Annotated in this window: 47 protein-coding genes and 2 pseudogenes; 21 read left to right on the top strand and 28 right to left on the bottom strand. The window is 66.3% G+C overall.

Annotated features, from left to right (window positions below; translation table 11 throughout):
• Nucleotides 1–384 (bottom strand): ATP-binding protein (locus U1E69_RS00480; protein WP_322242049.1); only part of this gene is annotated, 384 nt, incomplete at its 3' end.
• A gap of 123 nt (nucleotides 385–507) precedes the next feature.
• Between U1E69_RS00480 and U1E69_RS00475 the strand changes: the two genes are divergently transcribed.
• Nucleotides 508–1,389: an NAD(P)-dependent oxidoreductase gene (locus tag U1E69_RS00475; RefSeq protein WP_322242047.1), complete on the top strand. Its 882-nt coding sequence runs from the start codon at nucleotides 508–510 to the stop codon at nucleotides 1,387–1,389.
• Nucleotides 1,390–1,475: 86 nt separating this feature from the next.
• On the opposite strand, the gene U1E69_RS00470 is transcribed toward U1E69_RS00475, so the two are convergent.
• Entirely contained in the window at nucleotides 1,476–3,911 is a 2,436-nt protein-coding gene (locus tag U1E69_RS00470; RefSeq protein ID WP_322242045.1) for an AMP-binding protein, read from the bottom strand.
• Between the two features lie 133 nt (nucleotides 3,912–4,044).
• Nucleotides 4,045–4,713 (bottom strand): glutathione S-transferase family protein, encoded by a 669-nt coding sequence (locus U1E69_RS00465; RefSeq protein ID WP_322242044.1) that lies wholly within the window; start codon nucleotides 4,711–4,713, stop codon nucleotides 4,045–4,047.
• A 151-nt stretch (nucleotides 4,714–4,864) separates the two neighbouring features.
• Here U1E69_RS00465 and ppk2 point away from each other — a divergent pair, with 151 nt between their 5' ends.
• The 4 genes from ppk2 (at nucleotide 4,865) to U1E69_RS00445 (ending at nucleotide 8,877) form a co-directional block, all read left to right on the top strand.
• On the top strand, nucleotides 4,865–5,785 hold the full coding sequence (gene ppk2, locus U1E69_RS00460; protein WP_322242043.1) for a polyphosphate kinase 2: 921 nt from the start codon (nucleotides 4,865–4,867) through the stop codon (nucleotides 5,783–5,785).
• A 71-nt stretch (nucleotides 5,786–5,856) separates the two neighbouring features.
• Entirely contained in the window at nucleotides 5,857–6,495 is a 639-nt protein-coding gene (locus tag U1E69_RS00455) for a DUF1007 family protein (protein ID WP_322242042.1), read from the top strand.
• Entirely contained in the window at nucleotides 6,480–7,469 is a 990-nt protein-coding gene (locus U1E69_RS00450) for a hypothetical protein (RefSeq protein WP_322242041.1), read from the top strand. The genes U1E69_RS00455 and U1E69_RS00450 overlap by 16 nt, the downstream gene beginning before the upstream one ends.
• Nucleotides 7,470–7,542: 73 nt before the next feature.
• Nucleotides 7,543–8,877 carry an MATE family efflux transporter gene (locus U1E69_RS00445; RefSeq protein WP_322242040.1) on the top strand — a complete coding sequence of 445 codons (1,335 nt, stop codon included), beginning with the start codon at nucleotides 7,543–7,545 and terminating at the stop codon, nucleotides 8,875–8,877.
• 78 nt (nucleotides 8,878–8,955) lie between these two features.
• Here U1E69_RS00445 and U1E69_RS00440 read toward each other — a convergent pair whose 3' ends face one another.
• From U1E69_RS00440 to U1E69_RS00430, 3 genes and pseudogenes are all read right to left on the bottom strand, one after another.
• Nucleotides 8,956–10,890, bottom strand: a complete 1,935-nt coding sequence (locus U1E69_RS00440) for a capsular polysaccharide biosynthesis protein (RefSeq protein WP_322242050.1) — start codon at nucleotides 10,888–10,890, stop codon at nucleotides 8,956–8,958.
• 97 nt (nucleotides 10,891–10,987) lie between these two features.
• Nucleotides 10,988–12,118: pseudogene (locus U1E69_RS00435) on the bottom strand (polysaccharide biosynthesis/export family protein).
• A gap of 98 nt (nucleotides 12,119–12,216) precedes the next feature.
• Nucleotides 12,217–13,506, bottom strand: a complete 1,290-nt coding sequence (locus U1E69_RS00430; protein ID WP_322242037.1) for a capsular biosynthesis protein — start codon at nucleotides 13,504–13,506, stop codon at nucleotides 12,217–12,219.
• Nucleotides 13,507–13,614: 108 nt separating this feature from the next.
• On the opposite strand from U1E69_RS00430, the gene U1E69_RS00425 reads away from it, so the two are divergent.
• The 3 genes from U1E69_RS00425 (at nucleotide 13,615) to U1E69_RS00415 (ending at nucleotide 15,254) form a co-directional block, all read left to right on the top strand.
• Nucleotides 13,615–14,211, top strand: coding sequence for a riboflavin synthase (locus U1E69_RS00425; protein WP_322242036.1), 597 nt, complete (start codon nucleotides 13,615–13,617; stop codon nucleotides 14,209–14,211).
• Nucleotides 14,212–14,302: 91 nt separating this feature from the next.
• Entirely contained in the window at nucleotides 14,303–14,851 is a 549-nt protein-coding gene (locus U1E69_RS00420; RefSeq protein ID WP_322242035.1) for a hypothetical protein, read from the top strand.
• 22 nt (nucleotides 14,852–14,873) lie between these two features.
• Complete coding sequence (locus U1E69_RS00415; protein ID WP_322242033.1) at nucleotides 14,874–15,254, top strand: ankyrin repeat domain-containing protein; 381 nt, start codon at nucleotides 14,874–14,876, stop codon at nucleotides 15,252–15,254.
• 49 nt (nucleotides 15,255–15,303) lie between these two features.
• Here the strand turns inward: U1E69_RS00415 and U1E69_RS00410 are convergent, their stop codons facing one another.
• The 5 genes from U1E69_RS00410 to U1E69_RS00390 form a co-directional block, all read right to left on the bottom strand.
• Nucleotides 15,304–15,816, bottom strand: a complete 513-nt coding sequence (locus U1E69_RS00410; protein WP_305541562.1) for a CarD family transcriptional regulator — start codon at nucleotides 15,814–15,816, stop codon at nucleotides 15,304–15,306.
• Nucleotides 15,817–16,102: 286 nt separating this feature from the next.
• Nucleotides 16,103–16,441, bottom strand: coding sequence for a ferredoxin FdxA (gene fdxA, locus U1E69_RS00405; protein WP_305541560.1), 339 nt, complete (start codon nucleotides 16,439–16,441; stop codon nucleotides 16,103–16,105).
• A 52-nt stretch (nucleotides 16,442–16,493) separates the two neighbouring features.
• Nucleotides 16,494–16,817, bottom strand: coding sequence for an RNA-binding S4 domain-containing protein (locus tag U1E69_RS00400; RefSeq protein WP_322242031.1), 324 nt, complete (start codon nucleotides 16,815–16,817; stop codon nucleotides 16,494–16,496).
• Nucleotides 16,818–19,742, bottom strand: a complete 2,925-nt coding sequence (locus tag U1E69_RS00395; RefSeq protein WP_322242030.1) for a helicase-related protein — start codon at nucleotides 19,740–19,742, stop codon at nucleotides 16,818–16,820.
• Between the two features lie 3 nt (nucleotides 19,743–19,745).
• Complete coding sequence (locus U1E69_RS00390; RefSeq protein ID WP_322242028.1) at nucleotides 19,746–20,309, bottom strand: tetratricopeptide repeat protein; 564 nt, start codon at nucleotides 20,307–20,309, stop codon at nucleotides 19,746–19,748.
• A 66-nt stretch (nucleotides 20,310–20,375) separates the two neighbouring features.
• On the opposite strand from U1E69_RS00390, the gene U1E69_RS00385 reads away from it, so the two are divergent.
• Together U1E69_RS00385 and U1E69_RS00380 are read left to right on the top strand one after the other, a co-directional pair.
• A complete protein-coding gene (locus U1E69_RS00385; protein ID WP_322242026.1) occupies nucleotides 20,376–20,663 on the top strand; it encodes an SCP2 sterol-binding domain-containing protein in 288 nt (95 codons plus the stop codon).
• On the top strand, nucleotides 20,660–21,604 hold the full coding sequence (locus U1E69_RS00380; protein WP_322242025.1) for an alpha/beta hydrolase: 945 nt from the start codon (nucleotides 20,660–20,662) through the stop codon (nucleotides 21,602–21,604). The genes U1E69_RS00385 and U1E69_RS00380 overlap by 4 nt, the downstream gene beginning before the upstream one ends.
• Before the next feature lie 552 nt (nucleotides 21,605–22,156).
• On the opposite strand, the gene U1E69_RS00375 is transcribed toward U1E69_RS00380, so the two are convergent.
• The 6 genes from U1E69_RS00375 to U1E69_RS00350 all read right to left on the bottom strand — a co-directional run bounded on the left by U1E69_RS00375 (nucleotide 22,157) and on the right by U1E69_RS00350 (nucleotide 26,462).
• Nucleotides 22,157–22,930, bottom strand: a complete 774-nt coding sequence (locus U1E69_RS00375; RefSeq protein ID WP_322242023.1) for an ion transporter — start codon at nucleotides 22,928–22,930, stop codon at nucleotides 22,157–22,159.
• Nucleotides 22,931–23,007: 77 nt separating this feature from the next.
• Entirely contained in the window at nucleotides 23,008–23,430 is a 423-nt protein-coding gene (locus U1E69_RS00370) for an META domain-containing protein (RefSeq protein WP_322242022.1), read from the bottom strand.
• A 41-nt stretch (nucleotides 23,431–23,471) separates the two neighbouring features.
• Nucleotides 23,472–23,942, bottom strand: coding sequence for a transcription antitermination factor NusB (gene nusB, locus U1E69_RS00365; RefSeq protein WP_322242020.1), 471 nt, complete (start codon nucleotides 23,940–23,942; stop codon nucleotides 23,472–23,474).
• Nucleotides 23,939–24,439 (bottom strand): 6,7-dimethyl-8-ribityllumazine synthase, encoded by a 501-nt coding sequence (locus U1E69_RS00360; RefSeq protein ID WP_322242019.1) that lies wholly within the window; start codon nucleotides 24,437–24,439, stop codon nucleotides 23,939–23,941. Before U1E69_RS00360 ends, nusB begins: the two co-directional genes overlap by 4 nt.
• A 3-nt stretch (nucleotides 24,440–24,442) precedes the next feature.
• Nucleotides 24,443–25,525 carry a 3,4-dihydroxy-2-butanone-4-phosphate synthase gene (gene ribB / locus U1E69_RS00355; protein ID WP_322242017.1) on the bottom strand — a complete coding sequence of 361 codons (1,083 nt, stop codon included), beginning with the start codon at nucleotides 25,523–25,525 and terminating at the stop codon, nucleotides 24,443–24,445.
• Nucleotides 25,526–25,700: 175 nt separating this feature from the next.
• Complete coding sequence (locus U1E69_RS00350) at nucleotides 25,701–26,462, bottom strand: adenosylcobinamide-GDP ribazoletransferase (RefSeq protein ID WP_416200242.1); 762 nt, start codon at nucleotides 26,460–26,462, stop codon at nucleotides 25,701–25,703.
• Between the two features lie 86 nt (nucleotides 26,463–26,548).
• On the opposite strand from U1E69_RS00350, the gene cobT reads away from it, so the two are divergent.
• The gene (gene cobT / locus U1E69_RS00345; protein ID WP_322242013.1) at nucleotides 26,549–27,553 is read left to right on the top strand and encodes a nicotinate-nucleotide--dimethylbenzimidazole phosphoribosyltransferase; all 1,005 of its coding nucleotides are present in this window, start codon (nucleotides 26,549–26,551) and stop codon (nucleotides 27,551–27,553) included.
• A 96-nt stretch (nucleotides 27,554–27,649) separates the two neighbouring features.
• Here cobT and U1E69_RS00340 read toward each other — a convergent pair whose 3' ends face one another.
• A complete protein-coding gene (locus tag U1E69_RS00340) occupies nucleotides 27,650–30,631 on the bottom strand; it encodes a hypothetical protein (protein ID WP_322242012.1) in 2,982 nt (993 codons plus the stop codon).
• Between the two features lie 161 nt (nucleotides 30,632–30,792).
• Between U1E69_RS00340 and U1E69_RS00335 the strand changes: the two genes are divergently transcribed.
• The 3 genes from U1E69_RS00335 (at nucleotide 30,793) to U1E69_RS00325 (ending at nucleotide 33,538) form a co-directional block, all read left to right on the top strand.
• The gene (locus tag U1E69_RS00335; RefSeq protein WP_322242010.1) at nucleotides 30,793–31,485 is read left to right on the top strand and encodes an SIMPL domain-containing protein; all 693 of its coding nucleotides are present in this window, start codon (nucleotides 30,793–30,795) and stop codon (nucleotides 31,483–31,485) included.
• Nucleotides 31,486–31,595: 110 nt separating this feature from the next.
• Nucleotides 31,596–32,741 carry a hypothetical protein gene (locus U1E69_RS00330; protein WP_322242009.1) on the top strand — a complete coding sequence of 382 codons (1,146 nt, stop codon included), beginning with the start codon at nucleotides 31,596–31,598 and terminating at the stop codon, nucleotides 32,739–32,741.
• On the top strand, nucleotides 32,741–33,538 hold the full coding sequence (locus U1E69_RS00325; protein WP_322242008.1) for a hypothetical protein: 798 nt from the start codon (nucleotides 32,741–32,743) through the stop codon (nucleotides 33,536–33,538). Before U1E69_RS00330 ends, U1E69_RS00325 begins: the two co-directional genes overlap by 1 nt.
• Nucleotides 33,539–33,580: 42 nt before the next feature.
• On the opposite strand, the gene U1E69_RS00320 is transcribed toward U1E69_RS00325, so the two are convergent.
• The gene (locus U1E69_RS00320) at nucleotides 33,581–34,870 is read right to left on the bottom strand and encodes an O-acetylhomoserine aminocarboxypropyltransferase/cysteine synthase family protein (protein ID WP_322242007.1); all 1,290 of its coding nucleotides are present in this window, start codon (nucleotides 34,868–34,870) and stop codon (nucleotides 33,581–33,583) included.
• 224 nt (nucleotides 34,871–35,094) lie between these two features.
• On the opposite strand from U1E69_RS00320, the gene U1E69_RS00315 reads away from it, so the two are divergent.
• Nucleotides 35,095–35,508, top strand: coding sequence for a VOC family protein (locus U1E69_RS00315; protein ID WP_322242006.1), 414 nt, complete (start codon nucleotides 35,095–35,097; stop codon nucleotides 35,506–35,508).
• Between the two features lie 6 nt (nucleotides 35,509–35,514).
• On the opposite strand, the gene U1E69_RS00310 is transcribed toward U1E69_RS00315, so the two are convergent.
• Nucleotides 35,515–35,979, bottom strand: coding sequence for a hypothetical protein (locus U1E69_RS00310; protein ID WP_322242004.1), 465 nt, complete (start codon nucleotides 35,977–35,979; stop codon nucleotides 35,515–35,517).
• Nucleotides 35,980–36,139: 160 nt separating this feature from the next.
• Here U1E69_RS00310 and U1E69_RS00305 point away from each other — a divergent pair, with 160 nt between their 5' ends.
• The gene (locus U1E69_RS00305) at nucleotides 36,140–37,894 is read left to right on the top strand and encodes a monovalent cation:proton antiporter-2 (CPA2) family protein (protein ID WP_322242002.1); all 1,755 of its coding nucleotides are present in this window, start codon (nucleotides 36,140–36,142) and stop codon (nucleotides 37,892–37,894) included.
• Here U1E69_RS00305 and U1E69_RS00300 read toward each other — a convergent pair.
• Both U1E69_RS00300 and U1E69_RS00295 read right to left on the bottom strand, forming a co-directional pair.
• Entirely contained in the window at nucleotides 37,891–38,343 is a 453-nt protein-coding gene (locus U1E69_RS00300; protein WP_322242000.1) for a thioesterase family protein, read from the bottom strand. The two genes, U1E69_RS00305 and U1E69_RS00300, sit on opposite strands and share 4 nt — an antisense overlap.
• A gap of 45 nt (nucleotides 38,344–38,388) precedes the next feature.
• A complete protein-coding gene (locus U1E69_RS00295; protein ID WP_322241998.1) occupies nucleotides 38,389–38,862 on the bottom strand; it encodes an Lrp/AsnC family transcriptional regulator in 474 nt (157 codons plus the stop codon).
• A 116-nt stretch (nucleotides 38,863–38,978) separates the two neighbouring features.
• Here U1E69_RS00295 and phhA point away from each other — a divergent pair, with 116 nt between their 5' ends.
• On the top strand, nucleotides 38,979–39,767 hold the full coding sequence (phhA, locus tag U1E69_RS00290) for a phenylalanine 4-monooxygenase (RefSeq protein ID WP_322241997.1): 789 nt from the start codon (nucleotides 38,979–38,981) through the stop codon (nucleotides 39,765–39,767).
• Entirely contained in the window at nucleotides 39,764–40,048 is a 285-nt protein-coding gene (locus U1E69_RS00285) for a 4a-hydroxytetrahydrobiopterin dehydratase (RefSeq protein WP_322241996.1), read from the top strand. The genes phhA and U1E69_RS00285 overlap by 4 nt, the downstream gene beginning before the upstream one ends.
• On the opposite strand, the gene U1E69_RS00280 is transcribed toward U1E69_RS00285, so the two are convergent.
• Nucleotides 40,045–40,497, bottom strand: a complete 453-nt coding sequence (locus U1E69_RS00280; protein WP_322241995.1) for an Lrp/AsnC family transcriptional regulator — start codon at nucleotides 40,495–40,497, stop codon at nucleotides 40,045–40,047. The genes U1E69_RS00285 and U1E69_RS00280 overlap by 4 nt on opposite strands.
• A gap of 72 nt (nucleotides 40,498–40,569) precedes the next feature.
• Between U1E69_RS00280 and U1E69_RS00275 the strand changes: the two genes are divergently transcribed.
• Nucleotides 40,570–41,169 carry a LysE family translocator gene (locus U1E69_RS00275; protein WP_322241994.1) on the top strand — a complete coding sequence of 200 codons (600 nt, stop codon included), beginning with the start codon at nucleotides 40,570–40,572 and terminating at the stop codon, nucleotides 41,167–41,169.
• 36 nt (nucleotides 41,170–41,205) lie between these two features.
• On the opposite strand, the gene U1E69_RS00270 is transcribed toward U1E69_RS00275, so the two are convergent.
• Both U1E69_RS00270 and U1E69_RS00265 read right to left on the bottom strand, forming a co-directional pair.
• Nucleotides 41,206–42,174, bottom strand: coding sequence for a hypothetical protein (locus tag U1E69_RS00270; RefSeq protein WP_322241993.1), 969 nt, complete (start codon nucleotides 42,172–42,174; stop codon nucleotides 41,206–41,208).
• On the bottom strand, nucleotides 42,171–42,962 hold the full coding sequence (locus U1E69_RS00265) for a dimethylarginine dimethylaminohydrolase (RefSeq protein ID WP_322241992.1): 792 nt from the start codon (nucleotides 42,960–42,962) through the stop codon (nucleotides 42,171–42,173). The genes U1E69_RS00270 and U1E69_RS00265 overlap by 4 nt, the downstream gene beginning before the upstream one ends.
• A gap of 117 nt (nucleotides 42,963–43,079) precedes the next feature.
• Here U1E69_RS00265 and map point away from each other — a divergent pair, with 117 nt between their 5' ends.
• A complete protein-coding gene (map, locus tag U1E69_RS00260; protein ID WP_322241991.1) occupies nucleotides 43,080–43,835 on the top strand; it encodes a type I methionyl aminopeptidase in 756 nt (251 codons plus the stop codon).
• Between the two features lie 51 nt (nucleotides 43,836–43,886).
• Here map and U1E69_RS00255 read toward each other — a convergent pair whose 3' ends face one another.
• Nucleotides 43,887–44,885, bottom strand: a complete 999-nt coding sequence (locus tag U1E69_RS00255; RefSeq protein ID WP_322241989.1) for a hypothetical protein — start codon at nucleotides 44,883–44,885, stop codon at nucleotides 43,887–43,889.
• Nucleotides 44,886–45,042: 157 nt separating this feature from the next.
• A complete protein-coding gene (locus U1E69_RS00250; protein ID WP_322241988.1) occupies nucleotides 45,043–46,188 on the bottom strand; it encodes a hypothetical protein in 1,146 nt (381 codons plus the stop codon).
• A gap of 641 nt (nucleotides 46,189–46,829) precedes the next feature.
• Between U1E69_RS00250 and U1E69_RS00245 the strand changes: the two genes are divergently transcribed.
• Nucleotides 46,830–47,477 carry a hypothetical protein gene (locus U1E69_RS00245; protein WP_322241987.1) on the top strand — a complete coding sequence of 216 codons (648 nt, stop codon included), beginning with the start codon at nucleotides 46,830–46,832 and terminating at the stop codon, nucleotides 47,475–47,477.
• On the opposite strand, the pseudogene U1E69_RS00240 reads toward U1E69_RS00245, so the two are convergent.
• Nucleotides 47,461–47,577 (bottom strand): annotated as a pseudogene (locus U1E69_RS00240) (IS5/IS1182 family transposase); the annotation flags it as partial. The gene U1E69_RS00245 and the pseudogene U1E69_RS00240 sit on opposite strands and share 17 nt — an antisense overlap.

The raw sequence follows: 47,577 nt of genomic DNA, 5'->3' as shown, positions 1-47,577 counted from the left end.
CGAGGAGCCGACGCCGTTGAGGCCGCCGGAGGTGGAGTAGGAGTTCGCGTTGAACTTGCCCCCGGCGTGGAGGGTGCAGAGGATCACCTCCAGCGCGGATTTGCCGGGGAACTTGGGGTGGGGGTCGACGGGGATGCCGCGCCCGTTGTCGCGGACGGTGACGGAGTTGTCGGCGTGAAGCTCAAGCTCGATCCGGTTGGCGTGGCCCGCGACGGCCTCGTCCATCGCGTTGTCGAGGATTTCTGCGACCATGTGGTGCAGCGCGCGCTCGTCGGTGCCGCCGATGTACATGCCGGGGCGCTTGCGGACCGGCTCCAGGCCTTCGAGGACCTCGATCGAGGAGGCGTCATAGGTCGAAGCGCCGGAGAGGAGGTCGTTGGACATGGGGTCACCTTCTGAGGAACGCAGGCATTAGACCACCGATGGGGCTTGGGGCGCAAGATGTGGGGGGTGGAAGGACGGGCGGGGGCGGCCTAGGTTAGGCGTCAAGCAATGGAGGAGATGGCGATGCGGGTGTTGTTCACAGGCGGGTCGGGCAAGGCGGGCAAGCATGTGGTGCCCTATCTGGTGGCGCAGGGGCACAAGGTGCTGAACTTTGACCGGGTGCCGCTGGGGCTGCCGGGGGTGGCGGACCTGCTGGGCGACATCTGCGATGCGGGGCAGGTGTACAGCGCGATGCGCACCCATGCGGCGGACGAGATGGATGAGGGTCCGGCCAAGCTCTTCGACGCGGTGGTGCATTTCGCGGCGGTGCCGAGATACGGGATGGTGCCGGATACCGAGACGTACCGTGTGAACACGGTCGGGACCTACAATGTCATCGAGGCGGCGCTGAAGATGGGGGTGCGGAAGGTGATCGTGGCGTCCTCGGAGACGACCTACGGGGTGTGTTTCAGCGATGGCGTGGTGGACCCGAAGGTGCTGCCGCTGGAGGAAGACTACGACATCGACCCGATGGACAGCTACGGCATGTCGAAGAAGGTGAACGAGGTCACGGCGCGCAGTTTCCAGCGGCGGTTCGGAGCGGATGTCTATGCGCTGCGGATCGGGAACGTGATCGAGCCGCATGAATATGCGACGGTGTTCCCGGCGGCAGCGGCGGACCCGGGGCTGCGGCGGCGGATCACCTTCAGCTACATCGACGCGCGGGACCTGGGGCAGATCGTGGATCTGTGCCTGAAGACCGACGGGTTGGGGTTCCAGGTGTTCAACGCGGTCAATGACGAGAACTCGGTGCCGCAGCCGAACTCGGAACTGCTGGCAAAGTATTTCCCCAATGTGCCCCTGTCGCGGCCGGTGGGCGAGCGGGAAAGCCTTTTGTCCAACCGAAAGATCAAGGACATGCTGGGCTTCAAGGAGCAGCATCCCTGGCGCAAAGAGGTGTCGTGATCCGGGCGTCTTGCCACTGCCGCCCATAGGCAAGGGATCGCCTTCGACGCCGGACCGCTGCACCGTCGGGTGCAGCGGTCTGCACCTTAATTGTGGACCACAGCGCCAGACTGGTCCTGAGCCCGACGGCGCAGGAACTGCAGAAGCTTGCGCTCCAGCCAGATGTAGACACGGGCGGAAATGATACCGGCTGCGATTGACGCGAAGAACGTCAGCCAGGGCACCGTGTGGCCGAACACCTTGTTCACCACCGAAATCATTGGGTAGTGCGTCAGATAGATGAACATCGACGCCCCCGCGATCTCGGCCACCACGGTTTTCAGCTTGGCGGGAACGATGAGGGATCGCACGAAGATGATCAGAGTGCAGCCCCCGACGACATAGTATGCGGCTGACGACGGCTGGAAGTAGTACGTGATCCAGACCGCACACAAAACGGAAGCAAAGATCCGCGCCGGCATGTCCTTGGCGGCTGCGATGACCATGCCAAGCGCAAAGCACCAGCCGTAATGCCAGGGCGTGCGATGATAGTTGTAGTCGCCGTCCCAGTTCGCTTCGACGATGATGTCGATGCCGACAGCGAAGACAAAAAGCGCGAATGCACATGCCAGCGGATGGTTGTGGAAGGCCGCGCGGATCTTCGGCACCGAGAACAGTAGCATGCAGATCAGCATCAACTGGATGTAGATTTCGGCGAAGTAGAAGGTGTAGCCGACGATGCTTCCCGCAGGCTGGTAGTTCGACACCAGAATCAGGGACGGCCATTCAAATTCCCCGATCCCCAGTTCCAGCACGGCATCGAGGAGGACTGTAGGGATCGCAACGGCGAAGATCGTTCCGAAAAGGGTTTTCACGCTGCCGGACCGGATGATTTCTGGCAGCTGGAAGCGGGCCACGGAATACCCCGCGAGGATCAGCAGGAAATAGGCCGCCCCCCAGTTCTGGCTGTAGACGAAGGCATCGGCATGCAGCCCGATGATGCAGATCATGAAGAAGGCCCGTGTCAGAGTCACAGTCTCCAGCTTGCGCCAGGTGGACTTGTCGCTTTGCTGCACATGACGCTGCAAATCGGTTGTGCTCAGTTTCTCCCATTCGTCGGGCAGCGCACCCAAGTGCCGCTCGAAGGACAGGGAAAACTGGATGTAGTGAAGGGAATCGCCACCCAGAGATTCGAACGAATCCTCGGGCCGGACCTGTTGGCCCGGAAACTCGAACTGGAAGAGCGAGATGACGTCGGTGATTTCGTCCGGGCCGACGGTGGCGGGGGCGGGTGCCGTCGCTTTCCGGTCACCGAAGATCTCGGCCAGCTTGCGGCGCTGGACCTTGCCGGTGCCAGTGACCGGCAGGGCGTCGACGGTCATGACATGCAGCGCGCTGCCGGCGGCAATGCCCATGTCCTGCAGGGCTGCCGTCGCGGCGGCCTTCAGCTTGTCGGTCGGGATCGCCTGACCGACAATCGCGACCAGAATGCCTTCGCCGCGCTGGGCATCGGGAACCTTGGCAACGGCAATCTGCGCCGTATCCTTCAGGCGGGCGCGGATCTTTTCCTCCAGCTGGTCGGGCACGACCTTCTGGCCGCCGCAGTTGATCAGGTCATCGGCGCGGCCATCGAAGAAGAGGTAGCCGTCCCGCAGATGACCAAGGTCATTCGTCTGCAGCCAGCCGTCGGCATCGGTCAGGGGGTGCAACCCGTCTGCGTCGATGCGCGACCTGGCGACATGGGGGCCGCGGATGCGGATGCGGCCGTCGGGCGCCAGCGCAACCTCGCCTTCGCCGACGGGTTGGCCGACCGATTCCAGCAGATGGTCGGGCACGTCAGAGATTTGCAGGAAGGTGCTGCGCGAGGCTTCGGTCAGGCCATAGTGCTGCACGATCAGGGCGTTGGGGAACATCTTGCGGATGCCGCGCTTTTCGTCCGCGGTCATGTGCTGCGAGCCGATCTCCATCCAGCGCAGGGTCTTGCCCGCCGCGCCGATCAGGCCGGGGTCGGCCAAAAGCAGGCGCAGAAGGGTCGGGACGGCGGACAGCGCGTTGACCTCGCCTGCCGCAAGCATGCGGGCCAGCTCCAGCGGGTCAAAGCCACGCGGCGGCAGATAGGCCTTGCCGCCCACGGCGCTGACCGCGCGGTAGCGGGCCATGCCGAAGCTGAAGGTCGCTGGCACGCCGACATATTCACGGATGTCCGAGGTCATCCGCATCACCTCGATGATGCGCTCGGTGGTGTAGCCAAGATTGCGGTAGGTCAGAAGGATGCCCTTCGGCACGCCTTCGGTGCCCGAGGTGTAGCTGACCTGCGCGGGCGTGTCGTCCAGGATGACCGGATGCTGTGCGGTGAACCAGCCCGACGTCTCGGCCGGGTCGAGGCAACGGTCGATCTGCAACCCGGGAAGCTGGCCCGCCTGCTGTGCGTCGGTCACGAGGACAAGCGGTCGATGCTGTGCGTAAAGTGCGAACATCTGTTCGACAAACGCCAGGGAATTCTTGCGGATGATCGCGGTGGCCTGAAGCCCGTCAATGCCCATCGGAATGGCCTTCCTGAACTGGACGCAAATAGCGCCCGATGCCAACCGGTAAGCCCGGTTCGTGACCAAAGATTGTCATAATGTGGAATTCATTCCGGACATGGACGATCTGTTGGGACCTTCGCGTCGCGTGTCAGGTCGGGTTTGCCGGCTCGGCCATCCGGGCGGACCACATCCGCTGGAACGCGTCGCGCGACTGGCAGCGTTCCAGCCAGGCTTTCACCGCCGGGAATTCCCCCAGAAGCGTCGGGTGGCCCTGGGCGTAGCGCAGGCATTCGGCCAGGTTCAGGTCGGCCACGGTGAAGCGGTCGCCCAGAAGGTGGCTGAGCGCGCCAAGGTGCGCCTCCAGCCGGGCCAGCGGGCGGCGCAGTTTGGCGGCGCAGAGCAGGATGGCGGCCTGCCCCTCGGCGGTCTTGTCGCCGCCCTGGCCGGTGATGGTCTGGATCTCCAGCGCCGGGCCTTCGATGGAAGTGACGGCGAGAAGGGTCCACTGGTCCAGATGCGCCGCCTCGGCCGGGGTCCGGGGCGCAAGGGGGCCGCCACGGGTGCGGGCGATGTGGTTGGTGATGGCGAGGGATTCGGTCAGCACCAGGTCCCCCTCGACATAAGCCGGGATCTGGCCGATGGGGTTCACCTTCAGAAACGCGGGCGAGGCGGTGTTGAAGGGGGCGTCGGCGGATTTTGCATCCTTCAGGCGGTAGGCCTGGATGACGGGGACATGCTCGAACGTCTCGTCCAGTTCGTACAGCAGCCAGATCGGGCGCGAGGCGCGGCTGCGGAAGACGCCGTAAAGGGTAGCCATCGGGAAAGCTCCAGTTGCACCGGGGCAGACTATGCCGGGCCGGGCGGAAGCAAAAGGGGCAAGCCACGCCCTGCGATCTTGATCCGGATCAAGGCCAAAAGCCCAAGTTTGTGCTTGAGAAGATGGGACATTTGCAAGGGAGGTGCCCCGCATGGAAGATACCCAGGCCATCGCAGTGACCGAGGCGGTTGCGGTCGAGGGGGGTGGGCCGAAGTCGTTTCCGGCGGCAAGCCCTTTGCATCAGGCGTTCGAGTCGGGCCGTTACCCCTATGCCCGCCTGATGGGCCGGGTGGCCTATGAGGCCGAGAAGGCCAAGCTGCAGGCCGAGCTTCTGAAGGTCCAGATCTGGGCGCAGGAGACCGGGCAGAAGTTCGTGATCCTGATGGAGGGGCGCGATGCGGCCGGCAAGGGCGGCACGATCAAGCGGTTCATGGAGCATCTGAACCCCCGATATGCCCGGGTCTGCGCGCTGACCAAGCCGTCGGACGTGGAAAAGGGCCAGTGGTTCTTCCAGCGCTACCTGGCACACCTGCCGACGGCGGGGGAAATGGTGTTCTACGACCGCAGTTGGTACAACCGGGCAGGGGTGGAGCGGGTGATGGGCTTCTGCAGCCCCACCGAATACCTGGAGTTCATGCGTCAGGCGCCGGAACTGGAGCGGATGCTCGTTCGGTCGGGGATCCGGCTTTACAAGTACTGGTTCAGCGTCACGCGCGAAGAGCAGCGCGCGCGGTTTCTGGCGCGGGAGACGGACCCCCTGAAGATGTGGAAGCTGTCGCCCATCGACAAGGCGTCGCTGGACCGCTGGGACGATTATACCGAGGCGAAGGAGGCGATGTTCTTTTACACCGACACCGCCGACGCGCCCTGGGTGATCGTCAAGTCGAACGACAAGAAGCGCGCACGGCTTAACTGCATGCGGCATTTCCTGTCGACCATCGACTACCCGAACAAGGACCATGCAGCGGTAGGTACGCCCGACCCGCTGATCGTCGGCCGTGCGCAGCAGGTCCTTGGGATGGGCCCCGAAATTTATGACGCGGCCACCCATCCGGCGATGCAGCGCGGCTGATCGGCGCCGGGGGCGACTTGCGGCCCTTGGCGTTGGGCCTTCGGGCCACTACGTTGCGCGCCATGTGGCGGATGGCGTTCCTTCTTTCCTGTCTTGCGGCTGGCCCGGCGCTGGCCCATCCGCATGTCTTCATCGACACGAAGATCGAGGTCCTCCTGAACGACCGGAACGAGGCGACGGGGCTGCGGATCACCTGGACCTATGATGACCTTTACTCGCTGTATATCGTCGGCGACATGGGGCTGGACCCCGATTGGGACGGCAAGCTGACGCCCGAGGAAGTGACCCGGCTTTCCGGCTTTGACATGGACTGGATCGAGGGCTTCGAAGGCGATACCTATGCGCTGATGGCGGACAAGCCGCTGGCGCTGTCGGGGCCGCGCGACTGGACGGCGGGTTACGCCGAGGGCAAGATCACCTCGACCCATGTGCGGGACTTTGCCGCCCCGGTCCCCGTGGGTGAGGTGCCGCTGGTCGTGCAGGCCTATGACCCGGGCTATTACGTCGCCTATGCGATCCCCTTCGATCCGGTGGTGACGGGTGGTGCGGGGTGCACGGCGCAGGTCTTCGTCCCCGATCTGGACGCGGCTGCACAGGCGCTGCAGGACGCGCTGGCCGAGTATACCCCGGACGTCGATCTTGAGGCCGAGTTTCCGGCCGTGGGCGCCAATTTCGCCGAGGAGGTCCGCCTGACATGCGCCGCACCCTGACCTATGCCGGGCTGGTGCTGGTGGTGCTGGGCCTGCTCCTCTGGCTGACAGGCGCGCTGGGGCCAGTGGCCGAGGCGTTGCAGGCGGCGCAGCGCGCAGCGCAGGACCGGCTGGCGGGCGCGATCCGTGCCTTGCGGGGCGGCGAGCCGGGGGCCTTGGCGACGTTCTGGGCGATCTGCTTTGGCTACGGTGTGCTGCACGCGGCGGGGCCGGGGCATGGCAAGCTGGTGATCGGCGGCTATGGCGTGGCCCGTCGGGTGCCGGTGGGGCGGTTGGCGGGGCTGGCGCTGGCATCCAGTCTCGCTCAGGCGGCGGTGGCCGTGGGGCTGGTCTATGCGGCGGTGGCGGTCCTGGGTCTGACCCGCACGGCTGTCGAGGGTGCCGCCGAAAACTGGGTGACGCCCATCGGCCATGCGATGATTGCAGGCCTGGGGCTGTGGCTGGTCTGGCGCGGGGTCGCGGGACTGCGACGGCAGGCCCGTGTCATCGGGGCTGACCACGGGCACGGGCATGACCACGGCCACGCGCACGGGCATGACCACGGGCATGACCACGGGCACGCGCACGGGCATGACGATCACCACGATCACCAACATCACGACCATGCGCACGGCCCGCACTGCACCCACGCGCATGGTCCGACCGTCGAGGAGGTCGAGCGGATCAGCGGTTGGCGCGACGGGCTGGCGCTGGTCGCGGGAATCGCGCTGCGGCCCTGTTCGGGGGCGCTGTTCGTGCTGGTCCTGACCTGGCAACTGGGCATCGCGGCGGCGGGGGTGGCCGGGGCTTTCGTCATGGGCCTTGGGACTGCCCTGATCACCGTGACTGCGGCGCTGATGGCGGTCTGGGCGCGCGAGGGCGCGTTCCTTGGACTTGGCTCGGACGGAGTCGCGCGGGCGATGCCGGTGGTGCAGCTTGCGGTGGGCGCGGTGATCGCCCTTGCGGCGGGTGGCTTGCTGATCCAGAGCCTTTGACGCTGCGGCGCGGCGGAGAGGGTGGCTTGTGCGCTGCCACTCTGGGCGATAAGCCAAGGGCATGACTATACAAATGTCCAATTCGACCCACGCGAGGGAGACCCTCGTGCTGGGCCTGCCACTCATCGGCTCGCATCTGGCGCAGATGGCGCTGCATGTGACCGACACGGTCATGGTCGGCTGGTATGGCGTCGTGCCCCTGGCGGCGGTGGTGCTGGGGGCGTCCTCGTTCTTCATCATCTTCGTCGTCGGCTCGGGCTTTGCCAAGGCTGTGATGCCGCTGGTCGCCGCAGCACTTGGCCGCGATGACGAGACCCGGGTCCGCCGCGACACGCGGATGGGGATATGGCTGTCGATCCTTTATGGCCTTGCAGTCTATCCGGTCTTCTGGTGGTCAAAGCCGATCCTCTTGGCCCTGGCGCAAGAGCCGGAGGTTGCGTCTCTGGCGCAGGATTACATGCGGGTCGCGGGGCTTGGGATGGTGCCCGCGCTGATCGTCACGGTCCTGCAAAGCTACCTTTCGGCGCTGCACCGGACGCAGGTGGTCCTGTGGGTGACCTTGGCCGCGGTCGTGGTGAACATCGGCGTCAACTGGGCGCTGATCTTCGGCAACGCGGGCTTTCCCGAGATGGGGGTGCGGGGAGCCGCCGTGGCAACCGTGGTGGTGCAGGTCCTGTCGCTGGTGATCCTGGCGACTTATGCGCACCTTTTGCCGGAACTGCGCCGGTTCCACCTTTTCCAGCGCTTCTGGCGGCCGGACTGGCATGCGATGGGCCAAGTGTTCCGGCTGGGCCTGCCCATCGGGCTGACCGGGCTGGCCGAAGGCGGGATGTTCCAGGCCTCGGCGCTGATGATGGGCTCGATCGGGACGGTGCAGTTGGCGGCCCACGGCATCGCGCTGGAGGTGGCGGCGCTGACCTTCATGCTGCACGTCGGCCTGTCCAGTGCCGCCACGATCCGGCTCGCGCGGTTCGACGGGCAGGGCGACCGGGCGGCGCTGCGGCAGGCGGCGAAGGTTGCGGTGGTGATCTCGTTCGGGGTGGCGATTGCTTCGGTCGTGCTGCTTCTGTTGACCCCCCGGCCCATCGTGGCGCTGTTTCTGGACTTGTCCAAGCCGGAAAGTGCGGCGATCCTTGCCTATGGCACGGTGCTTCTGGGGGTGGCGGCGCTGTTCCAGCTGGCAGACGGGATGCAGGTCATGGCGCTGGGTCTGTTGCGGGGCGTGCAGGATACAAAGGTTCCCCTGATCCTTGCGGCGGTCAGCTATTGGATGATCGGCATCCCGTGCAGCTATGTCCTGGCCTTCCAGCTGGGCTATGGCGGCGTCGGGCTGTGGTTTGGACTGGTGATCGGCCTTTTCTGCGCGGCGGGCAGCCTGATGTGGCGCTTCTGGCGGCTGGTGCGCTAGGGAAGGCTCGTCGATGACTTCGTCACTCCTCGCGGGCGGGTCGCCGTCGCGACGAGAAGACGAAGTCGCACGAGGAGCCTAGCGCCAGAGATGGGCGTGGCTGGCAAATCGGCCCTGCAGCTTGGCCAGAAGCCGGTTCAGGGTGCCGGGATGCGGGATGCCACCTGCTGCCAGCCGGTCCAGCGCGATCTCGACCGGGCAGGGGCGGCGACTGACCGGGTCCCAGTAGCGCGGATAGGCGATCAGGGCGGCATGAACCAGCTGCGCGAGGTCGGGCCGGGCGGTCCGGCGGTCGGGGACGGGACCCAGGTCGCGGGTCAGACCCCAGCCGGCATAGAACGGCGCGCCAAGGGTGGTGACCGGCACGCCCCGGACCAGCGCCTCGAACCCCAGAAGCGAGGTCATGGTCCAGACCTCCTGCACCTGATCCAGAAGGGCGGCGGTGTCTGAGGCGGGCAGCACCGTATCGGCCAGGCCCGCGGCCTCCACTGCGCCGGGACGCAGGCCCGCTTCGACGTCGGGATGCGGCTTGTACAGGATCACGGCGTCGGGATGTGCCGCCCGCACGGCCTGCAGAAGGCCAAGGTTCGTCCGCACCTCACCCGCGCCCTTGCGGATCGAGGCGTCGTCCTCGACCTGGCCCGGCACCAGGATGCGGCGACCGGGGGGCAGGGCGGGGACCGCGCCGGGCAGGTTGTACTTGGTCAGCCCCTCGGCCCGCAGCCGGTGGATCAGCGCCTTGGCCCTGTGGCGCTGGGCGTCGGTCAGGGGCGCTGCAATCAGCGTCTCCAACCGCGAGGGGCGGGTGGGGTCGTAGTAGATGCCAAGGTCGTCGGTCACCAGCGACAGCGGCGGCACCAGTTCGGCCCCTAGCCCGCGTGAGCGCAGGAAGCCGTCCTCGACCCGCAGGCAGGGGGCTGTGGGGGCGAACCCCTCGGGTTCCTTCCCGGCCCAGATCAAGAGGCTGCGGCCGGTCCGGCGGGCCAGACGGTCGGCAGCTTTGGGGGCGTCGCGGAACAGCAGGGGTTTCGGGCCGCCGAACACCTCTTGCAGGCGTCCGCGCTTCCACAGCCGCATCCCGGCGGCCACATGGCCCCGGCCATCGTCACGCCAGGCGCGGACCTCGGCCTGCAACTGGTGGATCACCTGGTCCAGCCCGCAGAGCTGGTCACGGCAGGGGTCGTACCAGATCGGGGCGTGCAGCATGGCCCCGGCAAAGAGTTCTTCTTTGGTCAGCGTCCGCCTGCGCCGGGGCAGGGGGTGTTCGTCCTGACTAAGGCCCCAGCCGGCATAGAAGGGGCGGCCGAAGACATGGGGGCGGTGGCCGTGCAGGATTGCCTCGAACCCCATCTGCGACGAGACGGTGTAGACCTCGGCCGCGCCCGCCAGCAGCAGATGCGGCGACACCGGAGCCGTCAGCAGGCTGACCCGCCCCCCCGCATCGCCCGAGCCATAGTGGCCGGGCCGCAGCCCCGCCCGGCTTTCCGGATGGGTGCGGATGACGATCCGCCGTTCGGGATGGTTGCGCTTTGCGGCGGCCAGCATCTGGCGAAACGTCGCCATCGTCGCCCCCGAGAAGTGGATCGAGGCATCGCCGACGGTCTGGTCGATCACCAGAACATAGCCGGGGGCAGGAGCGGGCAGGTTGGGGTCGTAATTGTTGTACTTGGACAAGCCTGCTTCCAGTAAACAATTGGTTAGCCAGTGAGCCTCGTCCAGAATATTCGAATTGTACAAGCTAGCATCCAGCAGGATCTCTTCGATCCGCGATGGCCGGTCACCGATGAAGTGCAGACCGACAGGGTCGAAGATCAGGCCGATCGGCTTTTCCCCCTGCGCCCGCCCCGGGTGGACCGAGCGCAGGAAGGCGTCCTCGACCCGGACCAGCGGCACCTTGCGCCGGGCTGCAATCCGCTCACCGCGCCACGCGGTCGGGCTGGCCCCCCAGACCAGGACGCCGTCCTCGCGCCCCGGAGCGCCTGCGTGCAGCTCATGCCCGGCAAGCTGCAGCATCCGGTGCAGGCGGTGGTTGCGCAGGAAGGACAGGTTCTGGTGGTAAAGCCGCCGCGGCACCCCGGTCAGCGCGCCGAACCCCTGGGGCACGGCGGGCTCAGTTCCCGGAATTGGCGGTGTTGGCCAGGTTCGAGGCCACGGCAGTCGAGCCGGTGATCGCGCCCAGGGTCTTTTGCCACTACACGTAAGGCGCTTCGGTCACGTACAGCGTGTCGCCGTCGCGGATCTGGAAATCCCGCGCCTCGAACAGGCCCGTGGGTTCAGTCAGGTCGAGGACGTAAACGATGCGCTGGTCGCCGATCAGGTCGGACCGTCCCAGCACCGCACGGGCGATGCCTTCGCTTTCGTCGCGCAGGATGAAGACGCCCTTGGGGTCCGCCGCCATCGTCGACAGGCCGCCCACGGTGGCAATCGCCTCCAGCGCGGAAAGGGTGGCGGATTCGAACGGCACCGTGCTTTGCGTGCCCGTGGCCCCCAGCGCGATGAATTTGCGGCTGTCTTCCTCGATCATGATCTTGTCGCCGGGCCGCAGCGCGATATCCAGCGAGGGGTTCTCATAGAGGTCTTTCAGCCAGATCCTGCCGGTATGGGCCCCCCGGGTCACCCGCACGATGGCGACGGCCGGATCGACGGTCACACCGCCCGACTTGGCCAGCATCGTGGCCAAGGTGCGGGTCGAGGATTCAATCGGATAGACCCCGTTCGACGCAGCTTGCCCCGAGATCGACACGGTGGACCCGCCGCCCGCATTGCGCGAGACGCTGATCTGCGGATCGGGGGTCTGGTCTTCCAGCTGCCGCGTGATGGCCTGGCGCAGGCCTTCGGGCGTCTGGCCCGCAGCGCGGATGCGGCCGGCATAGGGGATGTAGATGTAGCCCTGGCCGTCGACCTGCAATTCAGACAGACCGGACACACGCTGTCCGGTATTGCCCAGAAGCGGCTCGTCCTTGACGTTTTCGTAGACCGTCACGCTGATCGTGTCGCCGATCGAGATGGTGTCCGCGCCGACCAGACCCGCATTGCGGAAGCTTTCGCTGAAGCCAAAGCTGGGCTGGACAGCCGTTGCAGCCGAGACCGCCGGAGTGACCGGAACGATATAGGCGTCGCCCTTCGCCTCGACCGAACCAGAAAGGACCTGGCGCTTGGTCGGACCAGACCGCGGCAAGCCACAGGAGGCAACAAGCGACAGGGCCGTCAACAGTACGACCGCTTTGACTGTGTACGACATACGGAAGGTCACCGCCCTTAGCCCCGGCGTTCTGCGTCAGGATATTGTTGGGAACTCTAGCGAAACGCCTTAGGGTTGACCAGTGCGCCATGCGCAAATCAACGGACGAGGCGCAACTGTTGCCGCGGTGCCGCTTTGCCCGCCGTGAGGGCCTGATATGGGTCCTGGGGCGCCAGCATCAGGTCCACCACCTGACGCAGAAGCCGCCTGCGCCCCCGCCCCGAATAAAAGCCGCCGACCAATTGCGATGTCTCCAGCAGAAACTGCCGGTAATCGCGGTAGGCGCGGGTATCGGGGCGCTGGGGGGCGGCAAAGAATTCGTCGAGCGGCTGCGACGAGACGAACTCGGGCTTGGCATAGACGGCGTCGCCGAACGTGCGCAGCGGGAGACCGCGCCACAGCGCCTGCTGCCCGGCGGTGGAATTCACCGTCACCGCCGAGCGCGCGTCGTTCAGAAGCTGCGCCAGCTTGCCGCCGCGGACGAAATGCACGCGGTCGGCCAGGCCCCGTTCCGCGGCCAGACGGCGGATCGTGGGCAGGATCGGGACACGTCCATCCTCAAGCGGGTGGGCCTTGAAGACCAGGTGATGATGCTGTGGCGCGCCTTTGGCGAAGCCGTCGATCACCAGTGCCAGAAAGTCGGTCATGCTGGCAAAGGGCGAATGGTCGCGGAAACTGGCGTCATGTTCCAACTGCAGGATCGCCAGATGATAGGGAAAGCCGCCGCGCCGGATGCGGAAGGTGGCGAGCCGACGCTCCCACCGGTGGACCGGCATCAGCAGGAAGCGCCAGAGGTAAAGCTGGAACTCTTGCCAGACGGTCAGAGCCCGGTGCGGCCGGAAATTGCGGTAGGCGCGGCCACCCAGGGCGACGAAGCCGTGATAAAGCGCGCCCCAGAACATGTGTTCGCGCATGTCGCCCCAGGTTGCGGGCACGTCGGGCAGGTCGGGATCGACCCGCTCCATCGCGGCGCGCATCTGGGGGATGGCAAGGTGCATCAGCCGGGAGTGGCCGTTCGACCCGTCCCGTTCATAGGTGACCCAGTAGGGGCGAAGGTAGCCTTCCTCGAACACATGGACGGTGATGCCCCGGGCCTGGGCCAGCCGGATCGCCCGGGCGTGGATCGGCCGGGTGTCGCCATAGACCACCAGGTCGGTGATCTGGTGCTGATCGAAAAGCGTCGCGCAGTGGTCCGGCCAACGGTCGTGGCTGTCCTTGAACGCGATGTAGCCCGGCCCCGGCCAGAACAGCCGGTCGCCAAGATTGAAGCCCACGCGCCAGACCTGTGCCCCCGTGATGCGCAACAGCCCGGCCAGCCGATGGAACCAGGGTCCATGCGGGCCTTGCAGGAACAGGAAGCGGCGGACGGGGCGGGTCACCTGGGACACTGTGCCTTGGAACGGTTGGGAAGGAATGAATCGATATGGCCCGAAGGCTCGCAGGCTTGCAAGCGCGGCGGGGGGGCTTTACCTCGAAGAGAACAGCAGGAGGCACGCATGTTCACCGGAATTGTCACCGATATCGGTCGGATCGTCGAGACGAAGGTCACCGGAGACCTGCGGGCGCGGATTGCCACGCGCTATGACGTGGGCGGCATCGACATCGGGGCCTCGATCGCCTGCGACGGGGTCTGCCTGACCGTCGTGGCGCTGGGCTCCGAACCGGAGGGCTGGTTCGACGTCGAGATCTCGGCCGAAACGGTGTCGAAGACCAATCTTGCGGGTTGGGGCCCGGGCAAGCGGGTGAACCTGGAGCGCGCCTTGAAGGTCGGGGACGAACTGGGCGGTCACATTGTCTCGGGCCACGTGGACGGCCTGGCCGAGGTGGTGGGCGTGCGGCCCGAAGGTGGGTCGGTCCGCGTGACCTTCCGCGCGCCTGACGCTTTGGCCAAGTTCATCGCGCCGAAAGGGTCGGTGGCGTTGAACGGGACCTCGCTTACGGTGAACGAGGTTGCGGGGGCAGAGTTCGGGGTGAATTTCATCCCGCACACCCAGACGGTGACGACCTGGGGCGAAGTGGCCGTGGGGGACCGCGTGAACCTGGAGGTCGACACGATGGCCCGCTACGTGGCGCGGCTGCGGGAGTATGACTGAGGGCCGAGCGGGGGTTTCACACCCCCGCACCCCCGTGGGATATTTGCGCCAATGTGAACGAAAACTTTAATCAAATGCTGCGGAGTTTCGGGTGAGCGAGATCGGGCATAACGGCGGGCCGTCGCTGGCGGGTGGGGTCAGCTGGCGCAGGCACTGCTGGTCGGCGGCACGGGAGCGGTTGCTGCCGGTGTTGCCCATCGAAGTGGTGCGGTTGCGGGTCAAGCGGGCAGAGGCGCTGGGGCTGGACTACAGGACCTATGCCGGGGTGCGGGCGGCCACGGGGCATGATGTGGTGGCGTTTCTGTTTTCGTCGAATGCGTTGCGAGTGTCGGTGCTGCGGCCTGCGATGCCGGAGGATCGGGCGGGCAAGCTGGCAGTTGTCCAGTGCGGGCGGCTGGCATTTGCCGTTGCTCCGCTGACCCCGGGGATGGTGGAGGTGGCCAATCCGGTGCTCGATGCGGCCTATCCTGCGCCTTACGCGCTGGCGGGGTTCGGCGAGATGCGGGAGAGGGTGCGAGCGGCGCTGGGTAAGCTGCCTTCGGATCAGGTGATCCTGGTGGGCGATCTGGGGCTGGAGCGTGACTGGTGCGCGGCGGGGCGACTGGCTGGATATCTGCCGGCGGAGCGGTACTTCGGGTGAGGCGGGCAATGTCCGACGGAAGATGAAGTCTGCTGGTCGCAAGCCATTGGAAGAGATCCTTGCGTCCTGCTCGGACAGCCTTTTCCCGGACGAGATGGGCCGGGCACCTGTGCATCTTCACTCGGTCGATTGCGACGGTGATACGGCGCTTCATGTTGTGCTGCGGCGCAATGATAGTGACGCGGCGCTTGCGCTGATCGAAGCGGGGGCGAAGGTGAATGCAGCTGGCGACATGTCGGAAACTCCGTTGCACATCGCGGTGCGGCTGCAGAACCGGCAAGTGGTGGATGCGCTTTTGAAGGCGGGGGCCGACCCTGATGCGATCTCGGAGTTCGGCCAGTCGCCCCGGAGGATGGCAGCCGAACGTGCGCCCGAACTGCGCAACCTGTTCCGGTCCAAATGAATACGGCGGCCCTTGGGGGGCCGCCGTTTCAAATCTTCGCGCAGTATGATCAGGCCGCCACGCGACCGACGAGCACGCTGTCGACCTGCTTGGCCGCGCCAGCCTCATCGACACCGGACACGGCCGCGACTTCGCGGGTCAGGCGTTCCAGGGCGGCCTCGTAAAGCTGACGCTCGGAGTAGGACTGTTCGCGCTGGTCGTCGGTGCGGTGCAGGTCGCGGACGACCTCGGCGATGGACAGCAGGTCGCCTGAGTTGATCTTCTGCTCATACTCCTGGGCGCGGCGCGACCACATGGCGCGCTTGACCTTGGCCTTGCCCTTCAGGGTGTCCAGCGCCTTGGTGATCACGTCGGGGGCCGACAGGGCACGCATGCCGATTTCCACCGCCTTGTGGGTGGGGACGCGCAGGGTCATCTTGTCCTTTTCGAACGAGATGACGAAAAGCTCCAGCTGAATCCCGGCAATCTGCTGCTCCTCGATCGAGATGATCTTGCCGACGCCATGCGCCGGGTAGACCACGAAATCGTTCGGACGGAATTCAGGCTTCTTCGACTTGGTCATTCAGCTTTCCCCAAAAGGAGGCCCCTTCCGCGACAAAGACCCCGCGCGCCCTGAACCTTCGTTCAGGCGAGTGGAGCTGGATTGTCACAAAAGATTTGGGCCCAGGCGATATGCGCTAAGCCGGTTCAGGCTTCCATGCTTGCTTTGTAAACGAACAATAACACAAAAACGCGCCGATTCCAACTGCCGCGAAACCGGGCAGTTCAAACGTAACGTATTGAAATTTTGTCACTTTACGCGTTGTCACTGATTCGGTGCCGCAGATATGCCCGAATCGCATAGGTCTTCAGCCGCCGGCGCCGGGGGCCTCCGAGAAGTACTTCTGCAACTTGCCGGTTTCGCCGTCCCGCTCTTCGTAGTCGGGCAGCGGGTCCTTCTTGGTCACGATCACCGGCCACTGGACGGCATATTTCCGGTTGAAGGAAACCCATTCCTCCATGTCCGGTTCCGTATCGGGACGAATTGCGTCGGCGGGGCATTCGGGTTCGCAGACGCCGCAGTCGATGCACTCATCCGGGTGGATGACGAGCATGTTCTCGCCTTCGTAGAAGCAGTCGACCGGGCAGACCTCGACGCAGTCGGTGTATTTGCAGGCGATGCAGTTGTCGATGACGACATAGGTCATGGGGGTGGCCTTGGGCGGATGCGTTTGCGTCTAGCTAGAGCAGGCGGGCGGATCATTCAAGCGGGTCGGGGGCAGATGTTTCCGGATCGAGGTCAAGGTAAAGTGCCTGGGCTTCGGTCGCCGGGCCGCGTCTGATCCCCAGTGCAAGGACGCGGATCACGCGGATGCGGTTGCCCTGCGGGAAAGTCAGGGTGTCGCCTTGGGCAATGTCGCGGCCCGGGCGGCTGATGCGGGTGCCGTTGACGCGGACATGACCCTCGGCGATCAGCTCGGCGGCGATGCTGCGCGACTTGAAGAAGCGGGCCTGCCAGAGCCATTTGTCCAGCCGCAACCGTTGGGCGGCGGCTGGATCAGGTTTGCCCGAAGGCCCCGCCAATCAGACCTTGCCCTTGAGGGCAAGAAGGGCCGCAAACGGGTTGTCCGGGTCGATGGGCTTTTCCGCGCGCGGGGGGCGGGCCTCATACGACTTCTGGCGGTCGTCGCGCTGCGGTTTGCCGCCCTTGTAGTCGCCCTTCGGACGGTCGCCTTTGGGGCGGTCGCCGCGCGGGCGGTCGCCTTGCGGACGCTCACCCTGGCCTTCGCGCTTGGGCCGATCCCCCTGGGGACGCTCGCCTTTCGGACGCTCGCCTTGCGGACGCTCGCCTTGTGGACGCTCGCCACGGGGTGCGCGGGGGGCATCGCCTTCCTTGCGCTCGGGGCGCGGGGTGCGTTCGCCACCACGCTCGGGGCGCTGGCGGGGCTTTGGCGCCCAGGTGAAGGTGTAGAAACCCTCCATCTCGGGAGCCGCAGGTTCGGCTTCGGGTTCCGGCGGCGGGGCCAGGATCGAGACTTCCTCGGGGATCGGGACGCCTGCCGCAATGGCAGCGGCGGCCTCGGCCGAGATTTCAGGGACCTTTGCCGCCTCGGTGGCTTTCACCTTGGCGCGTTCGGCCTTCTCAGGCTTGTAGCCCAGGCCCGCCATCAGGTCGGCGAACTGGTCCAGGGTCATCCCGGTGATCGACAGCATGTCGGGGGTCGCCTCGAACCCGGCGCGAGAATCCTTCTGGCGCAGGATGTCGGCCAGGCGTTCCAGCATGTCGATGCGGATCGCGCGGGTTCCGGCGGGGTGATAACCGGCCAGCGTGTAGTGCTGCTTCGGCACTTCCTGGACGTTGGGGATCGTCACCAGGCCCGGGGGCGGCGATTCGGGGAATTCCTGCAGCCCGTTCCACAGGGACCACAGCACCAGCCGCAGACGGGTGGGCGCGGGTTTCAGCAGGGCGGGCAGGAAGATGGTGAACTGACCGAAACGGACGCCGTGCTTGCGCAAGGCACCACGGGCTTCCTGATCAAGCTCTTTCACTTCGTTCGCCACGGCGTCGCGCGGCAGGACGCCCATCGCCTCGGACAGCCGGAACGCGAAGCCGCGGGCAAGGCCGGTCAAAGCCTCGTCGCGTCCCATCGCGAGGAGGGGTTCAAACTGCGCGGCGACCTTGCGGTCGATGAAGTGCTGCAGGCGGCGGCGGACCTTTTCCACCACGTCCGGCCCGGCTTCTTCGTCGACGAAGGCCTCGACAGCCGGTTTCGCGGGCTCAGCGCCCTTCACCAGCTTGCCCACCGCGTTGGTGCCCCACATCAGGCCGCCCTGTTCGGTGAAGTCCAGTTCCGTGTCCGGCGCGTTGTAGAAGCGGTCGGCGCGCAGGTGGAATTCGGGCTTCAAGGCCTGGATCGCGGCCTGGGCCAGCGTGCGGGCCGCATCGGGCGTGGCACTGGCATCCTGCTTGAAGCGGAAGCCCTCCAGTTTCCCGGCGAATTCGCCTTCGACCGTCACTTCGCCCTTGTCATTCACTTCGGCCACCAGAGCCTCCTTCTGCTTCAACCGGCGGAGGAGAACGGATGTCCGCCGGTCGACAAATCGTTGCGTCAGCGCCGCATGCAGCGCATCCGACAGGCGGTCTTCTACAGCGCGCGTTTCCTCGCGCCAATGGGTTTCGTCTTCGACCCAGTTTTTCCGCTGTGTGACGTAGGTCCAGGTGCGGATATAAGCGAGCCTGCGCGATAAAGTGTCGATGTCGCCTTCGGTCTTGTCGATCCGCTTGATCGCGGTGGACAGCCAGTCGCTTGGGATACGGCCCCCGCCAAGTCCCCGGCCCACAAGAAACTCGAAAATCCGGGTCAGAAGCGTGGTGTGTTCCGGGCCGGAGGAGGAGCGGAAGTCGGGAATCCGGCAGACATCCCACAGAAGCTGCACGCGTTTGGGTTCGGTCAGCTTGTCCTGCACTTCCGGCAGCGCCGAGAGCGCCTTCAGCGCCAGCACGTCGTCGGCGTCCCGCGCGCGGGTCAGCCAGTCGTTGTGCGTGGGGGCCTCAAGACTGCGGATCAGGCGGTCGGCAGATCCGAAATCCATCGATTCGTTGCGCCAGTGCAGTTTCTTCACCGGAGCGAAGCGGTGGGTTTCGATCGCCTCGACCACGTCCTCGTCGAAGGGGCGCGCCTCGCCAGTGACGCCAAAGGTGCCGTCCTCGGTGTGGCGCCCGGCGCGACCGGCGATCTGGGCCAGTTCCTGCGGATACAAGGCGCGCATCCGGCGGCCGTCGAACTTCACCGTCGAGGAAAACGCGACATGGCTGATATCGAGGTTCAAGCCCATGCCGATGGCGTCGGTGGCCACCAGGTAATCCACATCGCCATTCTGATAGAGCGCGACCTGAGCATTGCGGGTGCGGGGGCTAAGCGCCCCCATGACCACGGCGCAGCCGCCTTTCTGGCGGCGGATCAGTTCCGCGATGGCATAGACGTTTTCCACCGAGAAGCCGACGATGGCCGACCGTTCCGGCATCCGGCTGATCTTCTTCGACCCGGCATAGGTCAGCGTCGACATCCGGTCGCGCTTGAGGAACGTCACATGCGGCACCAACCCCGCAATGGCCCCGCGCATGGTGTCGGAGCCGAGAAACAGTGTCTCGTTCAGCCCCCTTGCCCGCAGCAGGCGGTCGGTGAAGACGTGCCCCCGGTCGGCGCCGGCGCAAAGCTGGATCTCGTCCACCGCCACGAAATCCGCGCCGATTTCCAGCGGCATCGCTTCGGTGGTGCAGACCCAGTACTGCGTGCGTTCGGGAACGATGCGTTCCTCGCCCGTGACCAGCGCCACGACGGACGGGCCGACCTTGGCGACGATGCGGTCATAAACCTCACGCGCCAGCAGGCGCAGCGGCAGGCCGATGACACCGGTGCGGTGCGACAGCATCCGCTCGATCGCGTGATGGGTCTTGCCAGTGTTCGTCGGCCCAAGGACCGCCGTCACCCGCCGCGGGGCGTCCATGACTTAAAGCTCCTGGCCCTCGGCCTCGACCTCAAGGCGCTCGACCGCTTCGGTCGCGCCCTGCAGATGGGGATGGATGGCGAGGGCGGCCTTGTAAACCTCTAACGCACGTTCGGGCTTGCCGGTTTCTTCCAGAATCATCGCCAGCCCCGACAATGCCCCGAAATGCCGCGGGTTCAGGGTCAGGACCTTGGCGATGTCCGCGACCGAAGGCCCGAACTCGCCCGCCATGTAATAGGCGGTGGCCCGCGCGTTCCAGGCTTCGGCGAAATCGGGGGAGTGGTCGATGACGGCGGTGAAATGCTCGATGGCCTGGCCTGCATCGCCCAGATTCATCGCGTCCTTGCCGCGTTGAAGCAGCAGGTCCATCGCGGGAGAGCCGGATTTGGACCATTCGATCCAGATTTCCGTCTCGATCCGGCCCGCCTCGGCCGCCTCGGCGGTCTTCAGCCGGTCGAAAAGTCCATCCAGCTTGGCGGTGTCTTCCGCGAAGGCGACCGCACAAGTCAGGAAAAACGGCAAAAGTGCCGCAACGAGACGATTGAGAATGGCGGCCTGGACACCCATAACTTGAAAGTAACCGATCCGCGCCAGATTGCCAGTGGTGCCAGGGTCACGAACCGGAGACTTGTGATGAGCGAAATGATCGATGCCGCCGTGAAGGCGCTGAGTGCGAAACTGTCGGGCGGGTTTGACGGCATTGCCAAGTTCGTCATCCCGGGCGAAGGGGCGATCATGCTGGACCCCGCCGGGGTGCGCGCCGGGGACGAAGACTCCGACGTCACCCTGACCGCCGAGGCTGACGTCTTCCGCGCGATCCTGGACGGCGAGATGAACCCGACGATGGCCTTCATGACCGGCAAGCTGTCGGTGGACGGCAACATGGGTCTGGCGATGAAGCTGGGCTCGGTGCTGGGGTGAAGGACAGCCCGGTCCACGAGGCTCCGTTCCGCGCCGACCTGGCCGACGGGCCGCCGGGCGCGGTTTGCGTCTGGCTGCAGGCCGGTGCGGCGCGGATTCGCGTGGCCTGGTGGAAGGCCGGGGACAAGGGGACAGTGCTTCTCTTTCCCGGGCGCACGGAATGTGTCGAGAAATACGGGCGGGCCGCGGGCGACCTGGTGGCGCGCGGCTTTTCTGTCATAACCATCGACTGGCGGGGGCAGGGTGCGGCGGACCGGGCGTTGCCGGACCGGATGACCGGCCATGTTGGGGATTTCTCTGAATACCAGCAGGATGTCGATGCGATGCTGGCCGAAGCCGGACGCGCTGGGTTGCCGCAGCCCTACTACCTGGTTGCGCATTCGATGGGCGGCTGCATCGGGCTTCGCAGCCTGATGCGCGGTCTTTCGATCCGGGCAGCGGTCTTCTCGGCCCCGATGTGGGGCATTGCGATGGCCGCCTGGTTGCGCCCGGTCGCCTCGGTCGTGGGGGCGCTGGCCGGACCCTTGGGCTTTGCCCACCGCTATGCGCCGACGACAGGGGGGCAGGCCTACCTGACCAGCCAGCCCTTCGAGGGCAACGTGCTCACCACCGACCGCGAGATGTGGGACTACATGCGCCGCCAGGTGGTCGAGGCACCCGAGCTGGCGCTGGGCGGCCCCTCGATCGGGTGGTTGCAGGCGGCGCTGCGGGAATGTGCCGCGCTGTCGGCCATGGCGGCCCCCAGGGTACCGGTAATCTGCGGCCTTGGCACGGCGGAAAAGGTGGTGGACGTGCCGCCGATCCACCTGCGGATGGCTGGATGGGGGACCGGCCAGCTGGACCTTTACCCCGGGGCCGAGCACGAGATCATGATGGAAGGCCCTGCGACCCGCGCCCGCTTCTTCGACCGCGCCGCCGCGCTGTTCGAGGCGAACCGCTAAGGGAAGGTGGGCGGATCGCCCACCCTACGCAGGCTCCCGGGGACCGCAGGTCAGGATGGGACCGAGGAGGGGGCCGCGCTGGCAGAACGGGCCTCTCTCCATCCCGTTGCTGGGCACACCGCGATCCGACGCCGCAGCTCCACCCCGCCATCGCCAGCTCCCGCGCCCTCTCCGTCACGATGGTCAGCCCGACCTGCCCCACATCAACCAGAGCGGCGAAGACCTCGCCGAAGCAGAGCCCCTCCTCTACGGCCCCCATTCCGCCGTCTCGATCCGCCTGCGCTTCACCAGGAACCAGGGCGCTCAGGGTGCGGACACGGTTGTGACCCTTTGATGTCGGCCGGGTCGCGTTTGATCTGATGCACCAAGACGCGATGCGGACCACCCTGTGTGGCCCACTCGCGTCCGATGATCCCCTTCGCAGCCCAACGCTGCGGCCCGCCATCTTTGCGTCAACGCCTGCCAAACCGTTGCCCAACCCATCGCGCGCCAGAGCCATGCCTGGAAGCCGGGCACGAGCGTAGGGTGGGCGATGCGCCCACCCTCCCGGCGTCAGCTGCGTGCGTCCAGTTTCTTCTCGATCGCGGTCAAACGCTCCATCACCTGCGCTTCGAAGGCCTGGTCGCGCTCTTGTTCGGCCTCGCTTGCGGCCTCTTGCATCGAATTCACGATCAGACCGACGATCAGGTTCAGAACAGCGAAAGTCGTGATCAGGATGAACGGCACGAAGAAGGCCCAGGCATAGGGATAGACCTCCATCACCGGGCGCACGATCTCGCCCGACCAGCCTTCCAGGGTCATGATCTGAAACAGCGTGAAGGAGGTGGCTGTCAGGCTGCCGAACCACTGCGGGAAGCTTGCCCCGAAGAGCTTCGTCGCCATCACGGCGGCGATGTAATAGATGATCAGGATCAGCAGGAAGACCGATCCCATCCCCGGCAGGGCGCGGCCAAGGCCGTCCACCACCCGGCGCAGGGACGGCACTGCCGAGACCACCCGCAGCACCCGCAGGATGCGCATCGCGCGCAGGACCGAGAAGCTGCCGGTGGCGGGCAAAAGCGAGATCCCGATGATGACGAAGTCGAAGACGTTCCAGCCCGAGCGGAAGAAGCGCGGCCCAAGCGCGAAAAGCCGCAGCGCAAGTTCGACCACAAAGATCGACAGGCAGAGCCGGTCAATGGCCAGGATGAGGCCCCCGGCGCGCGCCATCACCGCGGGGAAGGTCTCCAGCCCCAGGGTGACGGCGTTGATCAGGATCAGCGCGATGATGAAGCGCGCGACTGTCGGGCGGTCAAGAAAGGCGGCAACGGCGGCGCGAGACGACATGGGACCTCGGGAACTGGGGACGGTGCCGCCGATATGTGGCACCGGGAGTCTTCCGTCCAGCCCCTTACCGCAAAAGACTATTCTTTCGGCGGGCAGGTCGCGCAACGGGTCAGGCTGCTCATCCGGTCATCCGCGAATTCCATGCTGCGGCCATCCGGTCCGGTCAGGACCAGGGTCCGGTCCGTTACGCGGTCCAGTCGCGTCATCGCCGAAAGCGCGTCGAAGTAGGTCTGTTCTTCGGCCAGCCGGTCGCAGGCCATCCGGGTAGCTGCGATGCCGCCAAGCTTCAGCTCCGGCAGAGCCGCCAGGTTCCGCCCGCCGTAGCGGTTGCAGGGCGCCTTGCCCGAGACGTTGCCCAAAGCGTCGATGGTCAAGGTCGCGGGGATGTCGACGGCCTGGCCGTCGATGGCCAGAAGCTCCCAATCGACCCCGCTGGGGTCCTGGGCCTGGGCGGTGCAGGCGGTCATGGCAAGGGCGGCAAAGAGGGGCAGAAGACGCATTGTGGGGGCTCCGTCATGAGGTCAGACATCCCTTTGACGCGTCAGAAAGCCTCGGGCTTGGCTTCGCGCGCCATGTGGTCGAGAACGGCGTTGACGAACTTGGACTCTTTGCCTTCGGGGAAGAAGGCCTTGGCTACGTCGACATATTCGGTGATCGCCACTTTGGGTGGCGTGACCATGTCCACCAGTTCCGCCCCCGCCGCACGGAAAAGCGCGCGCAGCACCGGGTCGATCCGGTCGATCGGCCAGGTCGCGACCAAAGCGCGGTCGGTCAGCTGGTCGATCTTCGCCTGCCAGTTCACCGCCGCCGCCACCACGGCGCGGAAATGGTCGACGTCGCCTTCGGCAAATTCGCCCTCGTCATAGGTCGCCCCGAAACGGTGCGTCTCGAACTCGCGCGTGACGGCCTCGACCGTCTGGCCCGAGCTTTCCATCTGGAAAAGCGCCTGCACGGCGTAAAGCCGGCTGGCGGATTTCATCTGGCGCTTTTCGTCACGCTTGGCGGTCGTCATGCCCTAAAACCGATCCCCTTGGTCTTGCCGGCCCATTTGCGCGACAAGGCGACCAGATGCAAGGCCGCCGCTGCGGCACCGCCACCCTTGTTCTGTCCCGCCGGGTCGGCCCGCACCTCGGCCTGGGCGCGGTTTTCCACCGTCAGGATGCCGTTGCCGATGCAGACGCCCTGCAGGCCCAGCAGGCTGATCGCGCGAGAGCTGTCGTTGCAGACCGTGTCGTAATGCGTCGTCTCGCCTCGGATCACGCAGCCAAGGGCCACGAAGCAGTCGTATTCCGCCAGCCGCTGCGCCATCGCGATGGCCGAGGGGATCTCCAGCGCGCCTGGCACTTCGACCAGGTCCACCTCGGCCCCGCAGGCTTCGCCCACGGCGCGCGCGCCAGCGACCAGGTTGTCGGCGATGTCCTTGTAGTAGGGCGCGACAACGATCAGCAGCTTCACCGGCTTGTCAAAGCGGGGCAGGGGCAGCGTGTAATGCGTCTCGGCGGTGGCCATGACTTACTCCTTGATCGCGCGGGTGCCCGCGATGGTCAGGCCATAGGCGTCAAGGCCCACGAACCGCGGTGCGGCAGAGTTCGTCACCAGGGTGATTGCCGACAGGCCCAGCGTCGACAGGATCTGCGCGCCAAGACCGTACTGTCGCAGCGTCTGCGGCGAATGTTCGCCGGGGGCGACCATCTTCATCGTCGTGTCGCGCAACAGGACGACAACGCCGCGCCCTTCCGCCGCGATGAGCCGCATCGCAGGGGGCAACTCGCCGCCGCCACCGACGCCCAGCACATCCTCCAACGGGTTCAGCGCATGAACGCGGACCAGGACCGGGCCTGGGGCCGCAAGGTCGCCCTTGGACAGGACGATATGCTCATCACCATGCGTCTCGTCAGCGAAAACCCGCATCAGCCAGTCGCCACCATGCGCGGACTGCACCGCCTTGACCGCCTTTTCGGTGATCAGGTTGTCGTGGCGGCGGCGGTAGGCGATCAGGTCGCTGATCGTGCCGATCTTCAACCCGTGCTTCTGCGCAAAGGAAATCAGGTCGGGCAGGCGGGCCATCGTGCCATCGTCATTCATGATCTCGCAGATCACGCCCGAGGGGTTCAGCCCGGCCAGGCGGCTGACGTCCACCGCGGCCTCGGTATGACCGGCGCGGACCAGAACGCCGCCCTCCCGCGCCTTCAGCGGAAAGATATGCCCCGGTGTCGCGATGTCGGCCGCACCCTTGGTCGGGTCGATCGCCACGGACACCGTCCGCGCGCGGTCGGCGGCCGAGATCCCGGTTGTGACCCCTTCGCGCGCCTCGATCGACAACGTGAAGGCGGTCTCGTGGCGGCTGGAGTTCTTCGGGCTCATCAACGGCAGCCCGAGCGCGTCGATCCGCGCGCCGGGCAGCGCCAGACAGATCAGGCCCCGGCCATGCGTCGCCATGAAGTTGATGGCATGGGGCGTGCACATCTGTGCCGGGATCACCAGATCGCCTTCGTTCTCGCGGTCTTCGTGGTCGACAAGGATGAACATCCGCCCGTTGCGGGCGTCTTCGATGATCTCCTCGGTCGAGGATATGGCGTCGGAAAAGTCGGACATGGGGTGCCTCGCAAGCTCTCCGCGCCCATGTATCGCGGGGCGGGCGCAAAGGCCAGAGGGTGCCCTGCGTTGGCTCTGCAGAACCGATGTGCGCGGGTGCCGGGCCGGGCGCCGGAATTTTGGAAATTCCGGTCCGATTTCTGTGAAGAAATCGGTGCCCCGCGCCGGACCGTCGTCAGACCCGTGCCGAGAGGACGGCAAGGCAGGCGACTTCCGCCAGTTGCTGCGAGCCCCCCAGGATGTCGCCGGTTTGCCCGCCGATCTTCCGCAGGGCGATGATTGCCAGCAGGATGGCCGCACCGAAGGCCGCAAAGACCAGCGACACCGCCGTCCAGCCGGTCACGGCCACGGCAATCGCCCCGGCGATCAGCAAAGCCACCAGTGCGGTCGCGGCACTTGGTCGCCCGGTGGCATGGCTTAGCCCCTCACCCCGGGCGTTGGGCAAAAGCGCCATCACCAGCGCCATCGGCGCGCGGGACAGGGCCCCCGTGGCGATCAGCGCGGCCCAGACACCGCCGCCGTCCTGGCCAAAGACCAGCACCGCGGTCAGCGCCGACCAGCGGGCCAGCGTGACCAGGACCAGCGCAAGCACGCCGTAGCTGCCGACCCGGCTGTCCTTCATGATCTCCAGCCGTCGCGCCTTGGTCCAGCCGCCGTAAAGCCCATCGGCCGTGTCAGAGAGCCCGTCTTCGTGCAACCCGCCGGTCAGCATCGCGCCCAGGGCAAGGACAAGGACCGCCGTCACTCCCGGCGTCACACCCAGCCACAAGGCGGCGCTGGCCAGAGCCGCCCCAAGTGCGCCCAGTACCGCGCCGACCAGCGGCCAGGCCCAGGCCGAGGCGGCCCCGGTGCCGTGGTGGTTTGGCAGCGGCAACCGCGACAGCAGCGCAAAGGCCGACAATATGTCGCTGGGCAGCCGAAGGGCGATGTCGCGGATTGGGGTCAAAGCGGCTTATCCCGGCTGGCGTTCACATGGGCCTTGGGGTAGCCCCAGACGCGATAAGGTGCAATCCGGAGAAGATGATGCCGTTCCAGACCCTTGCCGATGTCCGCGCGATGCTGGCGAAGCTTCCGGCCCCCGATGCGGCGGCCCTCGCGGCAGCCGAGGCGCGGAACGGTCAGCTGACAAAGCCTCCGGGCGCGCTGGGGCGACTGGAGAAGGTGGCGATCTGGATGGGGGGCTGGCAGGGGACCGCGAAGCCCACCGCCGAAAGGCCTCAGATCGTGATCTTCGCCGGAAATCATGGAGTTACGGCAAAGGGAGTCTCGGCCTTCCCGGCGGAAGTCACGGCGCAGATGGTGGCGAACTTCGCCCACGGCGGGGCGGCGATCAACCAGCTGGCCCATGCCTTCGGGGCCAAGCTGGATGTTCATGCGCTGGACCTGAACTCTCCCACCGCCGATTTCACCGAGGCCCCCGCGATGACCGAGGATGAGGTCATCGACGCCATGCGCAAGGGCTATGATGCGGTCAATCTTGAGGCCGACCTTTTCGTCGCGGGCGAGATGGGCATCGGCAACACCACCGCTGCGGCTGCCATCGCCACCGCGCTTTACGGCGGCGTCGGCTGGGCCGGGCGCGGGACCGGCGTGGATGACGAGGGCCTGCGCCGGAAGGAAGCCGCCGTTGCGGCGGGGCTTGAACGGCACAAGGCGCTGCTTGGCGATCCGCTTCAGGTCCTGCGCTGCCTCGGCGGGCGCGAGATTGCGGCGATGACCGGGGCCTACCTGGGCGCGCGGATGGGGCAAGTGCCGGTGATCCTGGACGGCTTCATTTCCTGCGCCGCCGCCGCCGTGCTTGAGAAAGCCGCCCCGGGCGCGCTGGACCACTGCATCGCGGGCCACCAAAGCGCCGAGGGAGCACATGCCCGCTTGCTGGAGAAACTGGGCAAGGAGCCGCTTTTGTCGCTGGGGCTGAGGCTGGGCGAAGGCTCGGGGGCGGCGCTGGCAATCGGTGTGGTGCAGGGGGCGGTCGCCTGCCATTCCGGGATGCTGACCTTCGCCGAAGCTGGGGTTGCGGCGGGCTAACGGGGCTGCTCCTCGTGCGACTTCGTCTTCTCGTCGCGGGGTGATCCACAGCGAGGAGTGACGAAGTCAACGACGAGCGGTTGTCAGGACGCCGGATCAGGCCTTCGGCATCTTCAGGCTGATCAGTCGCCCGCCCTTCTGGTAGCGGACCTCGGTCTCGGTGATCGCCTTGATGGTGCCGCCGTCGATCTTGTCGCCAACCTTGACCTTCTTGTACTTGCCGTTCGACTGCCGGACCAGCGCATAGCGGCGCGAGTCGGTGCCGTAGGTTCCGATCAGGTTGATCTTCGACAGGTTGATCGCATTCGCGAAGGTCGCCTGTTTTGCCACGCTGGCCTTGGTCGGGATCGAGGGCGCGGCGCGCGCGGGCTCGGGCTCGTCCAGTTCATCCAGTTCTTCCGGCTTGGCCTCGACCGCAGGAGCGGCGGCGGCAAGCTCGACCTCCGCCTCGGGGGCAGCCTCGGGCGCGGGCTCCCGGACGGCGGCGGCCACGGCGGCCTCGACGGCGTTCGAAAAGTCGTTCGGGCGCGAGGCGGGCCGCATCGAGATCGCGACGATCGACGGGTTCTGGGCCTCCAGCGCGGCGGCCTCGGCCAGTTTCGCCTCGGCCTGCGCGGTCAGCGAGGCGGCCTGTGCGCCAAGGTCGGCTGCCTGGGCCGGAGCGGCGGCGGCGGCTGCGGCGGCGACGCTGGCCGGGCGGGGCAGCGGGCGAAGGCCGGCAAATTCGGTCGCGGTTTCCGCTGCCAGGGCGGCATCGTCGGGCGCGGCGGGTGCCAGCGCCTCGGGACGGGGACGGGGGCGGAAGCCAGCCATCGCGGGGTCGGGGGGCGGAAGCTCGGCCGTCGGGGCGGTTTCCCCTGCGGTGACCAGCGAGGCATCGGCTGGCGAGGCGGTTGTGGAAGTTTCTGGGGCCGCCTCGGGGGCCGTCTCCGGTGCGGGTGCAACGGGGGCGGCCGCCAGTGCGGCGGCTGCGGCTGCTTCGCTGCGGGTGGGGGGAAGGAGCGGCGGCTTTCCGGCAATCAGAAAGACGCCTTCGGGACTCATGATCCCGTCGGGCGTCGCTTTCAGCAGGCCGTTCGCATCGAACTGGTAGACCGTCCCCGGTGCCGGAGGCGGCATCACCGGATCGGGCAGCACATCCCGGGCCTCGGCCAGGGCGGGCAAGGCCAAAGCGTCAAGTGCCGGGGGCGGGGCATCCATCGCGGAGAGGAAGATTTCGTCCTGATCCTCGACCGGGACAGAGGCGGCCGGGGCTTCGGTGGCCACCACGGTACCCGGAGCCGGTTCGGGCGCGGGCTCGGCCACCACATCGGCAGTCCGGCTGTCGGTCGCGGTCAAAGGGTCCGCCGGGTCTTCCACGGCACCCGTCACAGCCGGGTCGTCGGTTGTCGGGTCCTCGGCTGCCGGGTCCAGGGGTTCGGCCGCTGCAAGGTCTGCGGCCGGGTCTTGCCCACCGATGTTCACCGGCAGGCTTTCGGTCGCAAGCTCGTCGACGCTGGCTGTGGCGACGCCCTCCGCCTCGGGGATCGGATCGGTCATCCCCTCGGGGTCCTGCATGTCGGCCAGCATCTCGTCATCGACGCCCGGCACGACCTGGGTCGCGGCAGCGGTCTCTTCGGTCGGGGCACCGTTGCCGCCAACAAAGTACGAGGCCCAGGCCGCCACGAGGGCGAGGAAGAGGAGTAGAAGCCCGACCATCACCATGAACACGGTGCCGGTCCGCTTCTTGGCGGGTGCCACGGCGCCGAAGGTGCCGCCAGGACGGGCGGGCGATTTGACCGTGGTGGGCCCACCGATGGCGGGACGCGGGATGTCGCCGCCCTTGAGCTTCGGCTTGGCGCGTGTGCCGGGGATCGACGGCGCGGTCACCAGGCCGGGAAAGCCCTTGCCGTTGGCCGGTCGCGCCGCCGGGGCGGGTTTCGCCGTGGCGGGCGAGGCGGCCGTGCGCGTCACCCCGTCCATAAGCCGGGCCGCGCTGTCGGCGGCGGCGCTGCGGCGGCTGGCGAAGGCCACCATCGCGGCCGAAGGCGGAGCGGGCGGAATGTCATCCTCGATGTCATCGACAGCGAGGTTCCGGGCAGAAGGAGCGGCGGGCAAGCCGTCGCCTTCCGGGAAGGCAGAGGTGTCGGTGACATGGGCGAAGGGTGCTTCTTCGACCTCGAACACCGGCTTTGCGGCGACCGGGGCAGGCGCTGGTGTGGGGGCAGGTTCCGGGGACGGAGCAGCCACCTCGGCGGACGCTTCCCGGGCCAAAGTCGCTTCGGGTTCAAGCAAGGGCGTGTCGTCGAGCGTGGCGTCAACCGGCGCCGCGGCGGGGGGCAGGCTGGCGGAAGGTTCGACAGCGGGCAGCGCAACGGCGGGTTGGGCTGGGGGTGCTGCGGCCTCGTCCGGCAGATCGGCATTCAGCGCTTCGGCAAGGCCGGGAAGATCGTCTTCGACGGCGATGGCGCCCACGGCGGCCGCAGGCTGCGGCTTTTCGACAGGCGCAGGATCAGGCGCAGGATCAGGCGCAGGATCGGCCTTCGGAAGTTCGCGGTGCAGGATCGAGACCGGCTCGCGGTCGCGATCCACGGTCTCGTCCTCGGCCAGGATCGAGGCTGCGGCGGCGGTCGGGCCGAACCAGGGCTCTCCGACAAAGGCCCCATCCTCGGGGATCGCGACGAAAGAGACCGGGTTCAACCGATGCTCGACCGCAAAGCCTTCGGCCTGCTCCAGGGTTTCGCGGGCGATGACGGCGACCTTGACGGTGGCACCCTTGCCGGACCAGTCGAAGACCAGATCCTCGACCGCATAGGGGGTGCGGCCTTCCAGAGCGGTGGCGATCTGGCGGCGCTTGTCGTCGCGGCTGGGGCCGGGGGCGTTGACCTCGGTGTAAAGGATCTGGCTGTTCGGCAGGATCAGTTTGGTCGCAACACCCAACGGAGAAAGGCCAAGCGCGGTCTTGCGCAGGTAGTCCATCGCCTCGGGCAGGTCGGGTGCATCGAAGGCGACCTCGCCGATCGACAGCCAGCCTTTTGGCGTCCGGTGCAGAAGACCAATGGTCTCGCGGGTCAGGTCAAGGGCAAATGTCGGTTTCATGTCGCGGGTCTAGCACGGATTCTAAAGGTGCTGGAACGTGCGCCAGCGGTCCCGGGCAGGTTTAAAGCAGCTTTTCGCCGAATGGAAGGAAAAGGGCCAAGGAAGTCGTTGCGGCGCGCGTCACAACTGCGAAATGTCACGCGAAACCGAAGGAGTCCCCGATGCGTGTTCTCTCTGCCCTGATCCTGTCCACTGCGCTGGCCCTGCCGCTGGCTGCCCCCGTCCTGGCCGAGGACCTGCCCCGCACCATCAGCGTGACCGGCACCGGCACCGTCGAGGCCGCGCCCGACATGGCGACGCTGATGATCGGCGTGACCACCCAAGGCGTCACCGCCGCCGAAGCGCTGGCCGAAAACTCCAAGGCGACCGAGGCCGTGATCGCCCGGCTGACAGCCTCGGGCGTCGAGGCGCGGGACATGCAGACCTCGAACCTGTCGATCAATCCGAACTGGACCGGCTATGACAGCTCGACCCCCACGATCTCGGGCTACGTCGCGTCGAACATGCTGACGGTGCGGGTGCGGGCGCTGGACACGACGGGGGCGATCCTGGACGCGGCCGTGGCCGACGGGGCCAACACGCTGAACGGCATGACCTTCGGGCTGGCCGACCCCGAGCCTGCCTACAACGAGGCGCGCAAGGAGGCGGTGGCCGATGCCCGCGCCAAGGCCGAGCTTCTGGCAACGGCTGCCGGGGTCAAGTTGGGGCAGGTGGTGTCGATCAGCGATGCGGGCGCGATGACCGATCCGCAGCCGATGTACCGTGACGCGGTATCGGCGTCGCCCGTGCCCGTGGTGGGCGGTGAATTGGGGCTGGTGGCGAATGTCGCGGTCACCTGGGAAATCGCCGAGTGAAATGAACGGCAACCGGCGGGATTCGCAACGATTCCGCCGGTTTCTGTCATGATTTGGCCCAAGTCGCCGGGCAGATTGGCGGCAAGAGAAGAAGGCAGGAGCAGTTCCCCATGATCCGCGGACCGATCAGTTTGTTGATCGTCGGTGCCGTCATGCTTGGCGCGACGCTGCTGGTCACGCTTGGCCCCCGCGCCTTCGAGGGTATCCTTCCGGCCGCGGTGCTTGAGGTGATGGAGGGCTCCACGATCGGCGAGTTCACCCATCGCAGCGGCGGCTCGGGGGATAGTGCCGCAGATTTCCTGCAGGATGGTCCCGACGGGATCGAGGTCACCGGCCCGATTGCAGCGATGTCGGGCAACCGGCCGGTCTTCATCAGGGATGTCATCGACAATTACACCACGCAGGTTGGTTCGGCCGCCCCGGCAGAGCTGATGACGATCCGGCCGATTTCGGGGTGCCGGCTGACCCCGCCGCTTGCGGGGACCACGGTGGGCCATGTCACTGCGGGGGGGACAGGACTGGATCTGCCGATCTTGACCTACAACGACAGCGACCTCGCCGCGGCGGTGCAGATCTTTGTCAACCTCTACCGCAAGACGGGCACCGGCAAGGTCCGGCCTTCGCAGGACCTGGCCTACGAGGTTTACGACGTCGCGGTGACCGAGACGCGGGCCCCCGTCTACCTGGTGCTGGAAAGCTTCGTGCGCAACCGGATCTGGAACATCCATCTCGCCCCCGGCGCGCGGATCGAACGGGTGATCCTTCTGGGCGGGACCCATTCCGGGATTGCCAACCTTGACCCCGTCGTTCCGGTCGAAGTTCTCCCCGATGCCGCGCTGGCGGCCTGTGGCATCCAGCCGGCCTACGCCTTGAACCCCGGCCACCGGTTCTTCGAGGTGCTGACGGACGGTCCCGCCTCGTACAAGGCCGAGGCGGAAGTGAAGTTTGCCGCCATGCAGGACAGCATCGCCGCCTACAATACGTGGTTCCGCGACAGTTTCGGGGTGATGGCTGATGCCTCTCGGGCGGGATTCGGGGGCACGATCTCGGTCGTCGGGCCGCAGCCGGGCGCGGCCGAGCCGAAGGCCGTCTACGCGTCGATCGAGGGCGCCCGCATCCGGATGACGCAGGACATCTATGTCGAGATCCAGGGCCAGGTGGCCGCAGACGAGGATTTCGCCGCGCGCGTCCGGGCCATCGCGACCAGCTTTGCCTTCGGTGATCTTGCGAACCTGCGCCAGGGGGTGCAGTTCTGATGCTGCGGCTTCTGATCGGAACGGGCGTCCTTCTGATGGCCGTGGGCTTCGGCGCGGCAGGCTGGCAGTATTGGCAGTCGCTCCCGCAGTCTGCCGCCGCTGACCCCCCCGCCGACTCCCTTGCCGCCGCCGAAGCCGCCCTTGCGCCGGTCCGGCAGAACTGGCTGATCTCTCCGACCGGGGGGCTGGTCCGGCAGGACGAAGTGAAGGCCTATCTCGCACAAGACCGTTTCGCGCCCGACCGGGTGGTCCGGGTGCAGCGCCAGGCGAATCTGGCCGACCTTCTGGCCGAGGGCGAGAAACTGCCCGAGCCTGCGTTCCTGCAAGTCCTGGCCGACATCCGCGCGCCGAAAGTGGCCGAGGGGCTGTGCCCGGCGCTGCAACAGGCGCTGGCCCAGGACTGCGCCGTGCAATCGGCCCGGGTGGTCGAGGGCAGCGTGGACCTGGTGCAGGGCACCGCGCAGTTCCAGATCGAGCTTGTCTTCCGGCTGAAGGATGATGGGGCCGAACTTCCGGACCTCGCCGCGCATGTCCTGCGATCGGACATCGTGCGGCTGGACCTTGAGGCCGGGGCCGAAGGCACGGCCAGCCCCGAGGCCGCCCTCCAGGCCCTGCTTGCCACGGTGGCCGAGACTTGCGCGTCGGACACCGTGGGCGAGATCTGTCGCCCGATGCAGCTTAGCCTTGACTGGACGCCGGGCCAGCCCGTTTCGGCGCGGGCCGGGATTGCCTGGCTTGACCCGCTGCCGAAGGGCATGTTCGTGGCCCCGCCGCTGGAGACCGCCTCAGGCGGATAAGCGCGGGCGGCTAAGCGCGGGCGGCTCAGCGGCGGGACGGGTTCAGGCCGTCGCCTTGGCCAGCGCCTGATCAAGGTCGGCGATGATGTCGCGCACATCCTCGATCCCGATCGACACGCGGACCGAATCCGGCGCGGCCCCGGCCTTCACCTGGGCGTCCTCGGACAGTTGCCGGTGCGTGGTCGAGGCCGGATGGATGATCAGCGACCGCGTATCGCCCAGGTTTGCGACGTGAGAGAACAGTTTCACGTTGTCGATCAGCTGGACGCAGGATTCGTAACCACCCTTCACGGTGAAGGTGAACAGCGCGCCGGGGCCCTTGGGCGTGATCATCTTGGCCAGATTGTGGTAGGGCGAGGATTTGAGGCCCGGGTAAGTGACCTTGCCGATCCGCGGGTCCTGCTCCAGCCATTCCGCGACGATCTGGGCGTTCTGAAGATGGCGGTCCATCCGCAGGGCCAGCGTCTCGATCCCCATCAGGGTGTAGTGGGCGCCTTGCGGGTTCATGGTCATGCCAAGGTCGCGCAGGCCGATGGCGATGGAGTGGAAGGTGAAGGCCATGTTGCCCAGCGTCGGGTGGAAGACGAGACCGTGGTAAGCGGGCTCGGGCTGGGAGAGGGAGGGGAACTTGTCGTCCTTCGACCAGTCGAATTTGCCCGAGTCGACCACGATCCCGCCGGTCACCGTGCCGTTGCCGGTCAAGTACTTGGTGGCCGAGTGGACGACCAGCGTCGCGCCGTGTTCGATGGGGCGGCAAAGGTAGGGCGAGGCCGTTGTGTTGTCGACGATCAGCGGGATATGGGCCTGGTTTGCCACGCGGGCGATGGCGGGCAGGTCGGAGACGGCTCCACCAGGGTTGCAGATCGTCTCGCAGAACAGCGCGCGGGTGTCGGCGTCGATGGCTTTTTCGATCGCTTTCGGGTCGTCGAAGTCGACGAACTTGGCGGACCAGCCAAACTTGCGGATCGTGTTGGAAAACTGCTGGATCGTCCCGCCGTAAAGCTTGGTCGAGGCGACGATGTTACGGCCGGGGGCCATGATCGGGAAAAGCGCCATGATCTGCGCCGCGTGGCCCGAAGAACAGGCGATGCCTCCCGCCCCGCCTTCCAGCGCCACCACCCGGTTCGCCAGCGCGGACACTGTGGGGTTCGTCAGGCGGGAGTAGATGTAGCCCACTTCCTGCAGATTGAAGAGCTTGGCCGCGTGATCGGCGTCGCGGAAGACGTAGGCGGTGGTCTGGTAGATCGGGACCTGCCGCGCGCCGGTGGCGGGGTCCGGTTCGGCACCGGCGTGGATCGCAAGCGTCTCGAAGCCGAGGGGTCTGTCGGTCATGGGTCATCCTCCCTTGTTTGGCGGGCAGGGTAGGAGGCTTTGGTGGCGCTGGCAACGGGGGTGTGTCAAGGGTGGACATCCGCGGCTAAGATAAGGAAAACAATGGTTTGGCCGCGGGCGTTTACGGAATTTTCATCTTTGTCCGCAGGGTTTGGCAGAAGGATCGTTGCGGGGGCAGCGGCTTCCGTGCTTGGATTGGCTGCCTGCAACCGGAGCCTTGCGCGATGCTGACCCCCTTCCATCTGGCCTATCATGTCACCAGCCTGGACGAGGCGCGGGCCTTCTATGGCGGGGTGCTGGGCTGCCGCGAGGGGCGCAGCACCGAGACCTGGGTGGATTTCGACTTCTTCGGCCACCAGATCAGCCTGCATCTGGGAGAGCCGTTCAAGACGACGAACACCGGGAAGGTCGGCGACAAGCTGGTCCCGATGCCGCATCTGGGGCTGGTGCTGCACTTGCCGGACTGGAGGGCCTTGGCCGACCGGCTGATGGCGGCGGGGGTGGACTTCGTCCTGCCGCCGCAGGTCAGGTTCGAGGGTCAGCCGGGGGAGCAGTGGACGATGTTCTTCCGCGATCCAAGCGGGAATCCGATTGAGGTGAAGGGGTTTGCGGCGATGGAGACCGTGTTCGAGGGGTGAGTTTAATCAGGCCGCCGGAAAGACGCCCCGCATGTTTAGGAGCTCTTGTGCAACCCTTGCGGACTCCTCGATTCGACCAGTCAGTTCCGTCAGAGAGATGATCACGCCGGAATTCTTTGGGACCTTGGGACTGACGCTTATGATCCCATGTATGTCGACTGTCCCATCTTCTTGCTTTGACAGGATCAAAGGGGAATGTGCGACGATGTTTCTGAAACCGCAGAGTCTGAGCGCAACTGTGAAGACGTTTGTGGCGTGAGCATGTCGTTCCGCGGTGTCTCTGGGAAAGCGCTTTCGCAAGTATCGGATGCGGGAAGCGAGATCATCAGAGAAGATTGCTTCCTGATCTGATCCGGTGATTTCAGCGACTAAGAGGCGAGTTGCACCCTCTACGACACCCATGTTCAGCATGAAGCGCCCAACGGCCCAGACCCAAGGGTCGTCGTCAGGGTTAAGCAGTGCCTGAATCATGAGAGTGGCTCCAGCTCATTTTCACTGGTTCCAATACCATGCAAGTGGGGCCGCGTCCCTGGTTGAGCCTCCGGTGCGCTGTAGCGCACCCTACGATACATTTGCGGTTGCGCTTGTCGCCTGACCGGCAAACTCTGTGCCTCTGGCAAGGAGGCACCACATGGCAACGGAAACGGCAGGCGTTGATCTGGTCTCAGTCGTGACGCTTCTGGGCGCGGCCGTTGTCGCGGTGCCGGTGTTCAAGCGGATCGGGCTGGGGTCGGTGCTGGGGTACCTGGCGGCGGGGCTGGCGATCGGGCCGTTCGGGCTGGCGCTGTTCGCGGACCCGATGGCGATCCTGCATGTGGCCGAGTTGGGCGTGGTGATGTTCCTGTTCATCATCGGGTTGGAGATGGAGCCCTCGCGCCTGTGGGCGATGCGGCGGGACATTTTCGGGCTGGGGCTGTTGCAGGTGGCCTTGTGCATCGCCCTTCTGGGACTGGTGGGGCTGGCGCTGGGCTATCCCTACGCCGGGTCGCTGATCGCGGGGGCGGGGTTTACCCTGACATCGACCGCCATCGTGATGCAGATGCTGCAGGAACGGGGCGATATCAGCGCGCCGAAGGGGCAGCGGATGGTGTCGATCCTGCTTCTGGAGGATCTGGCCATCGTCCCCTTGCTGGCGCTGGTGGCGTTTCTTGCCCCCGGCGGCGCGGACGTGACGCTGGCGGACCGGCTGGTGGGGATCGGGATCGGCCTCGGGGCGATCCTGGCGCTGGTGGTGGCGGGGCTTTACCTGCTGAACCCGCTGTTTCGGCTTTTGGCGGCGGCGCGGGCGCGCGAAGTGATGACGGCGGCGGCCTTGCTGGTGGTGCTGGGATCGGCGCTGTGGATGGAACTGGGGGGCCTCTCGCTGGCGATGGGCGCGTTTCTGGCGGGGGTTCTTTTGTCCGAGTCGAGTTTCCGGCATCAGCTGGAAGCGGATGTCGAGCCGTTTCGGGGCATCCTGCTGGGGTTGTTCTTCCTGGCGGTGGGCATGGCGCTGGACCTGTCAGTGATCGCGGCGAACTGGCAGCTGATCGCGGTTTCGGTGGCGGCGCTGATGGTCCTGAAGGCCGCGATCATCTATGGCGTCGCGCGGCTGACGCGGGCCAGCCACCCCGAGGCGCTGGAGCGGACGGTGCTGATGGCCCAGGGCGGCGAGTTCGCCTTTGTCCTTTATTCCGCGGCACTGACCTTCGGGTTGCTGAACGCAGAGGAGAACGCGATCCTGAACGCGATCGTCATCGTCTCGATGGTGCTGACCCCGGTGATGGTGATCCTGCATGACCGGTTCAAGCCTGTGGCGCAGGTGTCGACCGAGGGGGTGGAAGCCCCCGAGGGGTTGTCGGGGCAGGTGCTGATCGTGGGCTTCGGGCGGTTCGGGCAGATCGCCTGCCAGCCCTTGCTGGCGCGGCGCTGCCAGATCACCATCATCGACGACGACGCCGAGATGATCCGTGCGGCCGAGACCTTCGGCTTCAAGGTCTGGTTCGGGGATGGCACACGGCTGGACATCCTGAAGGCGGCGGGGGCGGATACGGCGCGGGCGGTGCTGATCGCGACGGACAAGAAAGAGACCACCACCCGGATCGCCAAGCTGGTCAAGCACGAGTTCCCGAACGCCGTGGTGCTGGCCCGCGCCTGGGACCGGGCGCACGCGCTGGAGCTGATCCGCGAAGGTGTGGACCACCAGATGCGCGAGGTCTTCCACTCGGCCCTGGCTTTGGGCGGCGAGGCGCTGGAGGTGCTGGGCGTCGACCCCGACGAGATCGGGGCAGTGCAGGAAGGCATCATCCGGCGCGACGCCGAACGGCTGGCCTTGCAGATGACCGGGGACATCTATTCCGGCAAGAGCCTGATCATCGGCAACGCCGAGCACACGGTGCGGGCTTAGGTCGGCGCCCCCACAGCGCGGCGCTCGGCAGGTTCGGGCGGGGACATCAGGCTTTCCAGCTTGGCTTTCACCGCGTCGGGCCAGGGCATCGAGGTGTGCTTGTCCAGCCAGCTTGCCGCGAGGACCTGCTCGACGGACCAGCGGTGTTCGTCGCCGCAGTGGATCGTGTGGTGCAGCCGGACCGAGGATTTGCCGACCTTCAGGATGGTGATCCGGAAGGTCAGCTTGTCGCCGAAGAACGAGGGTTTCGAAAAGTCGCAGCTGAGGTGGACGGTGGGGGTGCCCCAGCGTTCGTTCCAGATGATCTCGTGCCAGGGCCAGCCGATATGGGCCCAGAACTCCTCGACCACGCCGTTCAGGATGTTGAGGTAGGCCGGGTAGTAGGCGGTGCCCGAGATGTCGCAATCGCCGAAGTGCAGCATCCGGTCTGTGGTGTAGCAGACGGTCATCGTGGTCCCCCTTTTTTCGTCAGGGTGCCGGGTTTCGGGCGCTTGTCAATCCAGCGGCACGGCGGTGGTATACTTGGTCTGGCGCAGCACGAAATGGGTGGTCGAGGACCGCACGACCCCCAGCGCCAGAAGCTCGTGCATCAGGAACCGCTCCAGATCCTCGGGGTCACGGGCCATGACCTTGATCATGTAGTCGTCGGCCCCGGTGATTGTGGCGCACTCCACGATGCGGTCGTGGCGTTGCGTGAAATCGTCCAGTTTGCGGATGGTGGCTTCGGAATGGTCGACCAGCGACAGGTGGATATAGGCCAGGACCGGCATCCCGACGCGGCGGCGGTCAAGAAGGGCGACCTCGGCCTGGATTATTCCCGCATCGCGCAGCGCCTTGACGCGGCGCCAGCACGGCGAGGGGGACATCTGCGCGATCTCGGCCAGGGCATGGACCGAGAGGCTGCTGTCACGCTGAAGGGCGGCCAGGATGCGGCGGTCGGTGTCATCGAGGGGGAAAGCAGATTTCATTTTTCAGTGAATCAGGGGAATGGCTTGCCCAGGTTATGCGGAAAATGCTGCAGAAAGAAATGGAATTCCGCAGGATTGGGGCAAACTGGTTGGTGACCCATTCGCCGGAGACCGCCATGCCGACAAGCTACGCCGCAAAGCACCCCGATGCGGCCGGATACATCGACTACTCTGCCGATGAGGATGCGGTCTGGCGTGATCTTGTCGCCCGGCAATGGCCGATGGTGCAGCGCCACGCTGCGGTGCCCTACCTGCGCGGGCTGGAGGCGCTGGATATGCCGCTGACCCGGGTGCCGCAATGCCCGGATCTGTCTGCGAAGCTGCATCGGCTGACCGGCTGGCAGGTGGTGCCGGTCCCCGCGCTGATTTCCTTCGGGCGGTTCTTCGCGATGCTTGCGGACCGCCAGTTTCCGGCCGCCAGCTTCATCCGCAACCGCAGGGATTTTGACTACATCGAGGAGCCGGACATCTTCCATGAGATCTTCGGGCACACTCCATTGCTGACCGATCCGCGCTTTGCCGGGTTCAGCCAGGCCATCGGAGAGGCGGGGATGGCTTGCGCCAAGGAGGACTATGCCTGGCTGATCCGGCTTTACTGGTTCTCGATCGAGTTCGGGCTGACGGTGGAGGGTGGCACGGTGAAGACCCTGGGCTCGGGGTTGGCGTCGTCTCCGTCCGAACTGGTCTGGTCGGTCAGCGGAGGGCCAGAGCTGCGGCCCTTCGACGTGATCGACATCCTGCGCACACCCTACCGGATCGACATCCACCAGCCGGTCTACTTTGTGATCGACCGGCTGGACGACCTTTTCGCAGCGGCCCGGCGGGACCTTCTGGCCGATGTGGCGACGGCGCGAAAACTGGGGCTGCACGCCCCGAAATATCCGGCAAAGGAGATAAGCGCGTGACCCGGCTGAGTCCCGAGGACTGCCGGGCAAGAATGGCCGGGCTGCACGCCGACTGGGTGCTGGAGGACGGAAACCTGACCCGCAGCTTCGCCTTCAAGGGATTTGCCAGGCCGGTGCAACTGGCCGGTCTGCTGGGCTGGTATGCCGAGAAGGTCGCGCACCATCCCGACATTGCCTTCGGCTTTGGCTACCTGCGCGTGACCTGGACCACACATGACGCGGGCGGCTTGACCGCGGCGGACTTTACCGCGGCCGAGGGGCTGGACCGGCTGCTGGCTTAGGCACGGTCGTCCTTGGGGCTGCCCATCACCACAAAGGTGGTGATGGCCCGGACCTGGGGCAGGGTGCCCAGAACCTCGGTATGCCAGTGCTTGAAGGCGGCAAGGTCGGCACATTCGACGCGCAGGAGGTATTCGACGGTACCGGTGATGTTGTGGCATTCCCGGACCTCGGGCGCGCGGGAGGCGGCACGTTCGAACGCCTCTTGTGCGGCCTTGGTGTGGGTGCCAAGGCCGACGGTGACATAGGCGACAAAGCCGATCCCAAGCTTCGCGGGGTCCAGGACGGCGCGGTAGGACTTGATGATCCCGGCCTTCTCCAGCGCCTGCACGCGGCGCAGACAGGCCGAGGGTGACAGCCCCACGCGGTCGGCGAGCGCAAGGTTCGGCTGGCGCGCGTCGCGGGAAAGCTGATGCAATATCCGGTGGTCTATGTCGTCAAGTTTCGTCATTTGTTGCGAAAGTAGCTTGGATGGCGGCATCTTTGCAATCCATTGTCGCAGGTGGCGCTGCAGGATTGCGGCATGACACACGAGCTGTTCCTTGCCTTGCTGGGCTTTGCCTTCGTCACCTCGGTCACGCCGGGGCCGAACAACATGATGCTTTTGGCCAGTGGCGTGAATTTCGGATTTCGCCGGACGGTGCCGCACATGCTGGGGATCAGCATGGGCCACGCGCTTATGGTGTTTCTGGTGGGCTTGGGGCTGGCGGGGGTGTTCAAGGCCTGGCCGCCCGCGCTTTTGGTGCTGAAGGTCGCATCGGTCGCCTACATGCTGTGGTTGGCCTGGAAGATCGCCCAGGCGGGCGCGCCGGGCGAGGGGCGGGCGAAGGCCGCGCCGATGACGTTCCTGCAGGCGGCGGCGTTTCAGTGGGTGAACCCCAAGGCCTGGGCAATGGCGCTTGGGGCGGTCTCGGCCTATGTGGCAGAGCCCTCGGCCTGGGCCTATGCCGCGGTGGCGGGGGTCTTTGCGTGCGTGAACCTGCCCTCGGTGTCGGTCTGGGCCGGGGCGGGGCAGGCGGTGCGGCGCTGGCTGGACGGTCCGGGGCGGCTGCGGGCGTTCAACTGGGCGATGGCGGGCTTGCTGGTACTGTCCCTGTGGCCGGTGGTGACGCTGGACTTGTAAGGGCAAGCGTAGGGTGGGCGATATCGCCCACCCTACCTAACGCACCCAGAGGCCTTCGCGTTTCAGCGTGTTGCGGATCATCTGCTCACGGCGGGGCAGGTTCGCCCGGTCGAACAGCGCGCGCGCCTTCGCGCCTTCGCCCTGGATGACCATCCGCTTGAAGGCCCCCCAGTGCCGCAGATCGGGCCGAAGCTGGTCGGCCAGCGTTTCCAGCACCTCGACCGCGTGGTCGCTTTCGCGGGCGTAAAGCAGGGGAAGGGTGCGGTAATGGCAGGTGCTGGAGCCGTCCAGCGGGCTGAGGGCAGCGCCCGGTCGACCGCCACCGAACGAGTGGATGACCAGCGGCAGGGTGATCTGGTCCAGCCAGGGGTAAAGCTCCTGGCAGACCAGTTCCGGTGGCGGGTTGGCGCGAATCTCCTTGGCCCAGGCGAGAAATCGGTTGCCGAAGGCGCGGGGGCTTTCGTGGAAGAACCAGCCCGCGTTGAAATAAAGGAAGCGCTGCCAGTAGTCGTCGGGGTAGCTGGGGTCGAGGCTGGCCGCGAAATCCAGGTCGAAGCGGTCGTAGAGCGCCGCCCAGGTCTGGGTCGCCGTGGGGCCATAAAGTTCCACCTTGGGCCAGGTGTTCTCGCGCCGCATCGAGGCGGAGGAGCGGGCGAAGTCGAAGGGGATCGTGCTGACCGGTCCGGTGATCAGGGTGTCGGTGTCCAGAAACAGGAAGGGTGCGTCGGGCAGGGCGGCCAGCGCTTCGATCTTGTTGCCGTGCGGGTAGTCGGTGCCGAAGGCGCGCGTCTCGAACGGCAGGATGGTCGCGCCAAGGGCGGTCAGCAGCTTGCGGCTGCGGTCTGACATCCGGGGGTCGTCCTGCCACTTCGGCCCGGGCTGGGGTTCGGCGATGAAAAGTGTGCCGGAAAAGCCGGGGTCCGAGTGGCGAAGCGAGGCGGCGAGAAGGATCGCCTCATGCTCCAGCCGACCTGACTGGCCGATGGCGAGCAGGTTGAAGGTCATCGCGGCGTGAAGCGCAGGCTGAGACAGGACATCCCGCCGTCCAGCTTGGCGCATTCGGAATTGCCGATCTCGCGCACGTCGAACCCTGCGGCGGTCAGGGCGTCGCGGGTGCGGGGGAAGCCTGCGGGCATCAGGACAAGGTCGTTGAAGCGGATGGTGTTGGCGGCGGCTTCCTCGCCGTCGGGGATGTCGATGACAGTGTAGCCGTCAAAGCAGCCCGAGGCGGAGAGACGTGTCGTGGAAAGGATCGTCTCGGCGTCCAGCAGCGAGCAGTCGGTCTTGAAATGCAGCACTCCGGCCGGGGTGATCACCTCACGCAGGCTGTGGCCCCAAGGGGCGACAAGGCGGGTCAGTTCGGCGATCCCGGCGGCATTGGTTCTAGCCGAGCGGCCGACGAAGATCTCGCGTTCGGTGACGAGGATATCGCCGCCCTCGATAAAGCTGTCCGGGCCGGTGATGGCGACGACCTCGGCGTAAAGCGCCTTCAGGTGCGGGGCCATCTCGGCCGCTTCGCCCAGACGCGACGGCGCGCCGGGGCGCATCACGACGGCGCCTTGCGGCAGGCAAAGCGCGGTATCCTCGACGAAGACGCTGTCGGGAAAGGCGTCCAGCGGGGGGAGTTCGACCACAGTCGCCCCCGTCTCGCGCAGGGTGGCGATGTAGGCGGCGTGATCGGCCTGCATCCGGGCAAGGTCCGGGGTGCCGGTATCCACGGCGCGCAGGCCCCGGGTGATCGAGGCCGCGGGGCGGCGGGTGATGGCGTGGCTGAAATGGGTAGAGAAGGACATGGGCATACCCCGGGCGTTGCGCGTCTTGTGTCGCATCAGGGCAGGCCCGGACGCAAGGGGGAGGGACGTCGCGCGGTCGCTGTGCTAGAGGTGGGCAACCACGGAAAGGACTGCAGGATGACCATCACCAACGCCGCGGAACTAAAGGGCTTGCAGGCCATCGGCCGGATCGTTGCCGACACGTTGCAGGCGATGGCGCGGGCGATGGAGCCGGGCATGACCACGCGCGAGCTGGACGGCATTGGTCGGCAGGTCCTGGAGGCCGCAGGGGCACGGTCGGCCCCCGAACTCAGCTACGGCTTTCCGGGCGCGACCTGCATCAGCGTGGGCGAAGAGATCGCGCATGGAATTCCGCGCGACCGCGTGCTGGCGGCGGGGGACCTGGTGAACATCGACGTCTCGGCGGAAAAGGGCGGGTTCTTTGCCGACACCGGGGCGACCTTTCAGCTGGGCCAGGTCAGCCCGGACCTGGAACGGCTGTGCCGGGACGGAAGGCGGGCGATGCAAGTCGGGATTGCCGAGGTCGGGCATGGCAGGCCGTTGTCGGGGATCGGCAATGCCATCGGGCGTTTTGCCACCAGGCGCGGCTACACGCTGATCCGCAATCTGGCGAGCCACGGGGTGGGGCGGGCCTTGCACGAATACCCCGAAGAGATCGCGACCTGGCCGAACCGCGACCGACGCCGCATCCACCGCGGGCTCGTGCTGACGGTCGAGCCGTTCCTGTCGCTGGGCGGGCGGATTGCAGTGGCGGGGCGTGATGGCTGGACGCTGCAGGCAAAACCACGCGCGGCGGCGGTACAGTATGAGCATACGGTGGTTGCCACGGATGGTGGGGCGATGGTGCTCACGCTGCCGACCCGAGCCGACTAAGGCAGGATCAGCTGGCCCGTCGCCTCCTTTGCAAGGGCGCGGGTTGGCCTGTCATCCCGCCCAAGGCAGCGTAAGGGCCGGATGGAAAAGCCAGCGCCACCAGGCGTGGTCCAGGAACTGGCCGGACAGGATCAGGAAGCTGAGCGCGAGGCTGATCGCCATCGCCAGGCCGTACCAGAGCGCGGTCAGAATCCGTGACCGGGGCCGGGTCGGCACGGCAGCCTCGGCCGCAAGGGTGCCATCCCAGAGGCCGGGCTTCAGGCCAGCCGCGCGGGGGGCTGCGGTGGCGTAAAGCCGCGCGGCAAGGCTGCGCAGGCACCAGGTCGCAAGGAAGGTCAGCGCGGCAAGGCCAAGGGTGATCTGGTCCTGCAGTGCAGCAAGCGCGTCGGGTGACAGGTCCTCGATCCAGGGGGCCCAGTCAGTGGCCGTGGTCAGAAGGCCCCGCGCGGCGGCGAAGGGCAGTGCGAAAAGCGCGGTCAGCAGCATCAGGCCCGGGATGCGCCAGCCTGCCTGGGCGACGACGCTGCGCAGGCGGCGCAGCTCGAACGCGGCGGACAGACGGTCCTCGGTCGCCAGATGGGCCAGCATCATGGGCAGGGCGGGCAGGATCAGGGCGGCAACCAGTCCGCCCAGCAGGAAGACCGCAGGGCCGACGAAGGCCTGTTCGTAGCACTTGTTGAACGAGTTTTCCCATCCCGCCCACCAGGCCCCAAGCCAAAGGAGCGTGAAGGGCAGGGTCCAGGTCAGAAGCGCCGCCAGCGCCGTGAGGCCCAAGCGGATATTGGCCGCCAGCCCCCCCAGTGCGCGGGCAAGGCGGCTGGTCGGGCCTTGGGTCCAGTCGCGGGGACCCAGAAGCCAGCCGGGGGCGTCCTCGGCCGTGCCGAAGCGGGTGCGCGACAGGTGACCCTGACGGCGGGCCAGCCAGCCAAGCGCGATCAGGGCGGTGACCGGACCGGTGCAGAGAAGCGTGCCGATGGCCACGTCGACAAGGGTGCGCGCAAGGCGGGCCAGCCGACCGGGGGCATAGGCGGAAGGGGCAAGGGCGGTCATCGGGTCGCGTTCCCCTGCTGGGGGGTGCTTCTGCCTGACACCGGCTGCAAGATCCGGCGCGCGGTCCCCCTCACCCTGGCCCTCTCCCCCGGGGGGAGAGGGGACGCGGGGCGGAAAGGTCGGTTCAGAATTTGACCGGCGTTTGCTGCACAGGCGGTCACAGGAAGATCTCCTCGACCGCCCTGCCTTCGGCGCGGGGGGCGGCAAAGCTCATTGCGGCGGCAATGGTCGGGGCGATGGCGGACTGGTCGACGGGCTTGTCCACCGTGCCTGTGCCGATGCCGGGACCGAAGATCACTGCCCAGGTCTCGTGGGCGCTGCGCGAATTGAAGTGGTGCTGGAACGGCACCTCGGCCAGCGGGTTTGCGTCGCGGCCGCAGTCCGGAGTGATCACGAAAACCGTGTTGTCCCGATAGAACGGGTCGGCATCCGCCGCGCTGACCAGGCGCTGCAGGCCTTCGTCGATGATCGCGATGGCGCGCGTGTAATGGCTGGGATTGCCCCAGTGGACGTAGTCGGGGTCCTGGTAGTTGACCATCAGGAACCGGGGGTTCAACTCGGCCATCGCGCGGACCGAAAGCTCGGTCAGAAGTCGGTCACCGCGCGGGTTCTTCAGGCCCGTGTCGCCGAAATCCTGACGCCAGCGCGCCCAGAAGGCCTGAACCTCGGGCGAGGGGGCGGGGGTTGCGCCGCGCGCATCCTTGGTCAGAAGGGACTGGCGTTCCTCTTGCACGGCAAGGAGCTGGTCTTCGGGCAGCTTGCCCTCGGCCAGTTGCGTCGCGGTGCGATACAGCTTGTAGCGGTGCAGCGACAGCATCTCGGAGCGGAAGTCGATGCCGAAATGGTCGCCCGCGCCAAAGGTGAAGAACTCTTCCTGCGGGCGGTCCTCGCCGTTGATCAGCAGGACCTGATGCGAGGGAATGTCGAAGCTGCGGCGCAGGTATTCGAACAGCGTGGGTTCCGTCGGTTCCAGCTGGTCGCCGACGCCCGGCAGCTCTCGATAGGCCAGGTAGCGTCCGGTCAAGAGGTTCAGCGTGCCCTCGGCGTGAGACGTGTTGACCCCCTCCAGCTTGTCGATCCTGAGGTCAGGGATGAAGGTCCCGCGCGGGGCCAGGACGTGCCTTAGATAGGGGGCCCAGGTCGCGGCTTCGTCGATGGTTTCGGCCCGGCGCACGCCGCCGCCGAACCGCACGAGGATGACGTTCGGTCCCGTGTAGGCCCGGGTTTCGGCGCGCAGGGGGTGGGGTGCGACAAGACTGGTTGCAAGCCCCAGGCTTCCAAGGGTGAACTGGCGACGATCCATCGGGCGACCCATGACTTGTTAATACGATTAACATTGCACAACTGCGGGCCAATTTCGAGTGATTCTTTGCTGGGGCCTGGGGCCTGGGGCATTGCGCTGGAGTGGCGATCAGCCTGAAGCTGTTGCCCACCCCGGCGTCGTCCTGGGTCGCACGCAGGTTGGTCGATTGGTCAGAGCAGACCTGCAGATGTCGGATCGGGGCGCGGCGACGCGTCTGACTGGCCCGGGCGGCGGGTGCAGGATCGTTGTTCCGGTCTGGCCGCTTGGCACCCGGCATCCCATGCAGAGCCGGTCAAGGTGTCGCTCATCGGAGAACATGGTGGGCGATCCTGGAACGCCTGCCATGCCGGTAAACCATTGATCTGGCAGCAGCCGTGGAGTGGGCGGGTTGCGATTTGCCCCACCTGTCTGTCCCATCGTGCCAGGTCACGCAAGGAATTAACGCGCTGAAGCCGAGTTTAGGTCGGCCGTCGCGAAACCCCGGAGGTAGGTTCACGCATCCGCGAAGTCGAGAAAGTCACGGAGTATCCAGAATGCCGGTTCGTAGCAGCGCAGTGCGCGCTCATTCGGGCTTAGTTCCCCATGTAGGAGGCAGTTCCGCATGTCGTAGAAGGCCGACTACCATCGAAGTCGAGAACCTGTTGGAACCTTACCACCTCATCATTGACGAAGTGGTGGACCCGTTCACAACTGAGAATTCAGTCCGGAAAGTGGATTTTGACGAGGACTACATCGCGGGAGGTCTCGCTGTCCTCCATGATGATGGTCGTATCGAGCCGACTGCGATTTGGGACGACAAGTATCAGCGCGGAAGCAAGACCTACAACCGGGCACTCTATGAGAGGGCCAAGTCGGGTGCACTTTATCGCCTAAAGGAGAACCTGTACGTCACGACCTTGCCGACCGAGCTGTTCTTCAACACCAAGTCAGTTACGGTCTATACCTATCTCTCGGAAGGGTCGCTGCTATTACCTTTCCTGCGGAAGCACCAGAAGGACCATCCGGGCAAGTTCACGATGGAAGTGCAACAGCTAGATTGCGCTGCGGAGACCGCATGGCGTGAGGACGTAGCAAACGCACTCACCGTCCTAAGCTTACCAGGGCTGGAAAAACAGAAATGGAACTTCCGGTCACAGCTCGACACTATCAAGAAGCACGACAAGTGCGCATCACTGGGGCACGAGCTGCGCAAGCTGCGGGACACACAACTTGCGGGGGTCAACCTGAACAACGTCATGCTAACATGCGCTAGGGTCAGGACTCGTTATCCGGTCATAGCCAGAATATGACGGTTGCGGCGAGGGCTATGGCGGAGAGGAAGACGTTCGGGCACCTGTCGTAGCGGGTTGCGACGCGTCGCCAATCCTTCAGCCGTCCGAACATGATCTC

The organism is Tabrizicola sp., assembly GCF_034366665.1.
Classification (GTDB): Bacteria; Pseudomonadota; Alphaproteobacteria; order Rhodobacterales; family Rhodobacteraceae; genus Tabrizicola.
This window is presented reverse-complemented; position numbering and strand designations above follow the sequence as displayed.

Bases quoted from the DNA above. Each gene is read 5' to 3' on its own strand.
- U1E69_RS00255 (WP_322241989.1), bottom strand. From the start codon at position 44,885: ATGACCGCCCTTGCCCCTTCCGCCTATGCCCCCGGTCGGCTGGCCCGC.
- U1E69_RS00440 (WP_322242050.1), bottom strand. From the start codon at position 10,890: ATGCTGCAGCTTGCCGGGCATGAGCTGCACGCAGGCGCTCCGGGGCGC.
- U1E69_RS00305 (WP_322242002.1), top strand. From the start codon at position 36,140: ATGGCAACGGAAACGGCAGGCGTTGATCTGGTCTCAGTCGTGACGCTT.
- U1E69_RS00310 (WP_322242004.1), bottom strand. From the start codon at position 35,979: ATGATTCAGGCACTGCTTAACCCTGACGACGACCCTTGGGTCTGGGCC.
- U1E69_RS00425 (WP_322242036.1), top strand. From the start codon at position 13,615: ATGTTCACCGGAATTGTCACCGATATCGGTCGGATCGTCGAGACGAAG.
- U1E69_RS00315 (WP_322242006.1), top strand. From the start codon at position 35,095: ATGCTGACCCCCTTCCATCTGGCCTATCATGTCACCAGCCTGGACGAG.
- U1E69_RS00250 (WP_322241988.1), bottom strand. From the start codon at position 46,188: ATGGATCGTCGCCAGTTCACCCTTGGAAGCCTGGGGCTTGCAACCAGT.
- U1E69_RS00375 (WP_322242023.1), bottom strand. From the start codon at position 22,930: ATGTCGTCTCGCGCCGCCGTTGCCGCCTTTCTTGACCGCCCGACAGTC.
- U1E69_RS00445 (WP_322242040.1), top strand. From the start codon at position 7,543: ATGTCCAATTCGACCCACGCGAGGGAGACCCTCGTGCTGGGCCTGCCA.
- map (WP_322241991.1), top strand. From the start codon at position 43,080: ATGACCATCACCAACGCCGCGGAACTAAAGGGCTTGCAGGCCATCGGC.
- U1E69_RS00410 (WP_305541562.1), bottom strand. From the start codon at position 15,816: ATGACCAAGTCGAAGAAGCCTGAATTCCGTCCGAACGATTTCGTGGTC.
- U1E69_RS00385 (WP_322242026.1), top strand. From the start codon at position 20,376: ATGAGCGAAATGATCGATGCCGCCGTGAAGGCGCTGAGTGCGAAACTG.
- U1E69_RS00450 (WP_322242041.1), top strand. From the start codon at position 6,480: ATGCGCCGCACCCTGACCTATGCCGGGCTGGTGCTGGTGGTGCTGGGC.
- U1E69_RS00340 (WP_322242012.1), bottom strand. From the start codon at position 30,631: ATGAAACCGACATTTGCCCTTGACCTGACCCGCGAGACCATTGGTCTT.
- U1E69_RS00475 (WP_322242047.1), top strand. From the start codon at position 508: ATGCGGGTGTTGTTCACAGGCGGGTCGGGCAAGGCGGGCAAGCATGTG.
- U1E69_RS00470 (WP_322242045.1), bottom strand. From the start codon at position 3,911: ATGGGCATTGACGGGCTTCAGGCCACCGCGATCATCCGCAAGAATTCC.
- U1E69_RS00280 (WP_322241995.1), bottom strand. From the start codon at position 40,497: ATGACGAAACTTGACGACATAGACCACCGGATATTGCATCAGCTTTCC.
- U1E69_RS00265 (WP_322241992.1), bottom strand. From the start codon at position 42,962: ATGTCCTTCTCTACCCATTTCAGCCACGCCATCACCCGCCGCCCCGCG.
- U1E69_RS00270 (WP_322241993.1), bottom strand. From the start codon at position 42,174: ATGACCTTCAACCTGCTCGCCATCGGCCAGTCAGGTCGGCTGGAGCAT.
- U1E69_RS00415 (WP_322242033.1), top strand. From the start codon at position 14,874: ATGAAGTCTGCTGGTCGCAAGCCATTGGAAGAGATCCTTGCGTCCTGC.
- U1E69_RS00465 (WP_322242044.1), bottom strand. From the start codon at position 4,713: ATGGCTACCCTTTACGGCGTCTTCCGCAGCCGCGCCTCGCGCCCGATC.
- phhA (WP_322241997.1), top strand. From the start codon at position 38,979: ATGCCGACAAGCTACGCCGCAAAGCACCCCGATGCGGCCGGATACATC.
- U1E69_RS00390 (WP_322242028.1), bottom strand. From the start codon at position 20,309: ATGGGTGTCCAGGCCGCCATTCTCAATCGTCTCGTTGCGGCACTTTTG.
- U1E69_RS00395 (WP_322242030.1), bottom strand. From the start codon at position 19,742: ATGGACGCCCCGCGGCGGGTGACGGCGGTCCTTGGGCCGACGAACACT.
- U1E69_RS00295 (WP_322241998.1), bottom strand. From the start codon at position 38,862: ATGAAATCTGCTTTCCCCCTCGATGACACCGACCGCCGCATCCTGGCC.
- U1E69_RS00300 (WP_322242000.1), bottom strand. From the start codon at position 38,343: ATGACCGTCTGCTACACCACAGACCGGATGCTGCACTTCGGCGATTGC.
- ribB (WP_322242017.1), bottom strand. From the start codon at position 25,525: ATGTCCGACTTTTCCGACGCCATATCCTCGACCGAGGAGATCATCGAA.
- U1E69_RS00455 (WP_322242042.1), top strand. From the start codon at position 5,857: ATGGCGTTCCTTCTTTCCTGTCTTGCGGCTGGCCCGGCGCTGGCCCAT.
- fdxA (WP_305541560.1), bottom strand. From the start codon at position 16,441: ATGACCTATGTCGTCATCGACAACTGCATCGCCTGCAAATACACCGAC.
- U1E69_RS00335 (WP_322242010.1), top strand. From the start codon at position 30,793: ATGCGTGTTCTCTCTGCCCTGATCCTGTCCACTGCGCTGGCCCTGCCG.
- ppk2 (WP_322242043.1), top strand. From the start codon at position 4,865: ATGGAAGATACCCAGGCCATCGCAGTGACCGAGGCGGTTGCGGTCGAG.
- U1E69_RS00370 (WP_322242022.1), bottom strand. From the start codon at position 23,430: ATGCGTCTTCTGCCCCTCTTTGCCGCCCTTGCCATGACCGCCTGCACC.
- nusB (WP_322242020.1), bottom strand. From the start codon at position 23,942: ATGACGACCGCCAAGCGTGACGAAAAGCGCCAGATGAAATCCGCCAGC.
- U1E69_RS00360 (WP_322242019.1), bottom strand. From the start codon at position 24,439: ATGGCCACCGCCGAGACGCATTACACGCTGCCCCTGCCCCGCTTTGAC.
- U1E69_RS00320 (WP_322242007.1), bottom strand. From the start codon at position 34,870: ATGACCGACAGACCCCTCGGCTTCGAGACGCTTGCGATCCACGCCGGT.
- cobT (WP_322242013.1), top strand. From the start codon at position 26,549: ATGCCGTTCCAGACCCTTGCCGATGTCCGCGCGATGCTGGCGAAGCTT.
- U1E69_RS00325 (WP_322242008.1), top strand. From the start codon at position 32,741: ATGCTGCGGCTTCTGATCGGAACGGGCGTCCTTCTGATGGCCGTGGGC.
- U1E69_RS00330 (WP_322242009.1), top strand. From the start codon at position 31,596: ATGATCCGCGGACCGATCAGTTTGTTGATCGTCGGTGCCGTCATGCTT.
- U1E69_RS00275 (WP_322241994.1), top strand. From the start codon at position 40,570: ATGACACACGAGCTGTTCCTTGCCTTGCTGGGCTTTGCCTTCGTCACC.